General features: G+C 67.1%; 51 protein-coding genes (2 of these 51 cut by a window edge). 31 read left to right on the forward strand and 20 right to left on the reverse strand.

Annotated features, from left to right (window positions below; genetic code table 11):
* Window positions 1–499: the 5' portion of a 2OG-Fe(II) oxygenase gene (locus DI605_RS06110; protein ID WP_293970602.1), read on the reverse strand. Its footprint begins 335 nt before the window's first position; only the first 499 of its 834 coding nucleotides appear in the window; it begins with the start codon at window positions 497–499; its stop codon lies off the left edge, out of view.
* A gap of 155 nt (window positions 500–654) precedes the next feature.
* Between DI605_RS06110 and uvrB the strand changes: the two genes are divergently transcribed.
* A complete protein-coding gene (gene uvrB / locus DI605_RS06115; RefSeq protein ID WP_293970605.1) occupies window positions 655–2,853 on the forward strand; it encodes an excinuclease ABC subunit UvrB in 2,199 nt (732 codons plus the stop codon).
* Between the two features lie 18 nt (window positions 2,854–2,871).
* Here the strand turns inward: uvrB and DI605_RS06120 are convergent, their stop codons facing one another.
* From DI605_RS06120 to proS, 4 genes are all read right to left on the reverse strand, one after another.
* The gene (locus tag DI605_RS06120) at window positions 2,872–4,203 is read right to left on the reverse strand and encodes an Nramp family divalent metal transporter (RefSeq protein WP_293970608.1); all 1,332 of its coding nucleotides are present in this window, start codon (window positions 4,201–4,203) and stop codon (window positions 2,872–2,874) included.
* A gap of 69 nt (window positions 4,204–4,272) precedes the next feature.
* Window positions 4,273–4,947, reverse strand: coding sequence for an ABC transporter ATP-binding protein (locus DI605_RS06125; RefSeq protein WP_293970610.1), 675 nt, complete (start codon window positions 4,945–4,947; stop codon window positions 4,273–4,275).
* The gene (locus DI605_RS06130; RefSeq protein ID WP_293970614.1) at window positions 4,940–6,187 is read right to left on the reverse strand and encodes a lipoprotein-releasing ABC transporter permease subunit; all 1,248 of its coding nucleotides are present in this window, start codon (window positions 6,185–6,187) and stop codon (window positions 4,940–4,942) included. Before DI605_RS06130 ends, DI605_RS06125 begins: the two co-directional genes overlap by 8 nt.
* 103 nt (window positions 6,188–6,290) lie before the next feature.
* Entirely contained in the window at window positions 6,291–7,607 is a 1,317-nt protein-coding gene (proS, locus tag DI605_RS06135) for a proline--tRNA ligase (protein WP_293970617.1), read from the reverse strand.
* A 501-nt stretch (window positions 7,608–8,108) separates the two neighbouring features.
* Here proS and DI605_RS06140 point away from each other — a divergent pair.
* Window positions 8,109–8,258 carry a hypothetical protein gene (locus DI605_RS06140; protein WP_293970620.1) on the forward strand — a complete coding sequence of 50 codons (150 nt, stop codon included), beginning with the start codon at window positions 8,109–8,111 and terminating at the stop codon, window positions 8,256–8,258.
* A gap of 29 nt (window positions 8,259–8,287) precedes the next feature.
* Entirely contained in the window at window positions 8,288–8,476 is a 189-nt protein-coding gene (locus DI605_RS06145; protein ID WP_293970623.1) for a hypothetical protein, read from the forward strand.
* 103 nt (window positions 8,477–8,579) lie between these two features.
* Here DI605_RS06145 and DI605_RS06150 read toward each other — a convergent pair whose 3' ends face one another.
* Entirely contained in the window at window positions 8,580–8,930 is a 351-nt protein-coding gene (locus DI605_RS06150; protein ID WP_293970628.1) for a helix-turn-helix domain-containing protein, read from the reverse strand.
* A 109-nt stretch (window positions 8,931–9,039) separates the two neighbouring features.
* Here DI605_RS06150 and DI605_RS06155 point away from each other — a divergent pair, with 109 nt between their 5' ends.
* Window positions 9,040–9,786, forward strand: a complete 747-nt coding sequence (locus DI605_RS06155; protein ID WP_293970631.1) for a glucose 1-dehydrogenase — start codon at window positions 9,040–9,042, stop codon at window positions 9,784–9,786.
* Between the two features lie 76 nt (window positions 9,787–9,862).
* On the opposite strand, the gene DI605_RS06160 is transcribed toward DI605_RS06155, so the two are convergent.
* From DI605_RS06160 to tpiA, 4 genes are all read right to left on the reverse strand, one after another.
* Window positions 9,863–11,497: a CTP synthase gene (locus DI605_RS06160; protein WP_293970634.1), complete on the reverse strand. Its 1,635-nt coding sequence runs from the start codon at window positions 11,495–11,497 to the stop codon at window positions 9,863–9,865.
* Window positions 11,498–11,711: 214 nt separating this feature from the next.
* Complete coding sequence (secG, locus tag DI605_RS06165; protein WP_293970637.1) at window positions 11,712–12,053, reverse strand: preprotein translocase subunit SecG; 342 nt, start codon at window positions 12,051–12,053, stop codon at window positions 11,712–11,714.
* A gap of 63 nt (window positions 12,054–12,116) precedes the next feature.
* Window positions 12,117–12,731 carry a hypothetical protein gene (locus tag DI605_RS06170; protein WP_293970640.1) on the reverse strand — a complete coding sequence of 205 codons (615 nt, stop codon included), beginning with the start codon at window positions 12,729–12,731 and terminating at the stop codon, window positions 12,117–12,119.
* A gap of 38 nt (window positions 12,732–12,769) precedes the next feature.
* Window positions 12,770–13,519: a triose-phosphate isomerase gene (tpiA, locus tag DI605_RS06175; protein WP_293970643.1), complete on the reverse strand. Its 750-nt coding sequence runs from the start codon at window positions 13,517–13,519 to the stop codon at window positions 12,770–12,772.
* A 159-nt stretch (window positions 13,520–13,678) separates the two neighbouring features.
* On the opposite strand from tpiA, the gene DI605_RS06180 reads away from it, so the two are divergent.
* The 17 genes from DI605_RS06180 (at window position 13,679) to DI605_RS06260 (ending at window position 32,151) form a co-directional block, all read left to right on the forward strand.
* Window positions 13,679–15,601: a peptidylprolyl isomerase gene (locus DI605_RS06180; RefSeq protein ID WP_293970646.1), complete on the forward strand. Its 1,923-nt coding sequence runs from the start codon at window positions 13,679–13,681 to the stop codon at window positions 15,599–15,601.
* A gap of 153 nt (window positions 15,602–15,754) precedes the next feature.
* Window positions 15,755–17,263, forward strand: a complete 1,509-nt coding sequence (trpE, locus tag DI605_RS06185; RefSeq protein WP_293970649.1) for an anthranilate synthase component I — start codon at window positions 15,755–15,757, stop codon at window positions 17,261–17,263.
* A gap of 171 nt (window positions 17,264–17,434) precedes the next feature.
* Window positions 17,435–17,788 (forward strand): DUF983 domain-containing protein, encoded by a 354-nt coding sequence (locus DI605_RS06190; protein WP_293970652.1) that lies wholly within the window; start codon window positions 17,435–17,437, stop codon window positions 17,786–17,788.
* 87 nt (window positions 17,789–17,875) lie between these two features.
* The gene (locus DI605_RS06195; protein ID WP_293970655.1) at window positions 17,876–18,469 is read left to right on the forward strand and encodes an aminodeoxychorismate/anthranilate synthase component II; all 594 of its coding nucleotides are present in this window, start codon (window positions 17,876–17,878) and stop codon (window positions 18,467–18,469) included.
* Entirely contained in the window at window positions 18,466–19,461 is a 996-nt protein-coding gene (gene trpD, locus DI605_RS06200) for an anthranilate phosphoribosyltransferase (protein ID WP_293970657.1), read from the forward strand. Before DI605_RS06195 ends, trpD begins: the two co-directional genes overlap by 4 nt.
* 230 nt (window positions 19,462–19,691) lie before the next feature.
* Entirely contained in the window at window positions 19,692–20,000 is a 309-nt protein-coding gene (locus DI605_RS06205) for a hypothetical protein (RefSeq protein WP_293970660.1), read from the forward strand.
* Entirely contained in the window at window positions 19,997–20,125 is a 129-nt protein-coding gene (locus DI605_RS06210; protein WP_293970664.1) for a hypothetical protein, read from the forward strand. The genes DI605_RS06205 and DI605_RS06210 overlap by 4 nt, the downstream gene beginning before the upstream one ends.
* A 55-nt stretch (window positions 20,126–20,180) precedes the next feature.
* A complete protein-coding gene (trpC, locus tag DI605_RS06215) occupies window positions 20,181–20,969 on the forward strand; it encodes an indole-3-glycerol phosphate synthase TrpC (protein ID WP_293970667.1) in 789 nt (262 codons plus the stop codon).
* The gene (gene moaC / locus DI605_RS06220) at window positions 20,969–21,436 is read left to right on the forward strand and encodes a cyclic pyranopterin monophosphate synthase MoaC (protein WP_293970670.1); all 468 of its coding nucleotides are present in this window, start codon (window positions 20,969–20,971) and stop codon (window positions 21,434–21,436) included. Before trpC ends, moaC begins: the two co-directional genes overlap by 1 nt.
* Window positions 21,436–22,620 (forward strand): gephyrin-like molybdotransferase Glp, encoded by a 1,185-nt coding sequence (gene glp, locus DI605_RS06225; RefSeq protein ID WP_293970673.1) that lies wholly within the window; start codon window positions 21,436–21,438, stop codon window positions 22,618–22,620. The genes moaC and glp overlap by 1 nt, the downstream gene beginning before the upstream one ends.
* Window positions 22,621–22,680: 60 nt before the next feature.
* Window positions 22,681–23,373 (forward strand): transcriptional repressor LexA, encoded by a 693-nt coding sequence (gene lexA, locus DI605_RS06230; protein ID WP_293970676.1) that lies wholly within the window; start codon window positions 22,681–22,683, stop codon window positions 23,371–23,373.
* A gap of 22 nt (window positions 23,374–23,395) precedes the next feature.
* Window positions 23,396–23,737: a VOC family protein gene (locus DI605_RS06235; protein ID WP_293970680.1), complete on the forward strand. Its 342-nt coding sequence runs from the start codon at window positions 23,396–23,398 to the stop codon at window positions 23,735–23,737.
* A gap of 427 nt (window positions 23,738–24,164) precedes the next feature.
* On the forward strand, window positions 24,165–24,560 hold the full coding sequence (locus DI605_RS06240) for a hypothetical protein (RefSeq protein WP_293970682.1): 396 nt from the start codon (window positions 24,165–24,167) through the stop codon (window positions 24,558–24,560).
* On the forward strand, window positions 24,557–25,813 hold the full coding sequence (locus tag DI605_RS06245; protein WP_293970685.1) for an efflux RND transporter periplasmic adaptor subunit: 1,257 nt from the start codon (window positions 24,557–24,559) through the stop codon (window positions 25,811–25,813). The genes DI605_RS06240 and DI605_RS06245 overlap by 4 nt, the downstream gene beginning before the upstream one ends.
* A gap of 156 nt (window positions 25,814–25,969) precedes the next feature.
* Complete coding sequence (locus DI605_RS06250) at window positions 25,970–29,143, forward strand: efflux RND transporter permease subunit (protein WP_293970687.1); 3,174 nt, start codon at window positions 25,970–25,972, stop codon at window positions 29,141–29,143.
* Window positions 29,144–29,153: 10 nt separating this feature from the next.
* A complete protein-coding gene (locus DI605_RS06255) occupies window positions 29,154–30,584 on the forward strand; it encodes an efflux transporter outer membrane subunit (protein ID WP_293970689.1) in 1,431 nt (476 codons plus the stop codon).
* A 166-nt stretch (window positions 30,585–30,750) separates the two neighbouring features.
* A complete protein-coding gene (locus tag DI605_RS06260; protein WP_293970693.1) occupies window positions 30,751–32,151 on the forward strand; it encodes an amino acid permease in 1,401 nt (466 codons plus the stop codon).
* Between the two features lie 50 nt (window positions 32,152–32,201).
* Here the strand turns inward: DI605_RS06260 and DI605_RS06265 are convergent, their stop codons facing one another.
* The 4 genes from DI605_RS06265 to DI605_RS06280 form a co-directional block, all read right to left on the reverse strand.
* Entirely contained in the window at window positions 32,202–32,618 is a 417-nt protein-coding gene (locus tag DI605_RS06265) for a hypothetical protein (RefSeq protein ID WP_293970696.1), read from the reverse strand.
* A gap of 67 nt (window positions 32,619–32,685) precedes the next feature.
* A complete protein-coding gene (locus DI605_RS06270) occupies window positions 32,686–34,212 on the reverse strand; it encodes an adenosine deaminase (RefSeq protein ID WP_293970698.1) in 1,527 nt (508 codons plus the stop codon).
* Window positions 34,209–35,348, reverse strand: coding sequence for a purine nucleoside permease (locus DI605_RS06275; protein ID WP_293970701.1), 1,140 nt, complete (start codon window positions 35,346–35,348; stop codon window positions 34,209–34,211). Before DI605_RS06275 ends, DI605_RS06270 begins: the two co-directional genes overlap by 4 nt.
* Before the next feature lie 86 nt (window positions 35,349–35,434).
* Window positions 35,435–37,975 carry a TonB-dependent siderophore receptor gene (locus DI605_RS06280; RefSeq protein WP_293970704.1) on the reverse strand — a complete coding sequence of 847 codons (2,541 nt, stop codon included), beginning with the start codon at window positions 37,973–37,975 and terminating at the stop codon, window positions 35,435–35,437.
* A gap of 320 nt (window positions 37,976–38,295) precedes the next feature.
* Between DI605_RS06280 and DI605_RS06285 the strand changes: the two genes are divergently transcribed.
* Together DI605_RS06285 and DI605_RS06290 are read left to right on the forward strand one after the other, a co-directional pair.
* A complete protein-coding gene (locus DI605_RS06285; protein WP_293970707.1) occupies window positions 38,296–39,231 on the forward strand; it encodes a glutaminase in 936 nt (311 codons plus the stop codon).
* 154 nt (window positions 39,232–39,385) lie between these two features.
* Window positions 39,386–39,676, forward strand: coding sequence for a hypothetical protein (locus DI605_RS06290; protein WP_293970710.1), 291 nt, complete (start codon window positions 39,386–39,388; stop codon window positions 39,674–39,676).
* Between the two features lie 65 nt (window positions 39,677–39,741).
* Here DI605_RS06290 and sthA read toward each other — a convergent pair whose 3' ends face one another.
* On the reverse strand, window positions 39,742–41,178 hold the full coding sequence (gene sthA / locus DI605_RS06295) for a Si-specific NAD(P)(+) transhydrogenase (protein ID WP_293970713.1): 1,437 nt from the start codon (window positions 41,176–41,178) through the stop codon (window positions 39,742–39,744).
* Window positions 41,179–41,281: 103 nt separating this feature from the next.
* Between sthA and DI605_RS06300 the strand changes: the two genes are divergently transcribed.
* The 3 genes from DI605_RS06300 to DI605_RS06310 all read left to right on the forward strand — a co-directional run bounded on the left by DI605_RS06300 (window position 41,282) and on the right by DI605_RS06310 (window position 43,789).
* Window positions 41,282–42,310, forward strand: coding sequence for an oxidoreductase (locus DI605_RS06300; RefSeq protein ID WP_293970716.1), 1,029 nt, complete (start codon window positions 41,282–41,284; stop codon window positions 42,308–42,310).
* A 131-nt stretch (window positions 42,311–42,441) separates the two neighbouring features.
* Complete coding sequence (locus DI605_RS06305; protein WP_293970719.1) at window positions 42,442–43,002, forward strand: DedA family protein; 561 nt, start codon at window positions 42,442–42,444, stop codon at window positions 43,000–43,002.
* 97 nt (window positions 43,003–43,099) lie between these two features.
* A complete protein-coding gene (locus DI605_RS06310) occupies window positions 43,100–43,789 on the forward strand; it encodes a MarC family protein (RefSeq protein WP_293970724.1) in 690 nt (229 codons plus the stop codon).
* 18 nt (window positions 43,790–43,807) lie between these two features.
* Here the strand turns inward: DI605_RS06310 and DI605_RS06315 are convergent, their stop codons facing one another.
* Genes DI605_RS06315 through DI605_RS06325 form a run of 3 tightly spaced genes read right to left on the reverse strand, consistent with a single transcriptional unit; the run spans window position 43,808 to window position 47,945 of the window.
* On the reverse strand, window positions 43,808–45,187 hold the full coding sequence (locus DI605_RS06315; protein ID WP_293970727.1) for an efflux transporter outer membrane subunit: 1,380 nt from the start codon (window positions 45,185–45,187) through the stop codon (window positions 43,808–43,810).
* Window positions 45,184–46,308, reverse strand: a complete 1,125-nt coding sequence (locus tag DI605_RS06320) for an HlyD family secretion protein (RefSeq protein ID WP_293970730.1) — start codon at window positions 46,306–46,308, stop codon at window positions 45,184–45,186. The genes DI605_RS06315 and DI605_RS06320 overlap by 4 nt, the downstream gene beginning before the upstream one ends.
* Window positions 46,305–47,945 (reverse strand): MFS transporter, encoded by a 1,641-nt coding sequence (locus DI605_RS06325; protein WP_293970733.1) that lies wholly within the window; start codon window positions 47,943–47,945, stop codon window positions 46,305–46,307. Before DI605_RS06325 ends, DI605_RS06320 begins: the two co-directional genes overlap by 4 nt.
* Before the next feature lie 261 nt (window positions 47,946–48,206).
* Between DI605_RS06325 and DI605_RS06330 the strand changes: the two genes are divergently transcribed.
* From DI605_RS06330 to DI605_RS06350, 5 genes are all read left to right on the forward strand, one after another.
* Complete coding sequence (locus tag DI605_RS06330; RefSeq protein ID WP_293970736.1) at window positions 48,207–50,930, forward strand: TonB-dependent receptor; 2,724 nt, start codon at window positions 48,207–48,209, stop codon at window positions 50,928–50,930.
* Window positions 50,930–51,982, forward strand: a complete 1,053-nt coding sequence (locus DI605_RS06335) for a phytase (protein WP_293970740.1) — start codon at window positions 50,930–50,932, stop codon at window positions 51,980–51,982. Before DI605_RS06330 ends, DI605_RS06335 begins: the two co-directional genes overlap by 1 nt.
* 114 nt (window positions 51,983–52,096) lie before the next feature.
* Window positions 52,097–53,014 (forward strand): serine O-acetyltransferase EpsC, encoded by a 918-nt coding sequence (gene epsC / locus DI605_RS06340; RefSeq protein WP_367120029.1) that lies wholly within the window; start codon window positions 52,097–52,099, stop codon window positions 53,012–53,014.
* A 60-nt stretch (window positions 53,015–53,074) separates the two neighbouring features.
* Entirely contained in the window at window positions 53,075–53,581 is a 507-nt protein-coding gene (locus DI605_RS06345) for a GNAT family N-acetyltransferase (RefSeq protein ID WP_293970743.1), read from the forward strand.
* Between the two features lie 58 nt (window positions 53,582–53,639).
* Window positions 53,640–53,810, forward strand: coding sequence for a hypothetical protein (locus DI605_RS06350; protein WP_293970746.1), 171 nt, complete (start codon window positions 53,640–53,642; stop codon window positions 53,808–53,810).
* Between the two features lie 73 nt (window positions 53,811–53,883).
* On the opposite strand, the gene DI605_RS06355 is transcribed toward DI605_RS06350, so the two are convergent.
* Complete coding sequence (locus DI605_RS06355; protein ID WP_293970749.1) at window positions 53,884–55,299, reverse strand: efflux transporter outer membrane subunit; 1,416 nt, start codon at window positions 55,297–55,299, stop codon at window positions 53,884–53,886.
* Window positions 55,299–57,671, reverse strand: partial view of an efflux RND transporter permease subunit gene (locus DI605_RS06360; RefSeq protein ID WP_293970751.1) — the 3' portion only. Its footprint extends 825 nt past the window's final position; only the last 2,373 of its 3,198 coding nucleotides appear in the window; its start codon lies off the right edge, out of view; its stop codon occupies window positions 55,299–55,301. The genes DI605_RS06355 and DI605_RS06360 overlap by 1 nt, the downstream gene beginning before the upstream one ends.

Genomic DNA, 57,671 nt, shown 5'->3' on the forward strand with positions numbered 1-57,671 from the left:
CGCCGTAGGATTCCTCCCAATCCTCGTTCAGATAGACGAGCAGGTTGAGCCGGCGCTCCACCTTCATCTCGCTATGCACATTGAAATCGGCATGCACGCTGAGATGGCCGCCCTTCAGCGTCTCGTGCAGGCCGCCGCCCGAATAATAAGGATCGGAAATCAGATCGGGTATGCCGGTCATTTCCGAAAGAAAGGCGAGGAAGGGCTCGCCATTCAGCTCGGCCAGCAGATTGCGGATCAGGCCGCTCCCGATCGTGTTCGGATTGAACTGATATTTGAAGCGTTCCTGCGCGCGATCGAAATAGTCCCGCCCATCGCGCGAGGGAAATTCGGCCAGCACGCGGCGCAGCACATCGGCATCGAGGAAATCATCCATCACGATGTGCGGAAACGGATGCGCCGACTGATATTGCTCCGCGCGCAGCTTGCCCTCGCGCACGCACTGGTCGCGATCAAAGTGAAGATAACCGCCGGTATCTTGAAGATCGAGGATCGCCATGCTGCCCGCTCAATTCCTATTTCACGCCCGAACTATCGAGGAAGGGCCTATATCGTAAAGTCCTGACGACAGATTGATGCAGCGCAAGGTCCCGCATTTTTTCACAGCGCCGGCCGCCGATTGCCGCCGCCGCCTTTGCACCCCATATGTTCCGCATGGCGATCCAGATCCGCACGAGCCTCGACGAGCCCGATACGGGGCAGAGCTTCATCCCGCATCGCCCCGCGCGGCCGGAGAAGAGCGAGGGCGGCAAACCCTTCGTGCTGAAATCGGATTACGAGCCATCGGGCGACCAGCCCGGCGCGATCGCCGAACTGGTGGGGCAGGCGCAGGCCGGCGAGCGGGATCAGGTGCTGCTGGGTGTGACGGGATCCGGCAAGACCTTCACCATGGCGAAGGTGGTGGAGCAGTTGCAGCGCCCCGCCCTGGTGCTGGCGCCGAACAAGATCCTGGCCGCCCAGCTCTATGGCGAATTCAAGAGCTTCTTTCCCGAAAATGCCGTGGAATTCTTCGTAAGCTATTATGATTATTACCAGCCGGAAGCCTATGTGCCCCGGACGGACACCTATATCGAGAAGGAAAGCTCGATCAACGAGGCGATCGACCGGATGCGCCATTCGGCCACCCGATCCCTGCTCGAGCGCGACGACGTGCTGATCGTCGCCTCGGTTTCCTGCCTCTACGGCATCGGCTCGGTCGAAACCTATTCGGCCATGATCTTCGATCTCAAGAAGGGCCAGACCGTCGACCAGCGCGAGATCATCCGCAAGCTGGTCGCGCTCCAGTACAAGCGCAACGACCAGGGCTTCCAGCGCGGCAATTTCCGCGTGCGCGGCGACAATCTGGAGCTGTTCCCCTCGCATTATGACGACAGCGCGTGGCGGATCAGCTTCTTCGGCGACGAGATCGAGCAGATCACCGAATTCGATCCGCTGACCGGCAAGACCAGCGCCACGCTGAAGGAGGTACGCGTCTATGCGAACAGCCACTATGTGACGCCCGGCCCCACGCTGAAGCAGGCGAGCGAGGCGATCCGCTTCGAGCTGGCCGAACGGCTGAAGGAGCTGAACGCCGAGGGCAAACTGATCGAGGCGCAGCGGATCGAGCAGCGCACCAATTTCGATCTGGAGATGATCGCCGCCACGGGAAGCTGCGCGGGCATCGAGAATTACAGCCGCTTCCTCACCGGCCGCCTGCCCGGCGAGCCGCCGCCCACCCTGTTCGAATATCTGCCCGAAAACGCCTTGCTGTTCGTGGATGAGAGCCACCAGACGATCGGCCAGATCAACGGCATGGCGCGCGGCGACCATCGCCGGAAGATCACGCTGGCCGAATATGGCTTCCGCCTGCCGAGCTGCATCGACAATCGCCCGCTTCGCTTCAACGAATGGGATGCGATGCGGCCGCAGACGGTATGCGTTTCCGCCACGCCCGGATCGTGGGAAATGGAGCAGACCGGCGGCGTCTTCACCGAACAGGTGATCCGCCCGACCGGCCTGATCGATCCGCCGGTGGAGATCCGCCCGATCGAGAGCCAGGTGGACGATCTGGTCCATGAGGCACAGGAAACGGCGAGGAAAGGCTATCGCAGCCTCGTCACCACGCTGACCAAGCGGATGGCCGAGGATCTGACGGAATATCTGCACGAGGCCGGCCTCAAGGTCCGCTACATGCATTCCGACGTGGAGACGCTGGAGCGCATCGAGCTGATCCGCGACCTGCGGCTGGGCGTCTATGACGTGCTCGTCGGCATCAACCTGCTGCGCGAGGGGCTCGACATTCCCGAATGCGGACTGGTGGCGATCCTCGATGCGGACAAGGAAGGCTTCCTCCGTTCCGAAACCTCGCTGATCCAGACGATCGGCCGTGCCGCGCGCAACGTGGACGGCAAGGTGATCCTCTACGCCGATCGCATCACCGGATCGATGGAACGCGCGATGGCGGAAACCGAGCGCCGCCGCGAAAAGCAGATGGCCTATAATCTCGAACATGGCATCACGCCGGAGACGGTGCGCCGGCAGGTGACCGATATCGTCGCGCATCTGTCTTCGCAGGATCAGGTGACGGTGGATACCGGCATCGAGGAAAAGCCCCACATGGTGGGCCACAATCTGCGCGCCTATATCGAGGAACTGGAAGGCCGCATGCGCGCGGCCGCCGCCGATCTGGAATTCGAGGAAGCCGGGCGCCTGCGCGACGAGATCAGGCGCCTGGAAAATGACGAGCTGGGCTTGCCGGGCGAACCGAGCAAGGCGCCGGTGCGAGGCAATTCCACCCTCGGCAAGCCGGGTACGCGCCAGACGCGCTACGGCAAGGCGAAAGCGGCACGCGCGGGAAAACGCGGCCGCGGCTGAGCCACGGGCGGGCCCATCTCAGCCGAACAGATCGGACAACAGCCACAGATTGGCGGCCGAGATCACGGCGAAGATCAGCCAGGCGCCCCCGCGCGCGACCGCACCCGCCGCAAGACTGCCCATGATCGCACGATCCCCCGCCGTGCGGATCAGCGGCCAGATGGCGAAGGGGAGCTGGAGCGACAGGACGATCTGGCTGAGCACCAGCATCGGCCCGACCCCATCATCACCCCAGACGATCACGCCGGCCATGGCGGGGACGATGGCGATCAGCCGGGTGATGATCCGCCGCTGCCAGCAGGGTATCTTGAGCTTCAGGAAGCCTTCCAGCACCACCTGCCCCGCGATCGTGCCGGTGAAGGTGCTGCTCTGCCCCGAGGCGAGCAGGGCGATGCCGAAGAAGAGCGCGGCGGCCTTCGCTCCGGTGATCGGGGAAAGCAGGCGATAGGCATCGTCGATGCCGGTGACCGAAACATGGCCGGTCGCGTGGAAGGCGCCGGCCGCGAGCGTGAGGATCGCGCCGTTCACGAGCATCGCGAGCAAAAGGGACATGGCGCTATCGATATTCGCGATGCGGATCGCGGATCGCCTGCCCGCCTCCCCGCCGGACACGCGCCGCGTCTGCACGATGCTGGAATGGAGATAGAGATTGTGCGGCATCACCGTGGCGCCGACGATGCCCACCGCGATCGCCAGCGCACCCGGCTGGGCGAGCCTGCCGGCATCCGGCCATAGACCGTGCCAGAGCGCGGCCGGATCGGGGGGCACGATCAGCAATTCGAGCAGGAAGCAGAGCGCGATCGTAGCGACGAGCGCGGCGACGATGGCTTCCACCTGCCGGAAGCCGCGCCCCTTGAGCCCGATTACGAGCAGCATATCGCAGGCCGTGAGCAGGATGCCCGCCCATAGCGGCAGGCCCAGCAGCAGCTTGATCGCGAGCGCGCCGCCCAGCACCTCCGCCACATCCGTCGCGACGATCGCGATTTCGGCGAGCGCCCACAGGCCGATCGCGACCGGACGGCCATAACGGCGGCGACAGGCCTGCGCGAGATCCAGCCCCGATGCCAGGCCCAGCCGCAGCGCCAGCGACTGGAGCAGGATCGCCGCAAGCGAGGCCGCGACGACGACGAACAGGAGATCGAAGCCATAGCCAGATCCGGCCGCGATATCCGTGGCCCAGTTGCCGGGATCCATATAGCCGACCGCGACGAGCAGACCCGGCCCCGCGAAGCGGGCCATTCGCGCGGAAAGCGGGGCTCCGGGCGGGACGACGATCTGCCCTTCCACCTCGGAAGGGCAGAAGGGCGCCGTGGCGGTGGTTGGCAGGCGAAGCCGGGCGGCGAGCGACATGATCCTGCTTAACCCGCGCCGGATCCGATTTGAATCGCCCCGTGCGCGCCAGACGTCAGCGGTCAGCGGTCAGCCCAGCACGCCTTCATGCAGGCGCACCAAGCGATCCATCTGCGCGGCCAGCCGCTCATTATGCGTGGCGATCAGGGCTGCCGCCCCCTCCCCCCGCACCAGACGCACGAATTCGGCCAGCACGCGATCGGCCGTGGCCTCGTCGAGATTGCCGGTCGGCTCGTCCGCCAGCACAAGCAGGGGGCGGTTGGCGAGCGCGCGGGCCACGGCCACGCGCTGCTGCTCTCCTCCCGAAAGCGCCGAGGGGCGATGATCCAGCCGTTCGGACAGGCCTAGCGTCGAGAGTAGATCGTTGGCGCGCACCTGCGCATCGGCCGGCTTCGTGCCATGGACGAGCTGGGGCAGCACGACATTCTCGGTCGCGGTGAAATCGGGCAACAGATGGTGGAACTGATAGACGAAGCCCAGTGTTTCGCGGCGCAGCTTCGTGCGGCCGCGATCGTCGAGCGCGGCGGCTTCCGTGCCGCCGATGCGGATCGACCCCTCGAAGCCGCCCTCCAGCAGGCCCACCGCCTGGAGCAGGGTGGACTTGCCGGAGCCGGACGGGCCAAGCAGCGCGACGATCTCCCCCGCCTGCACGGACAGATCGACGCCGCGCAGCACGTGGATCGTCTTGCCGCCCTGCGTGAAGGATCGCGCGAGGCCGGTCGTGCCCAGCACTTCCCTATTCATAGCGCAGCACCTGCACCGGATCGGTGCGCGCGGCACGGAGCGCCGGATAGAGGGTGAACAGCAACGACATCACCATCGTGAGCGCCACCACCGCCAGCACCTCGAACGGATCGGTGCGCGAGGGCAGCTCGGTCAGGAAGCGGATCGAGGGATCCCAGAGATTCTGACCCGTGATGAGCTGGACGAGGTTCACCACCGCCTGCCGGTAATAAAGGAAGATCGCCGCCAGGATGAGGCCGCCGATCGTGCCGAGAGCCCCGATCGTGAGGCCCACGGTGACGAAGATCTTCACCATCGAGCCGCGATCCGCCCCCACCGTGCGCAGGATCGCGATATCGCGCGTCTTGGCGCGCACCAGCATGATGAGCGAGGAAAGGATGTTGAAGGCGGCGACGACGATGATGATCGAGAGGACGATGAACATCGTCACCCGCTCCACCTGAAGTGCCTCGAACAGGCTGGCATTCATCTGGCGCCAGTCGCGTATTTCGGCCACGCCCTTCGCGGCGGCGGCGACGGGCTTCAATATCTGCTCGACGCGATCGGCATCCACCGTCTGCACCTCGACCATGCCCACCGCATCGCCCATCATGAGCAATGTCTGCGCATCGCCGATCGGCATGACGACGAAGGCATTGTCATAATCGTATATGCCGACCTCGAAGACGGCGGCCACGCGATAGGAAACGATGCGCGGCACCGTGCCAAACGGCGTCGTCTGCCCCGCCGGGCTGATGAGGCTCACGTCTCCTCCGATGCCGACACCCAGCTGTTCGGCCAGCCGCGCACCGATCGCGATATTGCCCGCGCCCGGCGCCACCATCTTGATGTCCCCGGCGACGACCTTGCCGCCGATCTGCGGGCCCTGAATATCCGCCTCGCGCATACCGCGCACCAGCACGCCTTCCACCCGGCCGGCGGCGCTGGCCATCAGGGGCTGCTCGATCAGGGGCACGGCGGAGGTGACGCCCGGCGTCTTCTGCGCGACATCCACGATGCGGCGCCAATCGGGCAGCTTGCCATCATAGCCCTGGATCACGGCATGGCCGTTGAGCGCGGTCGTCTTGTCGAACAGTTCCGCGCGGAAGCCGTTCATCACGCTCATCACGACGACGAGCGCCGCCACGCCCAGCATCACGCCGGTCAGGGCGAAGCCGACGACGACGGCGATGATCCCCTCACCCTTGCCGGGCCAGAGATAGCGGCGCGCGATCAGCCGCTCGTAGGAATTCAGGAACATGGGTGCGCCCCGATCGCATATCCCCGCGAAGCCGGGAATCCGGGGCTTCGGGCAAAGCGCCCATGGCCCCGGATTCCGGCTTTCGCCGGAATATGACACTGGTTCACCGGGCCGCGACCTTCGCCAGCGCATCCTCGGGCGAAAGCTCGATCTTCTCGCCGGTGGCGCGGCGCTTCAGCTCCACAACGCCCGACGCCAGCCCCTTGGGGCCGATCACGATCTGCCAGGGCAGGCCGATCAGATCCATCGTGGCGAACTTGGCGCCCCCGCGCTCGTCGCGATCATCATACAGCACCTCGACGCCCGCCGCCTCCAGCCTGGCGTAGAGATCGTCCGCCGCCGCCGCGCACGCCGGATCATCGGCGCGCATGTTGATGAGGCCGACCGCGAAGGGCGCCACTGCATCGGGCCAGATGATGCCCTTGTCATCGTGGCTGGCCTCGATGATCGCGCCCATCAGGCGCGAGACGCCGATGCCGTAGCTGCCCATCTGGGGCACCACCTCGGTGCCGTCCGGCCCCTGCACCTTCAGGCCCATCGACGCCGAATATTTGGTGCCGAAATAGAAGATGTGGCCCACTTCGATGCCGCGCGAGGTGCAGAGCGCCTCGCCCGCCTCGCGCTCGCGATCCAGATCGCGCTTCTCGTCCGTGGCGGCATAATCGGCGGTGAGGCCGGAGACGAAGCTCTGCAGCGCCGCCGCATCATCCGCATCGACATCGAGCACGCGATCCTGCTCCCACGCCGTGTGGTAGAAGACCTCGCTCTCTCCGGTGGGGGCCAGCACGATGAATTCATGGCTGAGATCGCCGCCGATCGGGCCGGTATCGGCCTGCATCGGAATCGCGCGCAGGCCCATCCGCGCATAGGTGCGCAGATAGGCGATGAACATGCGATTATAGCTGTGGCGCGCGCCCGCTTCGTCCAGATCGAACGAATAGGCATCCTTCATCAGGAATTCGCGGCCGCGCATCACGCCGAAGCGGGGGCGCACCTCATCCCGGAATTTCCACTGTATGTGGTAGAGCGTGCGCGGAAGATCGCGATAGGAGCGCGCCGCATCGCGGAAGATGGCGGTGATCATCTCCTCGTTGGTGGGGCCGTAGAGGATCTCGCGATCGTGGCGATCGGTGATGCGCAGCATTTCCGGGCCATAGGCATCGTAGCGCCCCGATTCGCGCCAAAGATCCGCCGATTGCAGCGTGGGCATCAGCAATTCGATGGCGCCGGCGCGATCCTGCTCCTCGCGCACGATGTTCGCGATCTTCTGGAGCACGCGATTGCCCAGCGGCAGCCAGGCATAGATGCCTGCGGCCGTCTGCCGCACGAGGCCCGCACGCAGCATCAGCTTGTGGCTGACGATCTGCGCCTCGGCGGGCGATTCCTTCATCACGGGCAGGAAATAACGGGAAAGGCGCATGGTCGTCCGTCGCTGTGGCGGGGTAGGCCGCTGCTTAGAGGCTGATCGCCCCCGGTGGAAGCTCTGCGCGCCCCACGATCGAAAGAGGCATGTTCCGATCAGCCCGCGGACGGGCCAGAAACGTTATGTTGCGCGGAAAACACAGGGTGCGACCTTTCGTATCGTTGACGACTCATTAACCGTGGCAACCGACCCAATGCTCCGCTACCAACCTCCCACGGACAACGGCCGACGGCCTGGGTTCGGGGAGGCTACGGCCCCGCACGGCGACAGCCGGAGCGAGTGGGCCGGGCAAAGATCGGGGGCTGACGAGCGATCGTCACGCAGGCGCCCGGGCTATCTCGACAGAGGTGGCCCGGGCGTTTGCTTTTGGGGCCATCCGCCTGTCTCCCGGCTGAACCGCGCGCCCGTTTTCAGCGGAAAAGCCGGGATCGGCCGAAGAAAGACGCGCGCACCCTTCCTTGCCCGCATGCGTTCCTGTCTTCGACAAAGGAGACGATGATGGCCAGCCAGCCCCCCATTCCCGAAGGCCCGGTGCCGACCCCGGTGGACGATCCGATTCCCTCGCCCGCCGATCCCGTGCCCTCCGCGCCGAGCGACCCCGTGGTGACACCCGGACGTGGCGAGCCCTCCTTCGCAGAGGGAACATGACCTTCACCGCGCCTTAACCGGTGGCGGGCATGATCCGCCGCGTCATGCCGCTCCGCTGGATCTTCCGCAGCCGCTGGGCCGCCCTCATCTGGGCCGGCGGCATCTGCCTTTCCGCCGTACGATTCGCCGGCGGCGACGCGACGACCGTGGACGCCGCCCATTCGCCGGACACACATGCGGCCATGACGAGCGCGCTCAACGCCGAGGATCCGGAATAAGGCGGGCGCAGCCTGATCCGGCCGCAGCGGATTCATCAGTTCAAAATATTGTTTTAGAAAGATTTTTTGCCCTGAAGATCTTTCCGGCCACGTGGAGATCGCTCTAGCTGGAGGCGGCCGCCGCCCGCTCCTCATCCCGCGCGTGCGCATCCAGAATGGCCGCGATCAGCCCCGGAAAGCGCTGGTCCACCTCCGCGCAGCGCGAGGCATTGCGCACCTCCACCCCATGCCGCTCGGAGCGGATCAGGCCAGCCTCGCGCAGCACCTTGAAATGCTGCGACAGCGATGATTTCGGGATGACGCGATCGCCGATCGCGGCATGGGCCGAACAATTCTGGAGGCAGGCGCCCCCGGCGATGCTCGCAAAGATCCGCGCGCGCACGGGATCGGACAGGGCATGAAGGATCGCCTCCAGCCGCACAGCCTCCATCGTCGGATGAACCAGGGTCCGCATGAATTTTTACGTAGGGGGGGTTGATAGACAGTTCAATGGTTCCGATTTCCTGAACTACGGGACCAAGCGCGCCATTCCGGCGGTCCGCATGCCCGTCAGGATCGGAAACATGTCGAAACTTTCGGGCAAGGTTGCCATCGTCACCGGCGCATCCAAGGGCATCGGCGCGGGCATCGCCAAGGCGTTCGCGGCCGAAGGAGCCGCCGTCATCGTCAACTATGCCTCCAGCAAGGCGGGTGCCGACGCGGTGGTGCAGGAAATCGTCGCCGCCGGCGGCAAGGCCGTCGCCGTGCAGGGGGACGTTGCCGATCCGGCGCAGGCACAGGGCATCGTGGATGCCGCCATCGGCCATTTCGGCAAGCTGGACGTGCTGGTGAACAATTCGGGTGTCTACGGCTTCTCGCCGATCGAGGAGATTGCGGTGGACGAATATCGCCGCCAGTTCGACATCAACGTGCTGGGCCTGCTGCTCACCACGGGGGCCGCCGCGAAGCATCTGGGCGAAGGCGGCAGCGTCATCAACATCTCCTCCGCCATCACCCACCTTCTGCCGCCGGCATCGGCCATCTACAGTGGCACCAAGGGCGCGGTGGACGCGATTACGGGCGTGCTGGCCAAGGAACTCGGGCCGCGCAAGATCCGCGTCAACGCGATCCTTCCCGGCGTGGTGGAGACGGAGGGCACGCATACGGCCGGCGTGATCGGATCGGAGATGGAAAGCACCTTCGTAAGCCTCACCCCGCTTGGCCGAACGGGCCAGCCGGTGGATATCGCCAAGGTCGCCGTCTTCCTTGCTTCCGACGAGGCGGGCTGGCTCACCGGCGAGAGGATCACGGCGAGCGGTGGCCTGCGTTAAGCCAAGCTGTCGGACAGGCCTTGCCCCGTCATTCCGGCCTGGGGCCGGGATGACGGGAAAAGGCGGGAAAGAAAGACTAGACCAGCCGGCTCTGGCGCAAGGCCGCCTCGATGAAGCTGGCGAACAGGGGATGCGGCTCGAACGGCTTGGACTTCAGCTCCGGATGGAACTGGACGCCGATGAACCAGGGATGGTCCGGCCGCTCGACGATTTCCGGCAGCGTGCCATCCGGCGACATACCGGAGAAGCGCAGGCCGCCTTTCTCCAGCGCATCCTTGTAATGGACGTTCACCTCATAACGGTGGCGATGCCGCTCGGAGATGGTGGTACCGTCATAGATGGCCGCGACGTGGCTGTTGCCGGCAAGGCTCGCCTCATAGGCGCCCAGCCGCATCGTGCCGCCCAGATCGCCGCCCTCCTCCCGCTTCTGCAGGCCCTCGGCGCTCATCCATTCGGTGATCATGCCGACGACCGGCTCGTCCGTGGGGCCGAATTCGGTGGTGGAGGCATTGGCGATGCCCGCCGTGTTCCGCGCGCCCTCTATACAGGCCATCTGCATGCCGAGGCAGATGCCGAAATAGGGCACCTTGCGCTCACGCGCGAAGCGGACGGACGCGATCTTGCCCTCGCTGCCGCGCTCGCCGAAACCGCCGGGGACGAGGATGGCGTGGCAGGGCTCCAGCTTCGCCGCCAGCTCTTCCGAATCATGCTCAAACATCTCGGCATCCAGCCAGCGGATGTTGACCTTCACCCGATTGGCGATGCCGCCATGGACGAGCGCCTCGTTGAGCGACTTGTAGGCATCCGCGAGGCCGACATATTTGCCGACCACGCCGATCGTGACCTCGCCCTCCGGATTCTGGAGGCGATCGACGATATCGTCCCAGCGGCGCATATCCGGCGCGGCACCCGGATCGATCCGGAAGGAGCGCAGCACCGCTTCATCGAGGCCGGCCGCGCTATACTGGATCGGCACCGCATAGATGCTGGAGGCATCCAGAGCGGGGATCACGGCATCCTTGGGCACGTTGCAGAAGAGCGCGATCTTGGCGCGCTCATTATCCGGCAGCGGATGTTCGCTGCGACACACCAGCACATCCGGCTGGATGCCGAGCGAGGTGAGATCGCGCACGCTGTGCTGCGTGGGCTTGGTCTTCAGTTCCCCCGCCGCTGCGATGTACGGCACCAGCGTCAGGTGGACGAAGCAGGTATTTTCGCGGCCCAGATCGTTCCGCAGCTGGCGCAACGCCTCCATGAAGGGCAGCGATTCGATATCGCCCACCGTGCCGCCGATCTCGCACAGCACGAAATCGAGGCCTTCCGTGTCCGCGACCGCGAAATCCTTGATCTCGTTCGTCACGTGCGGGATCACCTGGACGGTGGCGCCCAGATAATCGCCACGCCGCTCCTTCGCGATGATATCGCGATAGATGCGGCCCGATGTCACGTTGTCGCTCTGGCGCGCAGGGACGCCCGTGAAGCGTTCGTAATGGCCGAGATCGAGATCCGTCTCCGCGCCATCGTCGGTCACGTAGACTTCGCCATGCTGATACGGGCTCATCGTGCCCGGATCGACGTTGAGATAGGGATCGAATTTCCGGATGCGCACGCGGTATCCACGCGCCTGGAGGAGCGCCGCAAGCGACGCCGCCATGAGGCCCTTGCCAAGCGAGGAGACCACGCCGCCGGTTATGAAGATGAACCGCGTCATGGGAGAAAACGCCTAGCCGCCCGAATCCCCGCGTGGCAAGCCCGCGCGGCAACACCATTCATTCGATCCACAGGAAATGAGGCCCGGGCCACCCTCCCGTCCGACCCGTTTTCCTCTGGACGACGCCCGAAGCGGCGAAGTGAGCCGAATCCCGGCTATGTCCGATCCCGCCGACCTTCGACCGCGCCCGGGATGAGCGGAGAAATCGAGTGCCTTACTTCGCCAGCGGAACGGCGGCGTTATCGGCCTGGGGAGCCGGCGCCTGGGCGGGCTGGGCCGCCGGAGTCGCCGCCTGCTTGCGCGCGAGCGACGTATCGATCGTGCGGGGGCCGCTCTGCATCGTCGCGAGCGCGGCGAGGCCGATCGACATGACGATGAAGATCGTCCCGAGAATCGACGTGGCGCGCGTCAGGAAATCGGCCGCGCCCCGCGCACTCATCAACCCGCCCGGATTGCCGCCGGACGTGAGCCCGCCGCCTTCTGACCGCTGGATCAGGATGACGCCGACGAGCGCCGCGGCGATGAGGGCATGGACGACGAGAAGGAAGGTGAACATGGGGCGCGGCCGTTACAGGAAGCCGGGCTCCGGGGCAATGGCGGAGGGTGATATGGCTACCCGTCAGCGTGGCGGCCGCTCCTCCCGGCCTTCCCTCCATCCCTCATTCGGGCGGGCTTCGCCGTCATGTCTCTTCTGGCCGCCTTTCTCCCGTTCGGCGTGGAGCATATCCAGATCATGATCCAGCGCGGCCGCCAGGATGCGCGGGCGCCATGCTTCCTCGAGGCTCCTCGCCATCTGCCGCGCGAAGGAGAGATCGAAGAGCAGGCGCCCATCCTGCGTGATCTTCAGCAGATGATTGCGATAGTCGCGCTCGATATCGACGCAGCGCCCGATCGCGCCATCGACGATCTCGCCCCGGCCGGCCTTCAGATCCGCCCAATGGACGATGCTGTCGAGCGCGCACAATTTCCAGTCGTTGAGGGAGCGATCGGCGGCGAGCGCCTCGGGATCGCCCGTCGCGCCGGTCTGCCGGATCGCCATCTCTTCCGGCGTGAAGGCCGGAAGCTCCTGCAAGCCGAGGAAATAAGCGGCACTGACCTTGCCCAGCCCGATCGGCCGGGCTTCCGCCTTCGCCGGCACGGGCACGGGCATGGCCGCCGGCGCGGAATTCTGAGCGGGCGCCGCGCCCGACAGGACGAGGCCGGCGGCCAGAGCGAGGAGAGCTGAACTGCGCATGCCGCCGTAACGAGCCTTAAGCGCCCCGGGTCCGCGCGTCAGAGCGCGGCCGTGGCCTGTATGATCGGCACGAACTGCGCGGCGGTGAGGCTGGCACCGCCGACGAGCGCACCATCCACATCCGGCACGGCCATCAGCTCGCCCGCATTTTCGGGCTTTACCGAGCCGCCATAGAGAATGCGCACCCCGGTGCCTTCCGGGCCGAGCAGCTCGATGAGCTTCGCGCGGATCAGTTCGTGGATGGCGGCCACATCCGCCACGGAGGGCGTGCGCCCCGTGCCGATCGCCCAGACGGGCTCATAGGCGATCACGAGATTGGCCGCCTTGCCCGAGGGAGGCACCGATCCCGCAAGCTGACCCGCGACGACGAGATCGGCGCGCCCCGCATCGCGCTGCTCCTCCGTCTCGCCGACGCAGAGGATCGCGATGAGGCCGGCAGCCTGCGCCGCTTCCGCCTTGGCGCGCACGTCCGCATCCGTTTCGCCCTGATAGGTGCGGCGCTCGCTATGGCCGACGATCACGTAGCGCGCGCGCAGATCCGCGATCATCGCGGCCGAAACGCCGCCCGTATAGGCGCCCGATTCCAGATGGTGGCAATCCTGCGCGCCGATCGCGAGCAGGGGCGCGGCGGCGGCCGCCTCGCTCATCAGGGTGAAGGGCGGGCAGATGGCGACATCGAGGCGGCCCTGCGCGTTCAGCGCGGCAGCCTCTATCTCCGGGAGCTCCGGCAGCGCCGCGCGCGTGCCATTCATCTTCCAATTGCCAGCCACCAGCTTTCGCAACGCCATGATGATCGCCCCTCACATGATTCGCGAAACCGGCTAGCAGGCTTGAAGCGATCCCGGCAAACTGCGGGATCCCGCCCGCCCTTCCCGCCAAAGCTTGTCGACCGCACGGGCGCGGCCTAAGGGCCTTTCCCTTCCCCGCTTCCTTATCCGGGTTATTCGATGCTCGCCTTTTTCCGTCGCGCCCTTGGTTCCTGGATCGTCGTGGCGCTTCTCGGCGTCATCATGATCGCCTTCATCGTCACCGGCGTCAGTTCGCCGACCGGGCTTGGCGGACTCACCGGCCCCGGCTCCGACAGCGTAGCGACGGTGGACGGCCGATCGATCCCGACCGCCGATGTGGAGCGGCGCGCGCAGAACGAACTCAATCAGGCGCGCCAGCAGCAGCCCGATCTGGACATGCCCAAGATGCTCGCCGCGATCGGCGGCGTCGGCCCGATCGTGGACCAGTATCTCAACGGCCGCGCGCTGGAAGCCTGGGCCGCGCGCCACGGCATCGTCGCCAGCAACCGGCTGATCGACGGCGAGATCGCCAGCATCGCCGCCTTCCAGGGCACGACCGGCCGCTTCGACGAGAAGACGATGCGCGCGATCCTGGCGCAGCAGCGCATCAGCGAAGCCTCGCTGCGGGACGGGCTGAGGGGCGATCTGGTGCGGCGGCAGCTGCTGATCCCCATCAGCTCCGGCATGCGGCCGAGCCCCGCGATGATCGCCCCCTATGCGGGCGTGCTCGTGGCCAACCGATCCGGCCTCGTCGGCCTCATCCCCGCCAGGCCGGAAGCGGTGAAGCCGCCAACCGATGCGGAGATCGCCGCCTGGTACAAGAGCCATATCGCGGGCTATTCGCTGCCCGAGCGCCGCGTGCTGCGCTATGCGCCGCTCACCCTGCCGCCGGTGACGCCGACGGACGCGGAGATCGCCGCGCAATATAAGGCGGATGCCGCCAAATATGCGGCGAGCGAGGCACGCTCGCTGAGCCAGGTGGTGCTGCCGACCGAGGCTGCCGCCAAGGCGCTGGCCGCGAAGGTCGCCTCCGGCACGCCCTTCGCGGCGGCGGCCACGCAGGCCGGCTTCGCCGCCACCGACATTTCGCTGGGCGAACAGCAGCGCGACATGTTCGAGACGATCACCTCCAAGGCGATCGCAGATGCCGCCTTCTCCGCCCCGGCCGGGGCGATCACCGCGCCGATGAAATCGGTGCTCGGTTGGCATGTCGTCCATGTCGACGCGATCAACAACAAGGCCGCCAGGACGCTGGAGCAGGCCCGGCCCGAGCTGATCGCGGACATCGTGAAGAAGAAGCAGGCCGAGGGGCTTTCGACGCTCGCCGGGAAGATCGAGGATGCGATCGGCGACGGCGCCACCTTCGACGAGGTGGTGAAGGCCAACAAGCTCAACGTCGTGACCACGCCCGCCGTGACATCGACGGGCGCATCCCCGGCCGATCCCGCCTTCAAGCCGGATCCGGTGGTGACGGCGCTGCTGAAGGCAGGCTTCCTCGCCGGGGTGGATGACGAGCCGACGCTGGAGCGCACCGGGCCAGACGGCGCGGCCGTGCTGGATGTCGCGCGTGTGGAAGCCGCCGCACCCGTGCCGCTGGCGCAGGTGAAGGCCAAGATCATCCAGGACATGATCGCCGATCGCGCGCAGGCAACGGCGCGCGCCACCGCCCAGAGCCTGCTCGACAAGATCAAGAAGGGCGCGGACATGGCCGCCACCCTCGCGGCGGCCGGCCTGACCGCGCCGAGCCCGATTTCCGCCAGCCAGATGGAGCTGAGCCGCATCCAGCAGCCGCCGGCCGCCGCGCGCACCCTGTTCCAGATCCCGCCGGGCAAGGCCACGCTGGCGCCCGCGCCGAACGGCTGGTTCATCATCAAGGTGCTGAAGATCGATACCCCCGCGCCGCAGATGCAGACCGCGATCGCGCAGCAGATGCGCAACGAGCTGGGCCGCGCGATGGGCGACGAGATCCTCGAGCAGTTCGCCCATGCCGCCAATGCGGAGGTGAAGGTGAAGCGCAATCCGAAGGCGATCGCGGATCTCGGCCGCCAGCTGACCGGGCAGGCGCCCGCCGGCGAGCAGTGATCGGGGGTGCTGCGGCCTTCTCCCCTCTTTCTCCCGTTCGTGCCGATCCCGTCGAAGCATCGCGCTCTTCCGTGAGCGGGGCGGCTCGGAAGGGCGGCACTTCGACAGGCCCGGTGCAGACGGAATGGAATGCCTGATGTTGGATCAGCCCAAATGATCGGCGGGAATGACCAGATTGCCCGCGCCGCCTTGGCCGAGGGGCGCCCGGCGCTCGTGTGGCGGCGGCAGCTGGCCGATACGGACACGCCCGTCGCCGCAGCGCTGAAGCTGATCGAGCCGGGACGCGGCGATTTCCTGCTGGAATCGGTGGAGGATGGCGCGACGCGCGGGCGATACAGCCTGCTCGGCCTGGCGCCGGACTTGATGTTTCGCGCGCGCGGGCGGCAGGCGGAGATCAACCGCCGCTGGTTGAGCGATCGCGACGCCTTCGAGCCCGTCGCCAGCGATCCCGTCGCGGCGCTGCGCGCGCTGGTCGGCGAATGCCGGATGGACGTGCCGGAGGGCCTGCCACCCGCGCTCGCCTGCCTCGTCGGCTATTTCGGCTATGAGACGATCGGGCTGATCGAGCGGCTGCCGCGCCCGGCGCCCAATCCGCTGGACCTGCCGGACATGCTGTTCGGCCGGCCGACACTGCTGCTCGTCTTCGATCGGCTGGCGGACATGCTGTTTCTCGTGGCGCCGGTCTGGCCGGGCGCCGGCGATCCGGACGCGCGGATCGCGGATGCGATCGAGGGGATCGAGACGACCGCCGCGCGCCTCGCCGCGCCCCTGCCGCCGGCGGCGCGCGACGCGGGCGACCTGCCCGAAATCGCGCCGACACCCGTGCTGCCTGCCGGCCGCTATGGCGAGATGGTGGCAGCGGCGAAGGAGTATATCGCGGCGGGCGACATCTTTCAGGTGGTGCTGGCGCAGCGCTTCACCGCGCCCTTCCCGTTGCCACCCTTCGATCTCTATCGCGCGCTGCGGCGGATCAATCCCTCGCCCTTCCTCTACCATCTCGATCTGCCGGGCTTCGCGCTGACGGGATCGAGCCCGGAAATCCTCGTCCGCGTGCGCGACGGCGAAGTGACGATCCGGCCGATCGCCGGCACGCGCCCGCGCGGCCGGACGACCGAGGAGGATGCGGCCCATCGCGAAAGCCTGCTCGCCGATCCCAAGGAACGGGCCGAGCATCTGATGCTGCTGGATCTGGGGCGCAACGATGTGGGCCGCGTGGCGAAGGCCGGCACGGTACACGTGACCGAAAGCTACGCGATCGAGCTTTACAGCCATGTGATGCACATCGTTTCCAACGTGGCGGGCAGGCTGGATCCGGCCAAGGACGCGCTGGATGCGCTGTTCGCGGGCTTTCCGGCCGGCACCGTTTCCGGCGCGCCCAAGGTGCGCGCGTGCGAGATCATCGCGGAACTGGAGAGCGAGACGCGCGGCGCCTATGCGGGCTGCGTCGGCTATTTCGCGCCGGACGGAAACATGGACAGTTGCATCGTGCTGCGCACCGCCGTGGTGAAGGATGGCGTGATGCATGTGCAGGCGGGTGCCGGCATCGTTGCGGACAGCGATCCGGCCGCCGAGCAGCGCGAATGCGAGCAGAAATCCGGCGCGCTCTTTGCCGCCGCGCGCGAGGCGGTGGTGCAGGCGGGCGAGGCGCGGTTCGGGCAATAGGCCTTTCGCGCCTTCATTCGGGGCGCGGGAACGGGGCGCTGGCACGGGCCGCCACGGAAATCACCGGAAATCCGCGCCTGCGGGACAAATTGTCCCACCCGGTGACGCGCCCGCGCCCCGCCCCTATATCCCTTCCAAAGCAAGGCCTTCGAAAGCAAGGGAGCAGCGGGCATGGGCAAGATCGGGTTCGGCGAGGCGGTGAAGCGCGGCCTGAAGCGGCATTGCCCGCAATGCGATTCGCCCACCCTGTTCGAAGGCTATCTGCGCGTGCGCCCCACCTGCCCGGTCTGCGGTGCCGATAATGGCCGGCATCGCGTGGACGATATTGCCTCCTATTTCACGGTGCTGCTGATGGGCCATGCGGTGATCGCGCCGGCGCTGGCCGTACCCTTCTTCTGGTATATTCCGCTCTGGGCCTCGATGGCGATCCTGCTGAGCGCTCTGACTGCCGCGACGCTGGCGGCCCTGCCCTTCATCAAGGGCGGCGTGATCGGCGCGCTGGCGGCGGCGGGCCAGCCGGCCTGATCCTTCGCTCCCTTCCGCGAAAAACGGGTACGATCGCGCTTCGCGGGCGGGTTTCACCTTCGCGAAAACCACGGTAAGGCCGCGGCCATGATCCTCGTCGTCGACAATTACGACAGCTTCACCTGGAACCTCGTCCACTACCTGCAGGAGCTGGGCGCGGAGGTTGCCGTCGTGCGCAACGACGCGATCGGGGTGGGCCAGGCCATGTCGTCCGGCGCGGAGGCCTTCCTGATCTCGCCCGGCCCGTGCACACCCAACGAGGCGGGCATCAGCCTCGATCTGGTCGCCGCCTGCGCGGAGGCGAAGCGCCCGCTGCTGGGCGTGTGCCTGGGCCATCAGGCGATCGGCCAGAGCTTCGGCGGCACGGTGGTGCGCGCGGATGAACTGATGCACGGCAAGACCTGCCCCGTGATCCATGACGGCACCGGCCTCTACGAGGGCCTGCCCTCGCCCTTCACCGCCACGCGCTATCATTCGCTGATCGTGCGCGAGGAGGATCTGCCCGCCTCGCTGATCGTGAACGCCCGCGCGCCGGACGGCACGGTGATGGGCTTCCGCCACGAAAGCCTGCCGATCCACGGCGTGCAATTCCATCCGGAAAGCATCGCCACCGAGCATGGCCACGCGATGCTGGCCAATTTCATGCGGATCGCCGGCATGAAGGCCGTGGAACCGGCGTGACATCCCTGATCCTGCTGCCCGATCCGGCCACGCCGCTGGAGGGTCATGTCGCGGAACAGGCCTTTGCCGACATACTCGACGGCAAGGTGGCCGACGACGTGATCGCCCGCTTCCTGACGGACATGGCGGCGCGGGACGAGACGAGCATCGAGATCGCCGCCGCCGCCCGCGCGTTGCGCCAGCGGATGATCCCGGTATCGGCGCCGGCGGACGCGATCGACGTGTGCGGCACGGGCGGCGATGGCGCGCACAGCCTGAACGTTTCCACCGCCGTTTCGATCGTGGTGGCCGCCTGCGGCGTGCCCGTCGCCAAGCATGGCAATCGCGCGGCATCCTCCAAATCCGGCGCGGCGGACGTGCTGGAGGCTCTGGGCCTCGATCTCGATCGGGCGGCCGGCAATGCCGAGGCGAGCCTGGCCGGGATCGGCATCGCCTTCCTCTTCGCGCAGAAGCATCATCCGGCGCTGGGCCGGCTCGCCCCGATTCGCCGCGCGATCGGGCGGCGGACCATCTTCAACATCGTCGGCCCGCTGTGCAGCCCGGCGCGCGTGTCGCGCCAGCTGATGGGCGTGGCGCGGGTGGATTATATCCGCACCGTTTCCGAGGCGCTGGATCTGCTGGGCGCCGAGGCGACGATGATCGTATCGGGCGAGGAGAGCCTGGACGAACTTTCCATCGCGGGGCCGAGCCGGATCGTCGCCGCCGGCCTGCCCGGTTTCTCCGAAAGCGTGGTCACGCCCGAAAGCGCCGGCCTCCCGCGCCATCCGCTGGATGCGATTCGCGGTGGCGATCCCGCCTATAATGCGGCGGCGCTCGCCGCCCTGCTGGATCGCGCGCCGGGCGCCTATCGCGATGCCGTGCTGCTCAACGCGGCCGCCGCCCTGATCGTGGCCGGCAAGGCCGATGGCTGGCAGGACGGCGCCGGCATCGCAACCGAAGCGATCGACAGCGGCGCCGCGCGCCGGCTTTTCGACGCCTGGATCGCCTTCTAGGAGCATAAGGTCGCCGCCCCGCCGCAGAGCCAGCGGACTACTGCGCCGCGCTCGCCATGGCATCTTTGATCGTAGGGGCGCCGCAGCCTTCGTCTCCGAACATTGCACCCTGATTTTACGTCTGAAATTCGCTGCAATTCTTTCGTGACGTGTCTTTCCGACAACATGCGCCACGGATCGCCTGCCCCCGACGATCCGATCGAATGCCAACAGGAAAGGCGCTGGCGCCCATGAAGATGTTCCCTCCCATCACCCCGCCGCAGACTGAACCGGACATCCGGCTGATCGACAATATCTTCGCGCCCGAAATCCTCGCGACGGGCCTGTCGGGCCTTTCTCTGATGAACGGCGTGGTGACGCTGACGCTGGAGAGCCTGCATTGCGACCACAGCAAATCGCCGCCGCCGATGGAGCGCGTGGTGGTCGCCCGGCTGACAACGCCGGTCGCGACGGCGCAGGCACTAGTCGTCGGCCTGCACCAGTTCCTCGGCCAGCATGGCCTGAGCCCGCTCACCGCCGCGACGGAGACCCGCCAATGAGCTACGTCCCCCTCGATCGCTTCCTGCAGCCGAGCCGGCGCGTCGCCATCCTGCCGCGCACGCGCACGGGGAACTGGACGGACGCGCCAGCCTATCGCCTGCGCGTGGCGTTCCGCTCCCGCTAATCCCGAAAGCGCCCGGCCCTTATCGGCCGGCGCATTTCGTGCGAGAGGGGCGGCCATGAGCAACCGCCTGACCGCCATTCTCGAAACCAAGCAGGCCCATGTCGCCGCGCGGAAGGCGGCGGTGGGGCTTGCCGAGCTCGAGGCGCAGGCCGCGCGCCAATCCCCGCCGCGCGGCTTTCGCGCCGCTTTGGAGGCGAAGGCGCGCGATGGCTTTGGCCTGATCGCCGAGATCAAGCGCGCCTCGCCCTCCAAAGGGCTGATCCGCGAGGATTTCGATCCGCCGGCCCATGCCCGCGCCTATGAGGCGGGCGGCGCGGCCTGCCTTTCCGTGCTGACCGACACGCCCTATTTTCAGGGATCGGACGATTTCCTCGTCGCCGCGCGCGCGGCCTGCGCGCTGCCCTGCCTGCGCAAGGATTTCATGATCGATCCCTGGCAGGTGCTGGAGGCGCGCGCGCTGGGCGCGGACGCGATCCTCATCATCGTGGCGGCGCTGGAGGATGCGCGGATGCGGGAGATCGAGGCGACCGCGCTGGGCCTGGACATGGACGTTCTGGTCGAAGTGCATGACGAGGCGGAGATGGAGCGCGCGCTCGCGCTCACGTCGCGCCTGATCGGCGTGAACAATCGCGACCTCAGGGATTTCTCGGTCGATTTCGCGCGGACCTACGAACTGGTGGGCCGTGCGCCCGAAGGCTGCACCTTCGTGGCCGAAAGCGGGCTTTCCAGCAGCGATGATCTGGCGACGATGGCCGAACATGGCGTGCGCTGCTTTCTGGTTGGCGAAAGCCTGATGCGTCAGGCCGATGTGGAGGCGGCGACGCGGGCGCTGCTGGCGGCGTGATGGGCCGGCTCACGCATCTCGATGCGGCGGGCGCCGCGCATATGGTGGATGTCTCGGCCAAGGCATCCACGAAGCGCGAGGCGATCGCCGCCGGGCGCATCGCCATGTCAGCGGATGCGCTGGCCGCGATCCGCGACGGCGCGCTCGCCAAGGGAGATGCGCTGGCGGTGGCGCGGGTGGCGGGCATCATGGCGGCCAAGCGCACGCCCGATCTGATCCCCCTTTGCCACCCGATCGCGATCAGCAAGGTTTCGATCGATCTCGCCATCGAGGCGGACGGCATCGCCTGCACGGCGACCGTGGCCACGACCGGGCCGACCGGCGTGGAGATGGAGGCGCTCACCGCCGTCTCCGCCGCGCTGCTGACGCTCTACGACATGGCCAAGGCGATCGATCGGGGGATGCGGATCGAGGGGATCGGCCTGCTCGCCAAATCGGGTGGCCGCTCCGGCGACTGGCGCGCCTGATGGCGATGCTTTCGGTGGAGGAGGCACAGACGCGCCTGTTCGCGCTGGCCGAGCCCCTGCCCGTGGAAACGATCCCGCTGGCGGATGCCGCCGGGCGCTGGGCCGCCGCCGACGTGATCGCCCGGCGACACCAGCCCGCCGCCGATCTTTCCGCAATGGATGGTTATGCGATCCGCTACGCCGACTTGCCCGGGCCGTGGACCGTTGTGGGCGAAAGCGCGGCCGGGGGCAGCCTCAATCGCGCGATCGGCGCCCGCGAGGCGGCGCGCATCTTCACCGGCGCGCCCCTGCCCGAGGGCGCGGATACCGTGCTGATCCAGGAGAATGCCGCGCGCGACGGCGATCGCCTCGTGCTGACCAGCGATGCCCCCAGACGGATCGGCCACCATGTGCGCCCGCTCGGCTCCGATTTCGCGACGGGCGCGACGCTGATCGAGGCAGGCGCCCCGCTCAATCCGGCGCGCATCGCGCTCGCCGCGATCGGCGGGCATGGGCGCCTGCCGGTGCACGCCCGCCCGCGCGTGGCGATCCTTTCCACCGGCAACGAACTGGTCGAACCCGGCACCCCCACCGAAGGCGCGATGCTGCCGGCATCCAATACGCCGATGCTGGCCGCCCTGATCGGCCGCACGGCGCAGGTGCTGGACGGCGGGATCGTGCGCGACGATCTCGACGCGCTCGCGGCCGCCCTGCGCGATGCGGCGGCGGCATCCGACATCCTCGTCACCACCGGGGGCGCCTCGGTGGGGGATCATGATCTCGTGCGGCCCGCGCTCGCACGGGCGGGTGCCGAGCTGGATTTCTGGAAGGTGGCGCTGCGGCCGGGCAAGCCGATCATGGCCGGGCGGCTTGGGCGAACCCTGGTGCTGGGCCTTCCGGGCAATCCCGTCTCCGCGTTCGTCACCGCCATGCTGTTTCTGGCGCCGCTGGTGGCGCGCATGGGCGGCGCGGCCGATCCGCTGCCGCGCGCCCGCTCGCTTCCCCTCGCCAATGCGCTCGCCGAGAATGGGCCGCGCGCCCATTATCTGCGCGCGACGATCCGCGACGGCGCGCTCGATACGCTGCCCGATCAGGACAGCGCCCTGCTGGCAGCGCTGGCCTCCGCCGATGCGCTGGTGATCCGCCCCGCCCACGCGCCCGCCGCATCCGCGGGGGATATGGCGATGTTCCTGCCGCTGGCTTGACAGCGCGGGGATCGTTTCCTACACGTTCCTTGTTCGTTCCTTCGGACCAGGAATAAAGCGATGCTCACCGCCAAACAACATGAGCTGCTGTGCTTCATCAATGATCGCCTGAACGAAACGGGCGTCTCGCCCTCGTTCGAGGAGATGAAGGAAGCGCTGGATCTCAAGTCCAAGTCCGGCGTGCATCGGCTGATCTCGGCGCTGGAGGAAAGAAGCTTCATCCGCCGCCTGCCCAATCGCGCGCGCGCGCTGGAAATCGTGAAGCTGCCCGATGCGGTGAAGGCCCGTGTCACGGCATCGGCCCAGCCCGCGCCGGCCGCGAAGCCCGCCGCCAGCGGCAAGGCGTCAGCAGCTGTGCCCTCCGCCGCAAACGACGTGCTGGAAATTCCGCTCCACGGCCGCATCGCCGCCGGCCTGCCGATCGAGGCGCTGGAAAGCCAAAGCATGCTCTCCGTTCCCGCTGCGCTGCTCGGCCCCGGCGAGCATTATGCGCTGGAGGTCTCCGGGGATTCGATGGTGGAGGCCGGCATTCTCGACGGCGATTATGCGCTCGTCCGCAAGGCCGATACGGCGCGCGATGGCGAGATCGTGGTGGCTCTGGTGGACGAGAGCGAGGCCACGCTGAAATTCTTCCGCCGCGAGGGATCGATGGTGCGGCTGGATCCGGCCAATCGCGCCTATGATCCGCAACGTTACAAGCCGAACCAGATCCGTATCCAGGGGAAGCTTGCGGGCCTGCTCCGCCGTTACTGATACGCTGACGGAGAATGGCGCGATGACGCGGGGACGGATCGACTTCATCGAATTGCCCTGTGGCGACGTCGCCGAGATGCAGGGTTTCTATGCGGCCGTGTTCGGATGGGAATTCGAACAGTTCGGGCCGACCTATGCCTGCACCATATCCGGCGATGTCGATATCGGCTTCCAGGCGGATCCGCCCGAGCAGACGGTGGCCGCCCTGCCCGTGATCCAGGTGCCCGATCTGGAAGAGGCGCTGGCTTCCGTCGAGGCGGTGGGCGGCACGGTCACCCGGCCCATCTTCTCCTTTCCGGGCGGGCGGCGTTTCCATTTCCGCGATCCGGCCGGCAACGAGCTTGCGGCGCACAAACCGGACTGAACTGCCGCATTCGAAGACCGTCGCGGATCGCAATGATCGGGTGGACGGGGTTCATTCGTGGCGGAGACGACCCGGAATTTCAAGCCTTTGTGCAGCGCAACGAGAATTCTGCCGATGACCGCTTGGCAAAAAGATACTCAGCGGTATAAAAGTCGTTGACGGAATCGCACGGCGCTTTATATACCGCTTGGTACGAAACGCTGATGATCCGACTCGCCGGTCGGGCCTTCGGCCTCGACGAGGAGCCGACCTCATGAAGATGCTCGCTCTCTAAATAACGGCCGGCGTTCGCGCCTGCAGATCAATCATCGCAACCCCACGGTGGCTTAGCCGTGGGCGTGGGATTTTTCGCGTCCGTCTCGATCGGCGCGGGCACTGGCGGTGCCTGCGACAGGAGGCGTGCGCCCAAGGAACAAGGGGACCGTCAATGGCCTATATGGATCTTTCCCAGGCATTTGCCGGCGGCGCCGCACTGGCGACCGCGCAACCTGCCGCCGAGACACCGTCGACCGGCTTTTCGGGCATCGAATGGACGGTGATCGGGCTGGCTGCGAAGGACAGTCTCGCCAGCCTGGGCGAACCGGGGCGCCTTTCGCGCGCGCTGGGCGGCCTGTTCGGGCTCGGCGCTTCCTCGAAGCTGGCCGACCCCCGGCTGGAGGCGCTTCGACAGACCGCCGTGCAGGCCTGGCATCACGGCTATCTGCTGCCCGCATCGGAGATCGGCCGCTTCATCGCCGCCGGCTTCAGCCTCGATCAGTTCGAAACGCTGCTCGCAAGCATTTCCCGGCGCCGCCAGACGCGCCGCAAGAGGATCACCGCATGAACATGGTAACCCGCATCGCGAGCCCGGACACGGACGCGACCGAAGCGCCACAGGGCGCGCGACTGCTGCGCAACGGCTCGATCGGCCTCGCGGCCGTGGCCGTCGCCTTCGGTGGCTACAGCCTGCTCCACCGTTCGGGCGACGCCACCGCGGCCCCGCCCCCGCCGATCGTGAGCGTCGCCTCACCGCTCACGCGCGACGTGAGCCAGTGGGACGATTATGTTGGCCGCTTCGCCCCCAGCCGCACGGTGGAGATGCGCCCGCGCGTTTCCGGCGAGGTGACGGGCGTGCATTTCAGGGACGGCGACATCGTCCGCGCCGGCCAGTTGCTCTTCACCATCGATACGCGCCCGTTCGCGGCAGCGCTGGCCGAGGCGCGCGCCAACCAGGCGAGCGCGGCCAGCACGCTGGCTCTCGCACGGGCCGATCTCGGCCGCGTCAACCGGTTGGCCGGCGACGAGGCCGTCTCGGCCGGCGAGATCGATGCGATCAAGGCACGCGTGCAGGCGGCCGAGGCGGGCCTTGCCGCCGCCGCCGCGCGGGTGCGCGCCCGATCGCTGGATCTGGAATTCACGCAGGTGCGTGCGCCGATTTCCGGCCGCATTTCGGATCGCCGGGTCGATGCCGGCAATCTGGTGGCTGGCGGCGACAATGGCGGCGGCACCCTGCTGACCACGATCAACGCGCTCGATCCCATCTATTTCTCGTTCGAGGGATCGGAGGCGCTGTTCCTGAAGGCGCAGCGTGATCGCAAGGCCGGCGCCGCCCAGCCGGTGGAAATCCAGTTGCAGGACGAGACCGGCTATCGCTGGAAAGGCAGGCTGGATTTCACGGACAATCGCCTCGATCCGCGATCGGGCACGATCCGCGGCCGCGCCGTGATCGCCAATCCGGACTATTTCCTCACCCCCGGCCTGTTCGGCAACATGCGGCTGGGCAGTGGCGGCACGGTGAAGGCGCTGCTGGTGCCCGATGCCGCGATCCAGACCGATCAGGCGCGCAAGATCCTGCTGGTGGTGGACGGTGCCGGCGCGGTTTCGGCCAAGCCGGTGACGCTCGGCCCCGTTATTGACGGGCTGCGCATCATCCGATCCGGCCTCGACGCGAAGGATCGTGTCGTGATCTCCGGCACGCAGGTGGCGATACCGGGCGCGAAGGTGACGCCGCAGCCAGGCAGGATCACGCCCGAGCAGGCGACGGCGCTGAGCGCCGCGAGCCCGCCGGCCGCCGCCGAGGCGACCTTCGCGCGCTGAACTGACGCCCGATCATATGCCCCGTTCGTCCTGAGCGAAGTCGAAGGAACCGCCACAAGGCGAGACGCCTGAAGCCGGTGTTTCGGCCGCGCTCGGCACGAACGGATCGAATGCGCAGCAGCCCGTTTGGCTGCTCCTCCATTGCGGAGACACATCATGCGCTTCTCGCGCTTCTTCATCACGCGGCCGATCTTCGCCGCGGTGATCGCGGTCATCATCACGATCGTCGGCGCGATCGCCTATTTCGCGCTGCCCATCTCGCAATATCCGGACATCGTGCCGCCGACCGTGACGGTCACGGCGCAATATCCGGGCGCGTCGGCCGAAACCGTCGCGGAGACGGTGGCGACGCCGATCGAGCAGGAAATCAACGGCGTCGACAACATGCTCTATCAGTCGAGCCAGTCGACGGCCGACGGCAAGCTGACGATCACGGTGACGTTCAAGATCGGCACGAATCTGGATGCCGCGCAGGTGCTCGTCCAGAATCGCGTCGCCATCGCCGTGCCGCGCCTGCCCGAGGAGGTGCAGCGCCTGGGCGTCGTCACCAAGAAGACCTCGCCGGACTTCCTGATGGTCGTCAATCTGGTGTCGCCCGATGACAGCCTCGATCGTGGCTACATCTCCAACTATGCCCTGTCGCAGGTGCGCGACCGCCTCGCCCGCATCGATGGCGTGGGCGACGTGCAGCTGTTCGGCAGCCGCGATTATTCCATGCGCGTCTGGATCGATCCGGGCCGCGCCGCGGCACTCGATCTGACGGCGGGTGAGATCGTGGCCGCGCTGCGCGCGCAGAATGTGCAGGTCGCCGCCGGCACGCTCGGCCAGCCCCCTTATGCCCAGAAGAGCGCCTTCCAGCTCAACGTGGAGACGCAGGGTCGCCTGACCGATCCCAAGCAATTCGCCGACGTGGTGATCCGCACCGATCCGGACGGCCGCCAGGTGCGCGTGAGCGATGTCGCCCGCGTGGAACTGGGCGCGCAGGATTATGGCAGCAACACCTACCTTTCCGGCAAGCCGACCGTGATCGTCGCCGTCTTCCAGCGGCCGGGATCGAACGCGCTGGCCGCCGCGCAGGGCGTCTCCGCCGCGATGGAGGAGATGAAGGGCAGGTTCCCCAAGGGCCTCGCCTACAGCGTCATCTACAATCCCACCGAATTCATCGCGGAATCGATCGATGCGGTGAAGCATACGCTGATCGAGGCGATGGTGCTCGTCGTGCTCGTCATCCTGGTATTCCTCCAGAAATGGCGCGCGGCGATCATCCCGATCGTGGCCATTCCCGTCTCGCTGATCGGCACGTTCACGATGCTCGCGGCGGTGGGCTATTCGCTGAACAACCTTTCGCTGTTCGGCCTGGTGCTGGCGATCGGCATCGTCGTGGATGACGCGATCGTGGTGGTCGAGAATGTGGAGCGCAATCTGGAGCGGGGGCTTTCCCCGCTGGAGGCGGCGCGCACCTCGATGGACGAGGTTTCGGCCGCGCTCGTCGCGATCGTGCTGGTGCTGTGCGCGGTGTTCATCCCCACGCTCTTCCTCAGCGGGCTTTCGGGCGCTTTCTATCGCCAGTTCGCCGTGACGATCTCGACCGCGACGATCATCTCGCTGATCCTGTCGCTCACCCTCTCGCCCGCGCTGGCCGCGATCCTGCTGCGCCGGCATGACCGGCACGAGGATGGCCCGCGCTGGCAGCGGCTGCTGGCGAATGCCGGCGATCGCTTCAATCGCGGCTTCGAGCACCTGAGCGAGGCCTATGGCCGGCTGACCCTGGCCTTCGTCACCAAGCCGAAGCGCGTGATGGCCGCCTATGGCGGGCTGATCGCGGCGACGGTGGCGATCTTCTATGCGACGCCGGTGGGCTTCATCCCCGCGCAGGATCAGGGCTATTTCCTCACGGTCATCCAGTTGCCGCCCGGCTCCTCGATCGATCGCACCGATGCGGTGATGAAGAAGGTGGCCGCGCGCATCCTGCCGCTGAAGGGCGTGAAGGGTTCGGTGATGCTGGCGGGCTTTGACGGCCCTTCGCAGACGCTGGCGCCCAATTCGGCCGCCGCCTACGTGCCGCTCCTCTCGTTCGACGAGCGCAAGAAGCTGGGCGTGACGCTGGGCAGCATCATGGCCGAGGCGCAGAAGGCGACCGCCGACATCAACGAGGCCCGCCTGCTGATCGTGCCGCCGCCGCTCATCCAGGGCATCGGCTCGGCCGGCGGCTATCGCATGATGGTGCAGGATCAGGGCAGTCACGGCTATGCCGATCTCGGCAAGGTCAGCTTCGGCCTGATCGGCGAGGCCAACCAGACCAGGGGCCTGCAACAGATCTACACTTTCTACGATCCCACCGTGCCGCGCATCTTCGCGGATATCGATCGGGCCAAGGCGGATATGCTGGGCGTGCCGCCGGAGCGCGTGTTCGAAGCGCTGCAAGTGTATCTCGGCTCGTCCTTCGTGAACGACTTCAACCTGCTTGGCCGCACCTATCATGTGACCGCACAGGCCGATGCCCGCTTCCGCAACACGACGGCGGATATCGCGAACCTGAAGACGCGATCGAACCTGGGCGGGATGGTGCCGATCGGATCGATCGCCACCTTCATCGACAAGGCCGGCCCCTATCGCGTGACGCGCTACAACCTCTTCCCATCGGTGGAAGTGGATGGCGATACCGCGCCGGGCTTCTCCTCCGGCCAGTCGCTCGACACGATGGACAGGCTGGCCGACGCGAAGCTGGGCACCGGCTATGGCCACGAATGGACGGGCATCGCCTATCAGCAGAAGCTGGCGGGCAGTTCCTCGGCCATCGTGTTCGGCATGGCGGTGGTGTTCGTCTTCCTCGTGCTGGCGGCGCAATATGAGAGCCTGACACTGCCGCTCTCGATCGTGCTGATCGTGCCGATGTGCCTGCTCGCGGCGATGGCCGGCGTGAACCTGCGCGGCATGGACAATAATGTCCTCACCCAGATCGGGCTGGTCGTGCTGATCGCGCTGGCCGCGAAGAACGCCATCCTCGTGGTGGAATTCGCCAAGCAGGCGGAAGAGCAGGATGGCCTCTCGCCCGTGGAAGCGGCGGTGCGCGCGGCGCGCGATCGCCTGCGCCCGATCCTGATGACGAGCTTCGCCTTCATCCTCGGCGCGGTGCCGCTGGTGATCGCCAAGGGCGCGGGATCGGAATTGCGGCAGGCGTTGGGAACGGCGGTGTTCTTCGGAATGATCGGCGTCACCGGCTTCGGCCTGCTCTTCACCCCCACCTTCTACGTCGTCTGCCGCGCGCTGGCCGATCGCTTCGCGCGGAAGACGCCGGAGGCCCCGCTGCACCTGCAGCCGGCCGAATAGGACAAGAGACATGAAAGCCCTTTCCCTTCTCGCCCCCATATCGCTGCTGGCGCTCGCCGCCTGCGCGGCCGGCCCGGATTATGTGCCGCCGGTGGCCAGCGCGAGCCATCACGCCCCCCTGATCGCATCCGGCGCGCCGGTGACGGATGCGGAAACGCCGGATCGCTGGTGGCAGCTTTATCAGGATCCGGTGCTGGATCGGCTGATTGCGGATGCGCTGGCGGCGAACACCGATCTGCGCGTGGCCGTGGCCCGGCTGGACAAGGCCCGCGCCGGCCTGCGCGAGGCGCGCAACGATCTGCTCCCGCAGACGAGCCTCAGCGCCCAGCCGCAATATGGCCGCTTCTCCAGCAATCGCCGCCCGATCGGTGCCGATCGGGAGGACTGGAATGTCAGCCTGGGCCTGAACGTGGCCTATGAACTGGATCTTTCGGGCCGGGTGCGGCGCGAGATCGAGGCGGCGCGCGGCGATGTGGGTGCTGCGGCGGCGGACGCGCAGGCGGTGCGCATCGCGATCGTGGCCGATGTGACGAGCGCCTATGTCGAGGCAGCGGCGACCGCGCAGCAGCAGGCCGTGGCCGAGCGGGTGCTGGGCCTGCTCGACAAGTCCCTGGAGGTGACCGACAAGCGCTTTCAGGCGGGCCGGGCCGAGCGGCTGGACGTGGCCCGCCTCGCCGCGCTGCGCGATCAACGCCGCGCCGAGATACCCCCGCTGATCGCGCAGCGGCAGGCCGCGCTCTTCCGGCTGGCGACGCTGACCGGCCGCACGCCCGATCAGCTTCCCGCAGATGCCTCCACGCGCACCACACCGCCGCAGATCGCCCAGCCGATCCCCATCGGCGACGGCGGCGCCCTCCTCGCCCGCCGGCCCGACGTGCGCGCGGCCGAGCGGCGGCTGGCGGCGGATACGGCGCGGATCGGCATCGCCACATCCGAACTCTATCCCCGCATCTCGCTCGGCGGATCGGTGACCTCCAACGGCAACGGCTTTTCGAATATCTTCGGCGCCGGCCCGTTCGGCTGGCTGCTGGGGCCGCTCATCAGCTGGACCTTCCCCAACCAGGAAGGCGCCCGCGCGCGCATCGCCGGTGCCAAGGCCGACACCCAGGCTTCGCTCGCCAGCTTCGACGGTACGGTGCTGCGCGCGATCCAGGAAACGGACACGGCGCTTTCCAACTATGCCCGGCTGATCGATCGCCGCCGCGCACTGGCGAGCGCCCGCGACGAGGCGGCGACGGCGGTGAAGATCACGCGCGCGCGCCAGCGCGAGGGCGTGGTCGATTTCCTCGCCGTGCTGGACGGCGAACGCACCTATGCCGACACGGAGGCCGCGCTGGCCCAGGCCGATGCGGCACTGGCGCTCGCGCAGGTGGATCTGTTCAAAGCGCTGGGTGGCGGTTGGCAGACCCCGGACGCGCCAGTCAACGTGGCGATGCGCTGACCCTCTCCATCCCCTCGCTCCGGGCCTGTGGCGAGCCCCGCGATGCAGCGGGGCCGGCATCGTCGTCGGCCATACGGTTGGTTGCCGCGGCACGTCCGGCATGGCGGGCGGGAAACGGTAGCCAACCGCACGGCCAGGTTTATGCTGCGTTCCAAAGGAGTGCCGCATGGCGAACTGGAACCGGCGCAAGGCGATCATACCCGAGGGCGGGCATGCGGCCGAACACAGGCTGGCCCGCACGTTGAGCTGGCCGCACCTGATCGCGCTCGGCGTGGGCGCGATCGTGGGCACGGGCATCCTCACGCTGATCGGCGTGGGCGCGGACAAGGCCGGCCCGGCCGTGATCCTGTCCTTCGCGATCGCGGGCGCGATCTGCGCCTGCGCGGCCCTGGCCTATGCCGAAATGGCCACGATGATCCCCGCCTCCGGCAGCGCCTATACCTACAGCTATGTGGTGATCGGCGAACTGGTGGCGTGGGTAATCGGGTGGAGCCTGATCCTCGAATATAGCCTCGTCGTGAGCGCGGTGGCGGTCGGCTGGTCGGGCTATGCCGCGCCGCTGCTGAAGGCCGGGCTCGGCATTCCGATGAGCCTGATGCAGGGCCCGGAACTGGGCGGCCTCATCAATCTGCCCGCCATCTTCATCATCGCCGTGGTGGCAGGGCTCCTGATCTTCGGCACGCGCGAGAGCGCCACGCTCAACGCCGTTCTCGTGCTGGTGAAGATCGTGGCGCTCGCCGTGTTCGTGGCGGTGGCGCTCCCGCATTTCAACGCCGCGCACATGGAGCCCTTCGCGCCTTTCGGCTTCGCCAAATCAACCGGGCCGGATGGCGTGGAGCGCGGCGTGATGGCCGCCGCCGCCATCATCTTCTTCGCTTTCTACGGCTTCGATGCGATCGCCACCGCCGCCGAGGAAGCGAAGAAGCCGGAGCGAGACCTGCCGATCGGCATCGTGGGATCGATGATCGTCTGCGTGCTGATCTATGTGGGCGTGGCGGGCGCGGCGGTGGGCGCGATCCCTTTCACCGGATTCGCCAAAAGCCCCGAGCCGCTGGCACTGATCCTGCGTGAGCTGGGCAGCCCGAAGGCCGCCACCTTCCTCGCCGCATCGGCCGTGATCGCGCTGCCGACGGTGATCCTCGCCTTTTTCTACGGCCAGTCGCGCATCTTCTTCGTGATGGCGCGCGATCGGCTGCTGCCCTCGTCGCTGGCAAAGGTTTCTAGGCGGGGCACGCCCGTGCGCATCACGCTCTTCACCGCCGTGATCGTGGGCGCGATCGCCGGCCTCTTCCCGCTCGACGAGATTGCGGCGCTCGCCAATGCCGGGACGCTCGCCGCCTTCGTCGCGGTGTGCGTCTGCATGCTCGTCATGCGCCGCCGCGCGCCGGATGCACCGCGCAAGTTCCGCACGCCGGCGGCGTGGTTCGTGGGCGGCTTCGGCGTGCTCGGCTGCCTCTATCTGTTCCTGAGCCTGCCGACCAAGACCGAAATCTACTTCTTGATCTGGAATGCGATCGGCCTTGGCATCTACGCGCTCACGGCAGGGCGGAGGGCCGCCACGCCCTGATTCCGATGTGCCCTCTTATCGCAGCCTTATGCCCGGACGGGGCAGCGGGTTCAGCCCTTCTTGGCCTTCGTATAGGGCACGAATTCGCCGAGGCCGACGAAGCCGCGCGGGAAGCGGCTGGTACGATCGACCAGGCGAACCTGATCGAGGCTGCACAGCTGCGAGCCCCAGATACGCGTGACCAATATGTCGTCGCTGTCCAGCTGGTCCGCGCCGACGCGGGGGCGATTGACGTAGATGGTCCGTCCGGTCGACTGATAGACGACGGCCGTGCCATCGATCACCTGGCTCGACTGGCTGTTCATGGCGCTGATGCAGCTGACCGGCTTGCCGGCGACGCGGCCTTCCAGAAGCTTTGCCAGTGCCGCCTCGCCCTTGGCATTGATCGGCGTCGCCTTGGGCGGCCTGGCCGACGCGCCACCCGCGATCAGGGCGGCGGCGAGCATGAACGAAAATGCGGTGCGCATGATCCTGTCCTTGCAATATCGATGGCGCCCTGATGCGCGCGCCTGCCTGAACCGGCGCTGAGCCGGTTCAGAATCGCGCCGTGACGATCCCGCTTTCGAAGCGCTGGAATTGCCGTTCCAGCGCGCGCTGCATCCGCGCCTTCGGGCTGCCGGAGGCCAGCGCATCGCAGGCGGGCGCATCCAGATCGGCGCAGGCCGGCACCACCGCGCGCCCCGCGCCCTCCCGCCACAGGCTCGCGCCGGGGAGGAACGAATAGGTGAGGCTATCCCGCGCCACCGATTTGAGCGCGCCATAATCCAGCCGATGCTCGACTGCGGCGCGCACATATTGTTCGGTCATGTCCGTGCGCAGCACACCTTCATCATCGGTGGAAAGCGCGACGGGCACGCCGGCGGCCCGATAGAGGGACAAAGGATGCGCGCCGCCGCGAAGGCCGAGTATCTCGTCATTGCTGACGAGATTGATTTCCACCGCCACCCGATCGCGCGCCATGCGGGCGAGCGTGGCGATCGAATCCACCTCGTGCGCGATATCGCTGCCATGGCCGATCCGCTCCGCCCCCGCGATCGCCACGGCCTGCCCGACATGATCGGCAAGCGCCCCCGGTGGCACGAGCCCGGCCGCCAGCTCGCCCGCATGCAGCGTGCGGTGCACGCCCGGATAGAGCGGCGCGAGGAACCCAATCATCCGCATCGTGAGCGCATAATTTTCCAGCGAGGCGGGATCATCCTCGGGCGCGACGAGATTGATCGCGACGAAGCGGGGATCGGCCGCCGCCATCGCGAAGATCAGCACCAGTTCGCGAAACAATTGCGCGGGCGGCAGCACGCGTGCGCCATAGGCGATGTAGCGCGTCTCGATCGCGCAGGCGGCGGCATCGGCGGCCGCTCCGCAGTGGAGCGCGGCGCGCGCATCGGCCTCCGCGCCATCCACTTCGGCGCGTGCCTTCGCCAGCAGCGCCGGGAGCATCGGCTTCATGCGCGCATGGGCGGCCGCCATATCCTCCGCCCGCCACGCCGGATCGCGCGTCTCGCCCGCGAAACGATCCACCGAGGGCGGATTGAAGATGAGTTCCAGATAGGAGACGCGATCGGCGGCGGCCATACGGCGCACGGCGACCAGGCTCTCGCCCGACACCACGTCCGAAAAATCGCCGAACCGCCCGAAGCTGCCGAACATCGCATCATGGCCGGACATGTCGTTCGCGCCCACCCCGGCCAGATGGCCACGCATCGAGAGCGCATCGATCATGCGCTGGTAGAGTGCGCCATCGCGACTGGAGAGGCCCGCCGCCGGAACGCGCGCCACCCCGACACAGGGAGGCGGCACGAGAGCGGAGGTCGCCGTCGCGATGCACCAGCCACGCTCGCCCGCCCACCGCAGATAATCCTCCGCATAAGGCGCGCCGGACAGGTGGTTGTGGAGATCGCCGCCCTTGGGCATCGCCTTCAGGAAAACGCGCAGACGGGCCGGATCGCCCACGATGCTGTCGAACAGGCGCGCGGTGCGCTCCTCGCCGTCCGCGGCCCGGGCGGCCGTGCCCGGCAGCAGGAGCAGCAATGCCGCCGCCCACGCGAAAAGCCGCCCCGTCATTGCTCCGGCGCGGAGGGGATATGGTCGCGATAGAGATCCCAGTGATCGACTATCTCGTGCACCACGGGCGCGCCCACCCGATAATTGGCCTCATAGGCGACGCGCTGGCCCGGCCCCTCATCCCCCACGCTTTCCACAGCGGAGTGGCCGGGCGGTGGCATCGTCTGGTTGCTGGCCGTGCGCAACACCATCACGCGATCGAGATCGACGAGGCCGGCCTTCGCCGCCACGTTCATCGCGCCGGCCATGGACTGGCTTTCCATGTTGGACATGGCGAACACGCCCCTGCCGCCGGTCCAGAGCTTCACCCAGTCCTCGGCCCATTTCAGTCGGCCGGGACCATGCCAGTAGCGCACCGAACCCAGCGTCTCGCCCATCAGCACGAAGGGCGGCCTCTGCGCATTGGGATAACCTTTCCAGAGCGCGCGCTGCTTCCGAAGCGCGGGCGTATCGGGAATCGCGATGTCCTTCGTGCGCGCATAGGCCCAGCGGGCGAGGCCCTGGTTGAGCGGCTGCACCATCGAGAGCTTGCCCGTATCGGTATAGCCCGCGAAGCTCTTCGGATCGGCGGGCAGCGCGTTCGGCCTGTCCGCGCCGATCGCGAAGAGGCCGTAGGGCCAATCCTTCGCCACCTCGCGATCGTCGAACTCGCGCAGCGTATCGCCCTGCACCACCCAGCGCGCCCAGGCCGCGCTGCCGACCGGGGCGAGATTCGGATCGCCGCCGGAAATGCCCGTGAACAGCCAGTAGGTCCTGCTGAAATCGAAGCGCGGATCCAGCAGCAGGGCCGACAATTGCTCGCCCACGCCGCTCACCATCGTGCCAGCATCGCCCCAGACGATGCCATAGACGCCGCCTGCATTGCGGCGGAGCGGGTGGAGCACGCCGCGAACCACTATCTCCTCGTCCAGATGTTCGCGTTCGGCCCAGAGCTGAAACTCGCCGGGCTCGTCGCCCATATCCTTGCCGGGCTCGAAATTGGCGACGACGACGATCTTCGGCGCGATACGTCCCTGCACTACCGGCATCGGCGGCACGGGGGGCTCGGCCGCGTGGATCGGGGAAAATGCAAAGCCCGTGGCGAGCGCGGCGGCCCCAAGGGCGAAAACCCGACCCGCCGCCCGCATCGCCTTCATCGTCCGCTCCCACCCGACGACGCCCTTCCCGGGCAAACGCCGACAAGAAAGGGCGCCCGCATCGCGCGGGCGCCCTTCCGACGCTATCAGAACTTGTACTTCACCGTCGCCTGGAAGCTGCGCGGAACTTCGGGCTTCACGTTCTGCGAGCCATAAAGCTCGACGAAATTGGCGCGGAAGTAACGTTCGTTGAGCGCATTCTTCACGTTGAGCTGGAACAGCCAGTGATCGGTGCCATAGGACACGCCGAGATCGACGAGCGTATAGGCCGGCAGCCGCACCGTATGCGGATAATCGGCCCAGACCGCCGGCACGTGGCTGGCGCTGGCGGTGAGCGCGATGCCGTTGTCGAACGAATAGCTGGCGGTGCCCGAATAGAGATTGCGCGGAATGCCGGGGCGCTCCGCCATGCTCTTGTCAGTCAGCGTCACGAGGCCGCTCGGCGCGCCGCCCAGAATGAGCGCGGGATTGATGCCGAACGACTTGAGATAATCCGCGCCATAATAATAGAAGAAGGCGCCGCCACCGTTGAGGAAGGCGAGGTTCACGACCTTCGTGTGCGTATAGGCGCCCGTGACGAGCAGGTGCCGGTCCACCGCCCAGCGCACTTCGCCCTCGATGCCGGTGGTGCGGATCGCCTGGTTCACCGTGAGCGACTGGATCGAATAATCGGTGCGCGTCTGCTTGTAGAAGGAGAGCGCGGCATAGAGGCGATTATCCAGCCAGCTGCCCTTCAGGCCGCCTTCGTACAGCTTCGACGAGGTGACCCAGGTATTGCCGTACACGTTGGACGGATCCACCTCGGCGCCCTGCCCGGTGATGATCACCGACTGCTTCGAAATCGTGCCATAGGGCGTGAAGCCGAAGGGCAGCTTGTAATTGGCGCTGGCGGACCAGGACCAGGCCCCCTGCGTATCCGTCTGCGTATTATAGCCGCGCGCCAGATCGGCGGCGGTGGTGAGCGCCGGATTGATGTTCACCGAAAACTGGTTCGGATCCATCTTCGAAAGCACAGCCGTCGATTTGACGTGGAGATTGTCGTAACGGGCCCCCAGCGTGATATCGAGGCCGAAGGCGAAATCCAGATCGGCCAGCGCGCTCAGCGCCGCATCGGTATAGTGGCCCTTGAAATAGCTGGAATAGCTGGAGTCCGTCTGCGTGGAGAGCAGGCGGATCGATTGCGGATCATAGCCCTGCGTCAGATCGACGCGCGCGAAATATTCATAGCCGAAATCGTCGCCATGCTTGAATTTCGTGTAGCGGATGGACGGCGACACCTGGATCGAGAATTTGCCAAGCTCGTTGGTGAACTTCTTCGAGATGGTCGTCTTGTTCTCGATCACATAGGAATTGGCGAACTGGGAGAAGCCATAGGCATTCTCGTTATCGTTATCATAACCGTCGTAGAAGGACTGGTTCTTGATTTCGAGATCGTTGCCGCCATCCCAGATGAAATCGGCATAGGCCGTCGTGCCGACATTGTTGAGGAAATCGTCCGTTCCGGTCAGCGTCTTGCGGCGGCTGAGCTTTGCCGTGCCCACATTGGTCAGCCCCAGTTGCGGATAGACGGTGGTGAGGCAGCTGTTCGTCAGGCTGCTCGCGAAGGGATTGGAAAAGGGAACGGTGGTGCACAGCGCCGATCCGAACGTGCCTAGGCCACCCACCGCATTGATCTCGCTCTGCGAAATCTTGCCGTCGCGATTGGTATCCAGCGGCTTGGCGCTGCCGGTGATGTAGGTGCCGTTGTCGATCAGATCCTGCGTGACGCGGTTCCAACCGCCATTCTGGGTACCACGATAATTATCGTACATTCCGCCGAACTCGAAGCGCAGCGAGCTGGAAAGATCGGTATCGAAAGAGGCCTGCAGCAGCGTCTGATGGGTGAAGATATTGTCGTAATAGCTGTCGGAATCGGTCAGTTCGCCATAGAGGCTATAGCCGAATTCCTGGCCGCCGATCTTGCCCGGCCCCACGATATTGCCGGACAGGATATTCCCGTTCCAGCTGCTGCGCGTGTAGGAAAGCTCCGCCTTCGGCTCGGAAAGATAGCTGCCGTTCGCCGCGCGGCCGGATTTCGGCACGAAGTTCACATAGCCGCCGGTCTTGGCCGGACCCATGAGCGGCGAGGCGGGGCCGCGCACGATATCGATCCGGTCGGCAGCGCCGATCGGCGTGGGATAATTGCCCGGATTGTCGAGACGGCGGATGCCGCGGAAATAGGTTTCGCCCGGCGTACCGCGAATATCGAGCGAACCGCCCACACCGAAGAAGGAATTGGTGAAGGTGCCGGGCGCCTGTGCGACGAGATCGTAAATGCTCGTGACGCCGAAACGCTCAATCTGCTCCTTGGAGACAGTAGAGGCCGAGCGCGGCGTTTCGACCAGCGTTTTGTCGAAGCCGAAGACGGTGCCGACATCCTTGATCGGAAGCGCGTTGAGCGAGCCGCTGATCACGATTTCGTCGGAGCCCTTCTCCGATGCATCGGATGTACTGGACTGGGCGAAAGCCGATCCGGTGATCGCGGTACAGGCGAGAAGCCCCGCCGTCATCGCCAGCAGAGGCCTGCGGAGCGATTTATGCTGCGCCGCCGCAGCAACCGCGACGAGATCCGAACGCACGTTTCCCATTATCTTTGCCCCCTTCACTGACGACAGACGCGCGCAAATCCCCCGCGCACCGGCAATCACTTTATTCAGCGCCCGATCTTCGGGTCATCTGACTTGTTGCAGCGCGGCAAGGTAATGCTGCTGTTGCGAAACTGTAAAGAAAAACTTGTCGCTTTTTTGGGGCGCCTGATCGCCACGGCAATATCGGTGCAAAAATGGCACATGCGGGCCACGCCGCCCGCATTTGCCCTCGCTTCACGGCGCCAATCGCCGCATCGTGGCCCCGCCGCGTGCCCGCGCCAGACGCGCGCACCGGAGAACGACGGGAAACGGAGCGGAGCGTGAGCGAAATCGGGGCGATCGTCCGCGACATTGCCGGGGAGATGGCGACGATCACGGATCGGGGCCGCGTCGCCAATTATATCCCGCCGCTGGCGGAGGTGGATCCCGCGCGCTTCGGCATGGCCGTGATCGAGGCGGACGGCGCCTGCCACCTTGCCGGGGACGCGGAGGAAGCCTTCTCGATCCAGAGCGTGTCCAAGGTATTCGCGCTCACGCTGGCGCTGGGCAAGGCGGGCGATGCGCTGTGGCGGCGCGTGGGCCGCGAGCCTTCGGGCAGCGCGTTCAACTCGATCGTCCAGCTGGAAACCGAAGGCGGCATCCCGCGCAATCCCTTCATCAATGCCGGCGCGATCGTGGTTTCCGACATGATCCTCGCCGGGCACCGCCCGCGCGAGGCCGTGGGCGAGATATTGCGCTTCACGCGCGCCCTGGCGGGCGAGGACGCGATCTTCGTGGACGAACGCGTCGCGCAGGCGGAGCAGGAGACCGGCTTCCGCAATGCGGCGCTCGCCAATTACATGCGCGCCTTCGGCAATCTCCATCATCCCGTGGAGCTGACGCTGGGCGTGTATTTCCACCAGTGCGCGATCGCGATGAGCTGCCGCCAGCTGGCGCTCGCCGGCCGCTATCTGATGCTGGGCGGACGCAACCCGGCAACGGGGCGATCGGTGGTGTCGGCCGCGCGCGCGCGGCGCATCAACGCGCTGATGCTGATGTGCGGCCATTATGACGGATCGGGCGAGTTCGCCTATCGCGTGGGCCTGGCCGGCAAATCGGGGGTGGGCGGCGGCATCCTCGCCATAGCGCCGGGCCGCGCCTCCATCGCTGTCTGGTCCCCGGGCCTCAACGAACGCGGCAACAGCCAGATCGGCGCGCTCGCGCTGGAGCGGCTGGTGCAGCGCACCGGCTGGTCGGTGTTCGAGCCGGGGCGGTAGAAGCCCGGTTCAGCGCGTTATGCGTCTTCCCACTCGCTCCGCTCCCCCTCGCATCGATGACGAGGACGCCAGCCGCCCCTGAGATGACGAGCATGATGCAGCGGCGTCTATCGCCCCAGTTGCGGACCTAGAGCAAGCCAGACATAAATCGTGGATGGGTATCGCGAACATCCTGGCCGCCGCCGTGGGGTCGCTTTGGGCGTTAATCCTGCTCGTCGGATGGGGTCTGTATCGCGGAGTTATCGACCAGCATGTGGTGGGATACCCTACGACTGAGCAGTTTCACTATTATGTGGTGAAACCTCTTGTCGTTCTCGGCATATTGCTGCTCGGGACCGTCGTTGCGAACCGAGTGAAGCACGGCGCCATACCCTTGGCCGCAATCGCCATATGCGCAGCGCTATATATGATGCCGCACATGATGCTGTTCACTGGCGGCATGTAGCTTCGCTGGTCCCACAACCGCTTCCCACCAAAAGCAGCCGCTCCGCTCTCTCCGCCCCGACGCCCTCAGCCCGCGCCCGCAACCGGCGCGGGAATGCCGCCGCCCGCCACCGTCGCCTGAAGCTTGTTCCACGCATCGAGGCTGGCGATCTTGTAGGCTTCCGCGAGCGTTGGATAATTGAAGGTATTCTGGATGAAATAGTCGATCGTGCCTTTGAGGTTCAGCACGGCCTGACCGATATGGATCAGTTCCGTCGCGCCCTCCCCGATGATGTGCACGCCCAGCAGCCGGCGGGTCTTGATCGAGAAGAGCATCTTCATCATGCCGCTTTCCAGCCCCATGATGTGCCCGCGTGATGTTTCGCGGAAGCGGGCGATGCCCGTTTCATAGGCGATGCCGCGCCGCTGCACTTCTTCCTCGCTCATCCCCACCACCGAAATTTCCGGCACCGAATAGATGCCGTAGGGGAAGAATTCGGGCGGCGGCGGCGGCTCATGCCCGAAGGCGTGCAGCGCGGCGAGCCGGCCCTGTTCCATCGATGTGGAGGCAAGGCTGGGAAAGCCGATCACGTCGCCCGTGGCATAGATATGCGGCTGGCCCGTCTGCATCGTGCGGGAATCGACGGTGAGGCGCCCGCGATGATCGGCCGAAAGGCCCGCCGCCTCCAGATTCAGCCGGTCCACCGCGCCGACGCGGCCGGCCGCGAACAGCAGCATATCGCTCACCACGCAGCGGCCATTATCGAGCCGGCATTGCGTGCGCCCGTTCGCGACGGAGATCTCCTTGACCGCCGCACCAAGCCTGAGGCCGACATTGCGATCGCGCAGCTCGTGGACGAATTCCTCCATCAATTCCTTGTCGATGAAATCGAGGAAGGACTGGCGCGGCTCGACGAGCGTGACGGCAACGTCCAGCGCGGAGAAGATCGTCGCATATTCCACGCCGATCACGCCCGCGCCGATCACGGTGAGGCTGCGCGGCAGCTGGGTGATGTCGAGTATCTCGTCCCCGTCCAGCACATCCCGGCCGTCAAAGGGCACATAATCGGGGCGGAAGGGGCGCGTGCCGCAGGCGAGCAGCACGAAATCGGCCTCCGCGCGGCGGCATTCGCCATCCTCGCCCACGATCTCGATCGCATGCGGATCGATGAAGCGCGCGGTGCCGTGCGCCCATTGCACGCCGTTGCGGTGGAACTGGTGCTCCAGCACCTCCACCTCATGCTCCAGCGTCTTGTGGAGCCGGCCCATCAGATCGCCGACCGAAATATCCTGCTTCACGCGATAGGAGCGGCCGTAAAAGCCGCGCTCGCGCCAGCCGGAAAGATTGAGCACCGTTTCCCGGATCGTCTTGGAAGGGATGGTGCCCGTATGCACGGAGACGCCGCCGACGCGCCGCCCCTTTTCCACCACGAGCACCGATTTGCCGAGCTTGGCCGCCTGCACCGCGCCGCGCCGGCCGGAAGGGCCGCTGCCGATGACGACGAGATCATAGCGTTTCTGCATAAAATGGGGCCTCCGGGCTCCGGCCATCTCCGCGATTTTGCCGTGGCCTGTCCAGAGCGCTATCGGGTGATGCGGGGATCGGGACAGGATGGAACAGGGGACGATGCAGCGACAGATCGGCGTGGGCCTGATCGGATATGGCCTGGCGGGCCGCGCCTTCCATGCGCCTTATGTGGCGGCCACGCCGGGCATGGCGCTGCGCGCCATCGTCTCGCGCGATGCCGCGAAGGTGCGGGCCGATCTGCCGGATATCGCGGTGGCGCCCGATGTGGCGGCACTGCTGGACCGGGACGATATCGATCTCGTCATCGTCGCCAGCCCCGATGAGCTGCATGCCGAACATGCGCTGGCGGCGCTCGCATCGGGCCGCCATGTCCTGATCGACAAGCCTTTCGCCACCACGCTGGCCGATGCGCGCCGCATCGCCGCCGAGGGGGAGGCGCGAGGCCGGATCGTCACCGTCTTCCACAATCGCCGCTGGGACGCCGATTTCCGGACGCTCCGGCGCCTGATCGCGGAGGGCGAACTGGGCGAGATCGTCGAGATGGAAAGCCGCTTCGATCGCTTCCGTCCCCGCCCGGCGGACAGCTGGAAGGAAGCGCGCGCCGCCGGCCCGTGGCAGGATCTGGGGCCGCACCTGATCGATCAGGCGATCCTCCTGTTCGGCCGGCCGCTGGCGGTGACCGCCGATCTGGCGACGCTGCGCGCGGGCGGGCCGGGGGTGGATTATGCCCAGGCGGTGCTGCGCTATGCCGATCGGCGCGTGCACCTCCATGCCAGCAAGCTCGTCGCCTCGCACGGCCTGCGCTTCGTCGTGCACGGCACGCGCGGCAGCTGGATCAAATATGGCACCGACGTTCAGGAGGCGAAGACGGTGGCGGGGCAGGCGCCGGCGGGCGAGGATTGGGGGATCGATCCGGGGCCGGGCCTGATGACCCGGCCGGAGGACGGTCCGGATCCCACGATCATTGCCAACGAGCCGGGCGACTATCGCCTGTTCTGGCGCGCGCTGGCGGCCGCGATCCGGGGCGAGGGCGACAATCCCGTCCCCGCCTCCGCCGGCATCGCCGTGCTGGAGGTGATGGAGGCCGGCCTGCGCAGCGCGGCGGAGCGGCGCGAGATCCTGCTGTAGCGCCGCCGGCCATCCGGCCGCGCTTCGATCCCTCCATCCCCCGATGGCAGGATCGATTTCGCCGGGCCTCTTGGCGCCGCACCCCGGCTCCGCCACAAGCATGGCCATGCACCACGACATGATCCCGCGCCTTGGCGATTGAGGCCCTCGTCGCCCGTTACGGGCTGCTCGCCATCCTCGCGGGCGCCGGGATCGAGGGGGAGGCCGTGGTCGTCACCGGCGGCATCCTCGCGCAGAAGGGGCTGCTGCCGATCTGGGGCGTCTGCGCGGCGGCCGCGGTCGGCTCCTGCCTGGTCGATCAATTGTGGTTCTGGCTGGCGCGCCGGTTTCGCGACCATCGCTGGGTGAGGCGCGTCACCCGGCGCCCCGCCTTCGCCCGCGCGCTCGGCTGGCTGGAGCGCTATCCGACGAGCTTCATCCTCGCCTTCCGCTTCATCTACGGGCTGCGCACCGTAAGCCCCGTGGCGATCGGAACATCCGCCATCCCCTCGCGCAAGTTCGTGCTGCTCAACATTCTGGCGGCCTGCCTGTGGGCGCCGGCCGTCGCCTGGGCGGGCTTCGCCTTCGGCAGCGCGGTCGGCCCGTGGCTGCACGACATCAAATCGATCGCATTGTTCGGGCTGGCGCTGGTGATTGCGGTGCCGCTGCTGTTCCTGCTGGTCCGCGCGGCGCGGAAAGCGATGGCCGGCTAGATCCAAAACCCCACTGGCGCGGCGGGGCGCGGCCGCGTAACCCCTGTCGCGAAAGGATTTCCGCGGAAAGCCTGCCCCCGATCGAGACAGGAGCCCCATGGATCTGAGCCCGCTGCCCGTGGAAAGCGCGATCGGCGCCTTCCTGCTGGCCTTTCCGGCGCTCTTCTCGATCGTCAATCCGATCGGCGCGGCCCTGATCTTCAACGAGGTGATGGAGGGCCGATCCATCGCCGAACGCCACCGCATGGCCGCGCGGATCGGGCTCTATTCCACAATCGTGCTGCTCGTCTCGCTCTGGCTGGGCAGCTATGTGCTGAATTTCTTCGGCGTGAGCCTGGAGGCCCTGCGCATCGCCGGCGGCCTTGTCGTCGCGATCCGCGCCTGGGCGCTGCTGATGCAGCCGGGTACACACGAGGAAAGAAAGGCGAGCGCGGCCGCCCCGGCGCACGATTCCGGGGAGGATGTGGCCTTCTTCCCGCTTACCATGCCCTTCACCACCGGCCCCGGCACGATCGCGGTGGCGATCGCCCTTTCCTCCCAGCGCCCGTCGAGCGGGATCGGGACGCTTTCGTTCTTCGGCGGGATGAGCCTGGCGGCGATCACCATCTCGCTGATGATCTGGCTTTGCTATCGTTCCGCCGGCAGCGTGGTGGCCCTGCTCGGCCCGTCCGGCGCGCGCGTCTTTTCCCGGCTGGTGGCCTTCCTGCTGCTGTGCGTTGGCGTGCAGATCATCGTGACCGGCATGATCGGCGTGGCGCATCTGATGCTGGCCCACGGCGGACGCTAGGAGCGGATCGGGCGCTCATCAACGGCTGGCCAGCCTTTCCGCCGACCAGCCCCCGCCCAGGCTCTGGCAGAGCGAGACATAGGCCGAGAGGCGATCGGCATGGGCCTGCACCAGCGCAAGCTCCGCGCCGAGCAGGCCGCGCTGGGCATCCAACTGATCCAGATAGGGCGAATAGCCGGCGCGATAGCGGTTCGTGGCGAGCCTGAGAGCGCCGGAAAGGGCATCGCGCTGGGCCACCACCACCTGCTCCTGCTCCGCCGTGCGGCGGACGGCGGCAAGCGCATCCTCCACATCGCGGAACGCGGCCAGCGCCGCGCGCTGATAGCCGAACGCGGCCTGATCGCGCCGCGCCGCCGCCGCATCGGCCTGCGCCCGCAGCCTCCCGCCCGCGAACAGGGGCGCGAGCACGCTTCCACCCAGCGAGAAGATACCGATCGGATCGGTGAGCAACGTGGAGGCGACATAGCCGCCCGACGCGGAAAGCTGCACCTGCGGCATGAAGGCCGCGCGCGCCGCATCCAGCGAATGATCGGCCGCGATCATCTGCTGTTCGGCCTGGGCGATATCGGGCCGCTGGCGCAGCAGCGCGGCGGGCAGGCTTTCGGGCGGCGGCGGCGGCGCGAGCCGATCGAGCGGGGCACCGCGCTCGATCGCGCGCGGGCTTTCGCCCAGCAGCAGGGACAGCGCATCCTCCTGCCGGCGGATCGCAAGCTCGGTGGTGGGGATCAGCTGCTCGGTGGCGCGGGCCTCCGCCTCCGACTGCCGCAATTCCAGATTGGTGGCATAGCCGGCCTCGGCCCGCCGGCGCGCGATGCGGAGCGAATCCGTGCGCGCTGCCAGCGTCTGGCGCAGCACCTCCAGCCGCGCATCCAGCGCCCGCAGCTGGATATAGCCGCTCACCGCGGAGGAGATGATCGCGAGGCGCACCGTTTCCCGCGCGGCCTCGCTCGCCAGCAGCGCGGCGCGCGCCGCCGCCGTGCCGCTCGCCAGCCGGCCGAACAGATCGACTTCATAGGCCGCCTGAAGCTGCGCCTGCCCGGCCGTCTGCTCCGCCGGCTGGCCGAAGGGATTGACGAAACGCTCGCGCTGCCCGCCAGCCCCCGCGCCGAGGCTGGGCAATTGCTGGGAGCGGACGATACCATATTGGGCGCGCGCCTCCGCCACGCGGCCCGCCGCGATCGCCAGATCGCTGTTGCCGGCGATCGCGCGCGCCACCATTGCATCCAGCGCCGGATCGCCGAACGCCTTCCACCATTCATCCCGGATCGCGGCCATGCCCGCCGCCCCCTCCCGCCAGGCCGGCGGCGGCGCGAGGCTTGCCGCCGGGGGGATGGCCGGGCGCGGCCCTGCGCAGGCCGCGAGCGCGACGAAGCCGGCGAGCGCCGCGCTTCTCCTCACTCCCTGTCACCCGTATCGATCCGCGTTTCCACCGACATTCCGGGCCGCAGCCGCTCCGCCCCGCGCTGGCCGGAATCGATGAAGATGCGGATGCCGATGCGCTGCGGCACCTTCACGAAATTGCCGGTCGCATTATCCGGCTTCAGCACCGCGAATTCCGATCCGGCGGCGGGCGAGATACGCTCGATCCTGCCCGTGAAGCGCGCGCCGCCCAGCGCATCCACCGTGAAGCTGGCGCGATCGCCGGTCATCATCCGCGCCGTCTGCGCTTCCTTGTAATTGGCGATCACCCAGCGCTCGCCCGGCACCAGCGACATGAGCTGGGTGCCCAGCGTGACATATTGGCCGAGCCGCACGCCGATCTCGCCCAGCTGCCCATCCTCCGGCGCGCGGATCACGCAATAGGAAAGGTTGATCTCGGCCAGCCGCAGCGCGGCGCGCGCGGCCTCCACCTGCGCCACGAGGCCGCCGCGCCCGACATCCACCGAGCGGACGTCCTGCCGGGCGATCTCGCTCGAGGCATTGGCCTGGCGCAGCTGCGCCTCGGCCGCGCGCAGCGCCGCGAGCGTCTGATCGCGCTCGCGGATCGAGATGGAGCCATCGCCGACGAGATCGCTCGCCCGCGCCATATCCGCCTGCGCGCGCCGGAGCTGCGCCTGCGCGCTGCCGATCCCGGCTTCCTGGCCCAGCAGCCCGGCGGCGCGCGCCGCGCGCGCCTGCGCATTGTTGGCGAGGGCCGCGATGCGTGCGTCCAGATCGGCACGCGCCTGCTCCACTCGCGCCCGATACAGCGAGTCATCGATCCGGGCGAGGATCTGCCCCTTCCGCACCTGCGCATAATCGCGCACCAGCACCTGGGCCACATAGCCGCTTACCTGCGGCGCGATCACGGTCGTCCGCCCGCGCACATAGGCATTGTCGGTCGTCTCGATGCGCCCCCGGAAGGGCGGCAGATCCCACGCGCGCAGAAGGACGAGAATCGCGACGATGCCGATCCCGACGATCGCGAGGGATACGATGCCGCGATGCCGGTGCGGATGCCATCCCGGCGGCGGCGCGGATGCGGGTGCCGGTGTCGGAGACGGTGTCGGGGGATTTTCGGTGGTGGTCGCGCCGGTCATGCCGCCGCTCCGGCCACGTCTGGCTTCGCGCGAAACCAGACGAAGAGCCCGGTGAGGGCGATATAGGCGGCTGTCGCCAGCGCGAGCGCGGTGACGAACCAGAAGACATCGTTATAGGCGAGGATCGTTGCCTCACGCGTGATCGCCTGGCCAAGCAGCCCGCCGCCCTGCGCGGCCTGCAATCCCGGATCGACGATCGTGCCGGACAGGCTCGCGGCACCGCCCTGGATGCGCTGCGCCACCTGCGGATCCATCGGCAGCACATGTTCGGACAGGGCCAGCGCGTGCGCGCGCGTGCGGATCACCTGGATGGTCCCCAGCAGCGCGGAACCCGCGAGGCCGCCGAGATTCTGCGTGGTCCCGAACAGCACGATGAAGCTCACGAGATGATCACCCCCCTGACGAAGAACCTGAAGAAAACCATAGAGAAGCGCCGGCCCTATGAAGAGCGTGGTGCCGAAGGCGATCAGCGACTGGCTGAGATACAGCTGCGGCGGCCGCGTGAGATTGGTGCCGCTGCTGTCCAGCCAGGAGCCGGCGGCGATGATGAGCGCCGCGACCATCACCTGAATCGGCAATCTCGTTTCCGTGACGGTCACGATCGCGGCGATCGTGCCCGCCACCATCGCCAGCGCGACGAGGCCGAACAGGAGATGCAGCTGATCGTTGTTCAACCCGCCCGACGTGAGCAGGCCGACCGCGCCATAGGTCTGCTCCGCAAGCGCCAGCCGCACCAGCAGGGCCACGATCGCGAAGCGCCGGATGCCGGAGCTTCCCAGCCAGCGCAGCCGGAGCAACGGCTCGCCGCGCAGATGCTCCATCAGCCCTGCCGCGCAGAACAGCAGCACGGCCACGGCCAGCGCCACCCCCAGCCAGGGCGTATCCGTCCACCAGAGCAGCCGCCCTTCGGACAGGACCGTGCAGAGCAGCAGCATCCCGACGAGCACGAGCGGATAGGTGACGAAATCCAGCGGCTGAAAGGCCTTGCTCCGCTCGCTCGGCGGGAGGGGCAGCGCCATCGCCGCCGCGAGAACGGCAAGCGCGATGCCGAGTTCGATCAGCGCGAGACCCTGTAGCCCCTCCGTCGTGAGCAGATCGACGGGCACCAGCCGCGCCAGCGCCGGGCCAAGCTGCGAGGCGCCGATCGCCAGGATCAGGCCCAGCGGCCTCGCCTTCAGCGGCATGGCCTGCATCCAGTTGTAGATGGAGAAGGTGAGCAATGCGGCCGCCGTCATCCCGCAGACCGCGCGGATCAGCATGGCCGAAAGCGGCCCCGGCATCATCAGTTCCACGAGCGCGGCCAGCGCATAGACGCAGAGCAGCCCCTGCGTGATGGCCGGAATGCCGAACTGCGCCCGCCCCCTCACCAGCATCAGGTTCGCACTGGCGTTGAACGCCACATAGATGGCCGGCAGCAGGCTGACCTCGAACGCATAGAGACCGATCGGGCCGCCGAGATTGGCGACGTTCACCGTCACCAGCCCGTTGCCGAACGTGGCCCCGATGCCGGCCAGCAGCGCGACCCCCGCATAGCCGACACGCCGCGAGAGCGGATGGCTCGGCGTGAAAGGAGAGCCGGGGAAAGCCGGCCGTTCATGCGGGGCGAAATGGTAGGATTCGTCGGCCTCGATAGTCATGCCGCGCCTGCCCCCAGGTGATTACGCAACGATCGACCAGAACCATCATCGCGCGTCGACGATATTGGTAACATCGTTTCGGAGCCATCGTCGAGATACAGGAAAGCCTTCGGCCCATATCCTTTCGGCCGGGCCGAAACGGCGAGCCGCGACAAAAGATTGCTGCGCAAAACCGCAACCGTCCCGTCTCCGATCTGTCATCCCGCACCGATAAGGGGACCCCGCCAGCCGGCCAGCCGGCAACCGGGGGAAACCAGCTTCATGACCTTTCTTTCGCGGCGCCCGCGTTTCGCGGCGCCCCTTCTTTCCACGTCGGCCCTGATCCTTCTCGCCGCATCGCCCGCGCGTGCCGCGGAGCCCGCCGCAGATGCCGGCGGCGAGGAAATCGTCGTCACCGGATCGCGCCCGATCGCGGAGGCGGAGGCCGCCGGCCTCGCCGCGCAGAAGGCTTCGGACTCGCTCGTCAGCATCGCGGCCGCCGATGGCGTGGGCCGCCTGCCCGACCAGAATATCGCCCAGGCCGCCGGCCGCCTTCCGGGCGTGGCCGTGCAGCGCGATCAGGGGCAGGCGCGCTACATCAGCCTGCGTGGCGCGCCGATCAACTGGACGACGCTTTCCATCGACGGCATCAATATCGTCAGCCCCGAAGGGCGCGACACGCGCTATGACAGCATTCCTTCGGCGATCGCCTCGCAGATCATCGTTCGCAAGGCGGTGACGCCCGACATGACGGGCGAGACGGTGGCGGGCAATATCGACATCAAGACGCGCAGCGCCTTCGATTATGACGGCTTCCACGTCGCCGGGAAGCTGGGCGGCGGCTATGTCGAGCTGGGCAAGCGCCAGGAATATGAAGGCCAGCTGGTGCTTTCCGACCGATTCAACACCGGCATCGGCGAAATCGGCGTGCTCGCCTCCGGATCCTATTACCGGCGCGACATGGTGACCGACAATTTCGAGACCGACTGGGAACAGGTGAGCCAGGATCGCCAGCCCGGCAATGCCGACCGCATCTGGGCGCGCGAGACCGAGAACAAGCTCTATCGCCTCACCCGCAAGAGCTATTCCTATTCGGGCCGGGTCGACTGGAAGCCGGACGGCGACAATCGCCTGTTCGCCGAATCCATCTTCACCGCCTTCACCGACGATGAGGCGCGCGACAATTACATCTTCGATCTGGACGATCGCCAGAGCGACGCGAACGTGCCCGCCTCGCCCGCCTGCACCGTTTCCAACATCACCAATCCCACCAACAGCGGCTATGCCGACGTGTGCATCGGCAACACGCCGACCAAGGGCACCGTCTACGGGATCGACATCAACCAGCGCGCGACTTTGCGCGCCTATCGCCAGACGATCTTCACCAACACGCTGGGCGGCGATCACAGCTTCGGCGACGGCTGGAAGCTGGCGTGGCGCGCCAATTACACGCGATCGAAGGATGATCGCTCGGTGGTGGGCGAGGCACGCTACGACAGCCCCTCGACGCGCACGCTGCGCCCGACCGTGACCTATGATCTCTCCGATCCGCAATATGGCCGCGTCCAGCTGTTCCGCACGCTTTCCAGCGGCGGCCGCTATTCGGCGGGCGCCGCCGTCACGAACATCGACGATTTCTCGCGCCCGCTCTCGTCGCTCACGTCGAGCAAGCTGATCGACATCACCAAGGCCTATACCGGCAAGTTCGATCTGAGCCGCGAAACGCACCTGTTCGGCGGCGACACCACGATCACGGTGGGCGGCCGTTTCGACCAGCGCACCAAGGTGGCCGACGAACGCCAGCTTTCGATCACGGGCGCGCAGGCGGCATCGGTGGGCATTCCCACCACCTTCCTGCCCGTCTCGCTCGACACGCCCTTCAAGGGCAAGATCCCGCTTGGCTACACGTTCCGCTATTTCGACAAGGCGGCGATGCGCCGCAACGTGGAGCTGGCGGATACGATCGCGGATTATCTGCCGCTCACCGCGAACAATTATGATGTGCGCGAGCAGGTCTTCGCCGGCTACGTGATGTCCACGACGCGCTTCGACTGGGGCAGCATCCTCGGCGGCGCGCGCATCGAGCATATCAGGAATATCGGCAAGGCCACCGTCGTCATCAACGGCGCGAACACGCCGATCGAGGTGAAGAACGATCTGACGCTCGTCTATCCGAGCCTCCACTTCAATTATAACGTGGACGATACGAAGAAGCTGCGGCTGTCGTTCAACACCGGCGCATCGCGCCCGGATTACGATCAGCTGCGCCCGAACTTCACCTACAATGACAGCGACATGACCATATCGGGCGGCAATCCGGAAGCGAAGCCGGAGCGCGCTTATGGCGGCGACGCCTATTTCGAATGGTATGTCCGCCCGCAGGGCTTCGTCAGCGTCGGCGTCTTCTACAAGCGCGTGGAAGACGTGCTGTTCGACGATACGCGCACCTTCGGCCTCAACGTGCTGAACAGCAGCACGGTCGATCGATCGCAATATATCCTCAGCACGATCACCAATGGCGGCAAGGGGTATCTCTACGGCGCCGAATTCGTCGTGCAGCAGCAGCTGGAGCCCTATACCGAGGCGCTGGGCCTGCCATCCTGGATGGGCGGCTTCGGCATTTCGGCCAACCTGACGCTCAACAAGAGCAGCGCCACCAAGCCGGACGGCACCAAGACGCGCCTGCCCGGCACGTCCAACTCGGTCTACAATATCGGCGGCTATTACGAGAAATACGGCTTCTCGATGCGCCTCAACTATCAGCGCCGCTCCGCGTGGCTGGATGCGATCGGCGCTGCGGCCGACGGTGGCGATCAATATTGGGCAGCGGATGACGAGATGGATTTCTCGATGCGCTATGCTGTCACGCCGCATTTCGAAGTCTATTTCGACGCCTCCAACCTGCTGAACCAGCCGGGCCGCCGCTATGTGCGCAGCTCCGATTATACGATCGAATGGGAGCGCTTCGGGCGCCGCTATACCGGCGGCGTGCGGGTGACCTTCTGATGCGGGCCGGGCTTTCGGCCGGCCTCGCGGCGCTGGCGCTGGCCGGCTGTGCGACGGCCGGCACCGGGCCGGCCGCCAGGACGGCGGCCGCAACGGTCGTGACGGTGCAGGCGCGCGGTGAAACCGCAGCCGTCGCCACCGCCAATGCCGATGCGGCCGACGATCCCGCAATCTGGCGCAATCCCGCCGATCCGGCCGCGAGCCTGATCGTGGCGACGGACAAGCAGGCGGGCCTCCACGTTTATGGGCTGGACGGCACTGATCGATCCTTCCTCGATGCTGGCCGCGTCAACAATGTCGACCTGCGCGACATGGGGGCTGCCGGCATCATCGTGGCGGCCAGCGACAGGGGCGATCCCCTGCATGCGAAGCTGGCCCTGTTCCGCCTCGATCCCGCCACCGCCACGCTCACGCCGCTCGCGCGGATCGATGTCGGCGCGGGCGAGGCCTATGGCGTCTGCCTCTATCGCGAGGGCGCTGTGCTCCACGCCTTCAACATCATCAAGGACGGCACGATCCGGCAGATCGAACTGTCGCTCGTCGGCGGCGCGGCGCAGGGCCGGATCGTGCGCGAAATGAAGCTCGGCACGCAATCCGAAGGCTGCGTCACGGACGAACGCACGCATCAGCTTTATGTGGCGGAAGAGGATGTCGGCATCTGGCGCTTCGATGCGCGCGCTGCGGGATCGACCGCGCCGATCCGCGTCGCGGCGGCGGACGGCGTGCATCTCGTGGCCGATGCGGAGGGGCTCGCCATCGCGGCCAGCGGCCCGCGCGACGGCGGCTATCTGGTGGTCTCCAGCCAGGGCGACAGTGCCTATGCGCTCTATCGTCTGAGCGACGATAGCTATGTCGGCCGCTTCCGCATCGTGGCGGGCAAGGTGGGCGGCACCGAGGAGACGGACGGGATCGAGATCGCGACCGGCGATTTCGGCCCCGGCTTTCCGGGCGGGCTGATGGTGGTGCAGGATGGGGTGAACCCGCCCCGCGCCCAGAATTTCAAGCTGCTCGCCTGGGGGGATGTCGCAAGGGCACTCCGCCTCCCCCGATAATTTCGGGGGCGGCGAACCCACCCGCGAACTATTCCTACTGATCTTATAGACTTTCTTTGTGGCCGATCCCGCGCCTCTCCCCTAGCCCCGGCACACCGAGGCAGGAGAGTAAGCGTGAATATCGAACATGGCCGGGGAGACAGCAGCTACTGGCGGCTGAATGAGGTGCTGGGCGGCCTGCGCACCGCGCGAGACCGCTGGCGCCAGGCGCATCCGCGCAATCGCGAGCATGGCTCCGCCACCTTCCCCTCGCGGCGCACGCTGGAGGAAGTGACGTCGATCCTGTGCGGCGTGCTTTTCCCGCTGCGGCTCGGCCCCAGCTATGTCCGCGCCGACAATGAGGAGGCGTGGGTGGCCGAGACGCTGGAGAACGGGCTCAGCCACCTTTACGGCCAGATCCGCCGGGAACTCGCTTATTCCTCCACCGGCGACACGGACGATGCGACCGATCTTCAGGCGACGCGCATCATCGGCGCCTTCGCGCACGATCTGCCGGCGATCCGCGCCGCGCTCGATTCGGATGTGGAGGCGACGATGGCGAACGATCCCGCCGCGCACAGCGTGGACGAGGTGCTGCTCTGCTATCCCAGCCTGATCGCGATCATCCATTATCGCATCGCCAGCCGCCTCCACCGGCTGGGCGCGCCGCTGGTGGCGCGGATCATCGGCGAGATCGCGCATTCGCTGACGGGCATCGACATCCATCCCGGCGCATCGATCGGCCGCCGGCTGTTCATCGATCACGGCACCGGCCTGGTGATCGGCGAGACCGCCGTGATCGGCAACAATGTGCGCCTTCACCAGTCCGTCACGCTGGGCGGGCCGGCCGGCCTGCTGGAGGAAGGGCGCGGCCGCCCGCGCCACCCCGTGATCGAGGATGACGTGATCGTCTATGCCGGGGCCACGCTGCTGGGCCGGATCACGATCGGGGCGGGATCGATCATCGGCGGCAATGTCTGGCTGACGGAGGACGTGCCTGCGGGCAGCCGGGTGGAGCAGGCCGCGTTCATCCGGACGACCGCCATCGCCTGACGCCCGCTATCGGCCGGCGCGCGGGCTGGCGCCGGCCCCGCCCGCCCGGTAAGCGGCGCCATGCTCATCCGCAAAGCCGGGGCGGCCGATGCGCCCGCCATCGCCGCGATCATCCTGCCCGTGATCCGGGATGGCACCACCTATGCGCTGGACCGCGACATGAGCGACGCCGACGCGCTCGCTTACTGGATGGCACCGGACAGGGAGACGTTCGTGGCCGAGGAGGACGGCCAGATCCTGGGCACCTACTATATCCGCCCCAATCAGGCCGGCGGCGGGCGCCATGTCTGCAATTGCGGCTATATGACGAGCGCGGCGGCGACGGGGCGGGGCATTGCCGGGCGCATGTGCGGCCATTCGATCGATCATGCGCGGGCGCGCGGATATCGGGCGATGCAGTTCAATTTCGTGGTGAGCACCAACGTGCGCGCGATCCGCCTGTGGCAGCGCATGGGATTCGCGGTTGTCGGCCGGCTTCCGGGCGCTTTCCGGCATCCCGATGCGGGCTTCGTCGATGCGCTGGTGATGTACCAGGCGCTGTCGCAGGAGCCGGACGGCAACGGATAACGATCTGTAAGTATCGGTTTTCATTGGCGATCGGGATGCTTCCCGCTAGTCGTTAAGCATGACCGGGGATCGATCATCATCGGCACGCGAGCGGACCGCGCTCCAGCTCAAGGCGATCACCAATGCATTGCGGACCGCCTATCCGGTGGAACCGACGCGGTCCTTCAACTCCGATATCGCGGATTTGCTGGCCGCGCTGGACCGGCCGGACGACCGTCGCAAGCGCTGATCCCTCGTGGAATGAAGCCCGCCCCGGATCGGCACGGGCGCGGGCGAATCGATGCGAATCGGGCCACCGGAAATCAGCGCGATGCGCCGCCGGCGCCTCCCTGCGCGCCTTCGCCATCCAGCATGCTGTCGCCGCCCAGCGCGCGATAGAGGGTCACGCGATTGCTCGCGCCGATCAGCTGCGTCGCCACGAGCGTGCGCTGCGCCGTATAGAGCGAGCGTTGCGCGACGAGCCGGGCGAGGAAGGTATCGATCCCGCCCCGATAGCGCGCGTCCGCCAGCGTGAAGCTGTCGGACGATGCCTGTTCGTTGCGCCGGTTCGCATCGAGCTGGGCATCGAACGTACCCTGCCGCGCCAGCGCGTCGGCCGTTTCGCGGAACGCCGTCTGGATCGTCTTCTCATAGGAGGCCAGCGCCGCATCCCGCTGCGCCTTCGAGCCGCGCAGATTGGCGACCCCCGCCCCCGCCCGGAAGATCGGATAGCTGGCCGAGGGCGCCGCCGAATAGGCCCAGGCGCCATCCTTGAAGAGGGTGGACAGGGCATTGCTGGCAAAACCGAACAGGCTGGTGAGCGTGATGCGCGGGAACAGCGCGGCGCGGGCGGCGCCGATTTCGGCATTGGCGGCGCGCAGCTCATATTCAGCCTGCACCACATCCGGGCGGCGCAGCAGGATCCCGCTGTCCAGCCCGGCCGGCAATGCCGTGATCGTGGGGAAGGCCGTCTCGATCGAGGGCGACAGCAAAGCCGGATCGATCGTGGTGCCGGCCAGCAATTCGATCGCGTTCACATCCTGCGCGAGCGCGGTGGTCAGCTGGGCGATATCCGCCTGCGCGCTCGCCAGTATCTGCTCGGCCTGGCGTAGATCGGTGCGCGGCGCGACCCCCGCCTTCAGACGCGCGGAGGTGAGATCCACCGTCCGCTGCGCGCTGGCGGCGGTATCCTCCGCGATCTTCCGCAGGCTGCGATCGGCGGCATAAGCGAGCCACGCATCCGCGATATCGCCCACCAGCGCGAGCCGCGTGGCGCGCGCCGCCGCTTCCGTGCCGAAATAGCGATTCAGCGCGGCATCGCTCAGCGAACGGAGGCGCCCGAACAGATCGATCTCGAACGATGTCGTCCCGATATTGGCCGAATAAGAGTTGCTGGATCCATCGTCCCCGCCGGTGCGGGTGTAGCGGCCGGTGGCGTCGAGCTGCGGAAAGAGCGCGGCGCGCTGCACGCGATACTGGGATCGGGCGATCTCGATATTGGCGGCCGCGACGCGCAGATCGCGATTATTGGCCAGCGCGATATCGATGATCTGCCGCAGCCGGGCATCGGTGAAGACATCGGTGTAGCGGATCGCGGGCAGCGCCGCCTCCGACTGGCGCAGATAGGCATCGCCCACCGGCCAGGAGGGGGGCACGGGTGCCGCCGGCCGCTCATATCGCGGCGCCATCGAACAGCCGGCCAGCGATGCCGCGGCGATCAGCAGGGCGAAGCGCCGCATCAGGCCGCCTCCCCTTCCTGATGGCCGGTGGGCCGGCCGCGCAGCTTCGCCAGCCCATCGCGCACGCCGCGCCGCACGAGAATGAAGAAGAGCGGAATATAGAAGATCGCCAGCAGCGTGGCCGTCAGCATGCCGCCGATCACGGCGGTGCCGATCGCGATGCGGCTGTTGGCGCCCGCGCCCGTGGAAATGGCGAGCGGCAGCACGCCGAGGATGAAGGCGAAGCTCGTCATCAGGATCGGTCGCAGGCGGATCCTGGCGGCGGAGAGAGCGGCATCGATCACGCGCTTGCCCTTCTTCTCCTCCTGCTCGGCGAATTCGATCATCAGGATCGCATTCTTGGCCGCCAGCCCCATCGTGGTGAGCAGGCCGATCTGCAGATAGACATCGTTGATGAGCCCCCGCAGCGTGACGGCGAGAATGGCGCCGACCAGCCCGAGCGGAATCACCAGCAGCACCGCCACCGGGATGCTCCAGCTTTCATAGAGGGCGGCCAGACACAGGAAGACCACCAGCAGCGACAGGCCGTACAGGATCGGCGCCTGCCCCGAGGAGAGGCGCTCCTGATAGGACAGGCCCGCCCAGGCGACCGACACGCCGGGTATTTCCGCCGCCAGCGCCGCGATCCGCTCCATCGCCGTGCCCGAAGCCACGCCCGCCGCGCCGGATCCCTGGATTTCATAGGAGGAGAGGCCATTGAAGCGCGAAAGCGTCGTCGGCGCCTGCGACCAGCCCACGCTGGCGAAGGAGCTGAATGGTGCCATCTGCCCGTTCGTGCCGCGCACGAACCACTGGCCGAGATCGGACGGCGCATGACGATACGGCGCATCGCCCTGCACATAGACGCGCTTCACGCGGCCGCGATCGATGAAATCGTTCACATAGACGCCACCCCACGCGACGGAGAGCGTGGAGTTCACCGCCGTCTGCGTGAGGCCCAGCGCCGCCAGCTTCTGCGGATCCGTATCCACCTTGAGCGTGGCGACATCCGGCAGCTCGGTGAGGCGGATCGCGGTGAGCTGCGGATCGGCGCGCGCCTCGGCCAGCAGCCGATCGCGCGCGGCGGCGAAATCGGCGGTGCTCAGGCTGCCCGAATTCTGCAACTCCATCGTGAAGCCGTTTGACTGGCCGAGGCCGCGAATGGCCGGCGGCACCAGCGAATAGACCTGCGCATCGCGAAAGCCCTGAAAGGCGGATGCCGCGCGCGCGACGATCGCATCGGCCGCATTCTGCTTGCCCTTGCGATCCTCCCACGGCGCGAGCGCCACGAAGCCCTGCCCGGTATTCTGGCCGCTCGCACCGCCGCCGCCGCCGCCGCTGACGGTGAACATCGTGTGGAGATTCTTGCCGTCCGTCTTGTAGTAATAATCCTCGATCTGCTTCTGCAGCGCGAAGGTGCGCCCCTGCGTGGCGCCGGCCGGCAGCTGGAACTGGATGCTGGTGATGCCCTGATCCTCGGTGGGCAGGAAACCGGTCGGCAGCCGCAGGAAGAGGATGGCGAGCAGCGCCACCGTGATGGCGTAGATCAGCAGGAACAGCCACTTGCGATCGACCACCGCCTTCACCGATCGCGTATAGCGCTCCACGCCCTTGTCGAAGACTTCGTTGAAGCGCTGGCCCGCGCGGGTGAGCCCGTTGACGACGGCGGGGAAATGACGCGCCCCCCAGCTATCCGGCGCCTCGCCATGCGCCTTCTTCTGCTTGAGCAGCGAGGTCGTGAGCGCCGGGCTCAGGATCAGCGCCACCAGCACCGAGAGGATCATCGCCGAAACCATCGTCAGCGAGAACTGGCGATAGATGACGCCCGTGGATCCGCCGAAGAACGCCATGGGCAGGAACACGGCCGAAAGCACCAGCGCGATCGCGACGAGCGCCACGCTGATCTCGTTCATCGATTCGATCGTCGCCTCGCGCGGCGACATGCCGGGATTTTCCTCCATGAGGCGCTCGACATTCTCGACCACGACGATCGCGTCGTCGACGAGAAGGCCGATCGCCAGCACGAGGCCGAAAAGAGTGAGCGTGTTGATCGAAAAGCCGGCCAGATAGAAGACGCCGAACGTGCCGAGCAGCACCACCGGCACGGCGATCGCCGGGATCAGGGTCGCGCGCCAGCTCTGCAGGAATACGAACATCACGATCACGACCAGCACGATCGCCTCGAACAGGGTCTTCACCACTTCGTCGATCGAAAGCTTGATGAAGTTGGTCGTATCCTGCGCGTAGGAGAATTTCAGGCCGGGCGGGAAATTCCTGGCGGCCTTCTCCACCTCAGCCTTCACCAGTTCGGCCGTGGAGAGCGCGTCCGCGCCCGGCGCCATCAGCACGGCGATGCCGGCGCCGGGATGACGGTTCACGCGGCTGCGGGGATT

The sequence above is a fragment of the Sphingomonas sp. genome (assembly GCF_003248515.1).
Taxonomy (GTDB): domain Bacteria; phylum Pseudomonadota; class Alphaproteobacteria; order Sphingomonadales; family Sphingomonadaceae; genus Sphingomonas_I.

Excerpts from the sequence above, each read along its gene's own strand:
- uvrB (WP_293970605.1), top strand. The coding sequence starts at position 655 with ATGGCGATCCAGATCCGCACGAGCCTCGACGAGCCCGATACGGGGCAG.
- DI605_RS06120 (WP_293970608.1), bottom strand. The coding sequence starts at position 4,203 with ATGTCGCTCGCCGCCCGGCTTCGCCTGCCAACCACCGCCACGGCGCCC.
- DI605_RS06125 (WP_293970610.1), bottom strand. The coding sequence starts at position 4,947 with ATGAATAGGGAAGTGCTGGGCACGACCGGCCTCGCGCGATCCTTCACG.
- DI605_RS06130 (WP_293970614.1), bottom strand. The coding sequence starts at position 6,187 with ATGTTCCTGAATTCCTACGAGCGGCTGATCGCGCGCCGCTATCTCTGG.
- proS (WP_293970617.1), bottom strand. The coding sequence starts at position 7,607 with ATGCGCCTTTCCCGTTATTTCCTGCCCGTGATGAAGGAATCGCCCGCC.
- DI605_RS06140 (WP_293970620.1), top strand. The coding sequence starts at position 8,109 with ATGGCCAGCCAGCCCCCCATTCCCGAAGGCCCGGTGCCGACCCCGGTG.
- DI605_RS06145 (WP_293970623.1), top strand. The coding sequence starts at position 8,288 with ATGATCCGCCGCGTCATGCCGCTCCGCTGGATCTTCCGCAGCCGCTGG.
- DI605_RS06150 (WP_293970628.1), bottom strand. The coding sequence starts at position 8,930 with ATGCGGACCCTGGTTCATCCGACGATGGAGGCTGTGCGGCTGGAGGCG.
- DI605_RS06155 (WP_293970631.1), top strand. The coding sequence starts at position 9,040 with ATGTCGAAACTTTCGGGCAAGGTTGCCATCGTCACCGGCGCATCCAAG.
- DI605_RS06160 (WP_293970634.1), bottom strand. The coding sequence starts at position 11,497 with ATGACGCGGTTCATCTTCATAACCGGCGGCGTGGTCTCCTCGCTTGGC.
- secG (WP_293970637.1), bottom strand. The coding sequence starts at position 12,053 with ATGTTCACCTTCCTTCTCGTCGTCCATGCCCTCATCGCCGCGGCGCTC.
- DI605_RS06170 (WP_293970640.1), bottom strand. The coding sequence starts at position 12,731 with ATGCGCAGTTCAGCTCTCCTCGCTCTGGCCGCCGGCCTCGTCCTGTCG.
- tpiA (WP_293970643.1), bottom strand. The coding sequence starts at position 13,519 with ATGGCGTTGCGAAAGCTGGTGGCTGGCAATTGGAAGATGAATGGCACG.
- DI605_RS06180 (WP_293970646.1), top strand. The coding sequence starts at position 13,679 with ATGCTCGCCTTTTTCCGTCGCGCCCTTGGTTCCTGGATCGTCGTGGCG.
- trpE (WP_293970649.1), top strand. The coding sequence starts at position 15,755 with ATGATCGGCGGGAATGACCAGATTGCCCGCGCCGCCTTGGCCGAGGGG.
- DI605_RS06190 (WP_293970652.1), top strand. The coding sequence starts at position 17,435 with ATGGGCAAGATCGGGTTCGGCGAGGCGGTGAAGCGCGGCCTGAAGCGG.
- DI605_RS06195 (WP_293970655.1), top strand. The coding sequence starts at position 17,876 with ATGATCCTCGTCGTCGACAATTACGACAGCTTCACCTGGAACCTCGTC.
- DI605_RS06205 (WP_293970660.1), top strand. The coding sequence starts at position 19,692 with ATGAAGATGTTCCCTCCCATCACCCCGCCGCAGACTGAACCGGACATC.
- DI605_RS06210 (WP_293970664.1), top strand. The coding sequence starts at position 19,997 with ATGAGCTACGTCCCCCTCGATCGCTTCCTGCAGCCGAGCCGGCGCGTC.
- trpC (WP_293970667.1), top strand. The coding sequence starts at position 20,181 with ATGAGCAACCGCCTGACCGCCATTCTCGAAACCAAGCAGGCCCATGTC.
- moaC (WP_293970670.1), top strand. The coding sequence starts at position 20,969 with ATGGGCCGGCTCACGCATCTCGATGCGGCGGGCGCCGCGCATATGGTG.
- glp (WP_293970673.1), top strand. The coding sequence starts at position 21,436 with ATGGCGATGCTTTCGGTGGAGGAGGCACAGACGCGCCTGTTCGCGCTG.
- lexA (WP_293970676.1), top strand. The coding sequence starts at position 22,681 with ATGCTCACCGCCAAACAACATGAGCTGCTGTGCTTCATCAATGATCGC.
- DI605_RS06235 (WP_293970680.1), top strand. The coding sequence starts at position 23,396 with ATGACGCGGGGACGGATCGACTTCATCGAATTGCCCTGTGGCGACGTC.
- DI605_RS06240 (WP_293970682.1), top strand. The coding sequence starts at position 24,165 with ATGGCCTATATGGATCTTTCCCAGGCATTTGCCGGCGGCGCCGCACTG.
- DI605_RS06245 (WP_293970685.1), top strand. The coding sequence starts at position 24,557 with ATGAACATGGTAACCCGCATCGCGAGCCCGGACACGGACGCGACCGAA.
- DI605_RS06250 (WP_293970687.1), top strand. The coding sequence starts at position 25,970 with ATGCGCTTCTCGCGCTTCTTCATCACGCGGCCGATCTTCGCCGCGGTG.
- DI605_RS06255 (WP_293970689.1), top strand. The coding sequence starts at position 29,154 with ATGAAAGCCCTTTCCCTTCTCGCCCCCATATCGCTGCTGGCGCTCGCC.
- DI605_RS06260 (WP_293970693.1), top strand. The coding sequence starts at position 30,751 with ATGGCGAACTGGAACCGGCGCAAGGCGATCATACCCGAGGGCGGGCAT.
- DI605_RS06265 (WP_293970696.1), bottom strand. The coding sequence starts at position 32,618 with ATGCGCACCGCATTTTCGTTCATGCTCGCCGCCGCCCTGATCGCGGGT.
- DI605_RS06270 (WP_293970698.1), bottom strand. The coding sequence starts at position 34,212 with ATGACGGGGCGGCTTTTCGCGTGGGCGGCGGCATTGCTGCTCCTGCTG.
- DI605_RS06275 (WP_293970701.1), bottom strand. The coding sequence starts at position 35,348 with ATGAAGGCGATGCGGGCGGCGGGTCGGGTTTTCGCCCTTGGGGCCGCC.
- DI605_RS06280 (WP_293970704.1), bottom strand. The coding sequence starts at position 37,975 with ATGGGAAACGTGCGTTCGGATCTCGTCGCGGTTGCTGCGGCGGCGCAG.
- DI605_RS06290 (WP_293970710.1), top strand. The coding sequence starts at position 39,386 with ATGGGTATCGCGAACATCCTGGCCGCCGCCGTGGGGTCGCTTTGGGCG.
- sthA (WP_293970713.1), bottom strand. The coding sequence starts at position 41,178 with ATGCAGAAACGCTATGATCTCGTCGTCATCGGCAGCGGCCCTTCCGGC.
- DI605_RS06300 (WP_293970716.1), top strand. The coding sequence starts at position 41,282 with ATGCAGCGACAGATCGGCGTGGGCCTGATCGGATATGGCCTGGCGGGC.
- DI605_RS06310 (WP_293970724.1), top strand. The coding sequence starts at position 43,100 with ATGGATCTGAGCCCGCTGCCCGTGGAAAGCGCGATCGGCGCCTTCCTG.
- DI605_RS06320 (WP_293970730.1), bottom strand. The coding sequence starts at position 46,308 with ATGACCGGCGCGACCACCACCGAAAATCCCCCGACACCGTCTCCGACA.
- DI605_RS06325 (WP_293970733.1), bottom strand. The coding sequence starts at position 47,945 with ATGACTATCGAGGCCGACGAATCCTACCATTTCGCCCCGCATGAACGG.
- DI605_RS06330 (WP_293970736.1), top strand. The coding sequence starts at position 48,207 with ATGACCTTTCTTTCGCGGCGCCCGCGTTTCGCGGCGCCCCTTCTTTCC.
- DI605_RS06335 (WP_293970740.1), top strand. The coding sequence starts at position 50,930 with ATGCGGGCCGGGCTTTCGGCCGGCCTCGCGGCGCTGGCGCTGGCCGGC.
- DI605_RS06345 (WP_293970743.1), top strand. The coding sequence starts at position 53,075 with ATGCTCATCCGCAAAGCCGGGGCGGCCGATGCGCCCGCCATCGCCGCG.
- DI605_RS06350 (WP_293970746.1), top strand. The coding sequence starts at position 53,640 with ATGACCGGGGATCGATCATCATCGGCACGCGAGCGGACCGCGCTCCAG.
- DI605_RS06355 (WP_293970749.1), bottom strand. The coding sequence starts at position 55,299 with ATGCGGCGCTTCGCCCTGCTGATCGCCGCGGCATCGCTGGCCGGCTGT.